This window comes from Dyella flagellata, assembly GCF_030160275.1.
In the GTDB taxonomy this organism is placed as follows: domain Bacteria; phylum Pseudomonadota; class Gammaproteobacteria; order Xanthomonadales; family Rhodanobacteraceae; genus Dyella_B; species Dyella_B flagellata.
In genome coordinates, this window is sequence record NZ_BSOA01000028.1 from 1 (window position 1) to 56,244 (window position 56,244).

Consider the following 56,244-nt stretch of genomic DNA (forward strand, 5'->3'; position numbering starts at 1 on the left):
GTTGCTGCCCAGCGGCGAGCGGCCGACGAGTCTCGGCGCGCTCGGCCTCGTGCTCGGCTTCGCCGGCCTCGCGATCGTGATCGTGCCGACCGTGCACGGCGGCGCGAGCGCGTCGGGCATCGCAATCTCGCTGATCGCGGCGGTGGCGTGGGCCGCGGGTAGCCTGTGGGCGCGCCATCGCCTGCGCGCCTTGCCCGCGATGACGATCGCGAGCCATCAGATGCTGTTCGGCGCGCTGCCGCTGATCGCGATCGGCCTCGGCCGCGGCGAGCTCGCGCAACTGGCGCCGACCGGCGATGGCCTACTCGCACTCGCGTACCTCATCGTGTTCGGCAACCTGATCGCGTACCTGGCGTTCGTGTTCCTCATGAACCACGCGTCGCCGGCCAAGGTCTCGACGTATGCGTACATCAATCCGATCCTCGCGATCGCGCTCGGCAGCTGGCTCGCCGGCGAGCACCTGCCCGCGAACGGTCTCGTCGGCGCGGCGGCGATCCTCGCCGGCGTCGCGCTCGCCAACCTCAGTACGAATAGCCGATCTCAACGTAGGTCTTGATGCCCTCGCCGAAGCCGCGCAACAGGTACGAGCCGCTGAGCGTGCTCTGTCGCCGGTGATGCCGCGGGTGTCGAAGCGGACATCGAGCCCCTACCAGCCGACCACCGGCGCATCCATCATGCCGGGCGCGTTGGGGAACATCTCCGGCGCGAGCGGCAAGCCGGGTACACCTTCGCTATCGGCCGCTCGCCACGTGAATGCCACCGTTCGCCACAAAGCAGCGGCGCGAGGGGCCACGCTATTGAAAAATAAAAACTCATTATTTCCATGGCGGCTGAGTGGGCAGCGTGCGCGCGGGATCGAGGACTGACACAGCTTTCAACGAACGCCATGCGATGCCTTAGCTCGCCCGTTTCGCTCACAAGCACGACAAAGGCGGACGAGAAAGACAATGGGCCACGAAGAACACGAAGCATATGAAGAACCAACAAGACGAGGATTGAAGATGACTTGCTTTGAGGCTCACAAGTACTACCCAAGCAGCAAGTTCCAAGCCACTCCCGACAGAGGCTCTTCTTGGATACACCCAATTGTGGCAGCTGCCCTCGTCACTATCATGTTCGTGGCAACGAGTGCTTTCGCTGGCGTCGTCGCCGTGCCGGTAACATTGGGTGGCGTCATTCATTCCGACAGTGACGACACGCTTGCCTTCACACCGGATGGCAGCACCGTGTTCTTCGATCGCAGCGAAGGTCCGCACAAGACGGTGATGATTGCGCATCGTGTCGCCAACCATTGGTCAAAACCCGAGGTTGCGAGTTTCTCCGGCCAATGGTTCGACCAAGACCCAGTAGTTTCGCCTGACGGGAGCTACATGCTGTTCAACTCAGATCGCCCCACCCAGCCGGGCGGAAAGCCACTGACACAGAACTATTTCGGCGGTGGTGTCACGGCGCCAGGCGCGAACATCTGGCGTGTCGACCGCACAACGCATGGCTGGGGCAAGCCCGTGTGGCTAGGCGCCATCGTCAACAGCGATGTTTTCATCGATTTCGCGAGCATCGCCAGCGACAACACGCTGTATTTCATGCGCTGGAACGCGGAGGGAAAAGCGATGCAGTTCTGGCGTTCCGCTTATAAGAACGGCCAATATCAATCACCGGAGCGCGTGATATTAGGCAAGCCCTCTGAAACGCTGCACGATCCAGCTATAGCTCCCGATCAGTCATTTATTGTGTTCGACAGCGGAAGGATCAAAGGCGGGCTCGGCCGCCTGAAAATCGCGTTCCGCGATGGCGATCATTGGGGTGAACCCATTGATCTTGGGGATGATCTCAACAAGGATTTGCCATGGGGATCACATCTCGCGCCGGACGGGCACAATGTCTACGTCACCGGGAATTCCGGCATCTGGCAGATCTCGCTCGATCCCTGGTTGAAGGCGAGCCGGAACAACGAGAGGCCGCCCTTATGACGAACAAGCAATAGGGGCCATCCACTATTTGAACGTCAAGCGCGATGCCACAGCAAGCTAACTTCCCTTGTCACACGAACGTTTCAGCGGAGGACTAATTCATGGGTGTCTCCGATTAGCTTAACAATTTTTTAGCGAGGCCGCAGCCGTCAAACCCGCCGGCTAGCTTTTTATCTTCTTGAGCGAAGCCTGATCAGGAATCCAACGCTCACGTCCGTGCCGTTCGCTGTGGGACAAACCCTACATGCAGCGAAATGGCTTTGCTGCTAGCCTTGCCCCGCTAATGTCTGCAATAGGGGGTTGTAGTCATGCGCACGCTGAGTCATGTCTGGCTGATCGGTGGTTTTATTGCGCTTGGCGGCTGTACGGCGAACCAGCTAAGCATCCACAGAAAAGATCGTGTGTTCGATGATGCGGATATGAAAGTCACTGTCATCGCCACTGATGTGCGAGCTCGTAGCCACACGCTCGCTCAGGTAAAAGTGGGGAACGAGTGGCGACTAAAAGAATGTCGTGATATTCCATCTGACGTGTATACCTTGATGGGTGCAAACGTACAGGGTGGATTGAGCTTTCAAAGTGCCAAACCTGATCCTGAAATTAGCGGGTCCATGGCGTATGCCATTCAAGAATCGGGACGCCAGATTCAGCGCTCCCAGGCACACAATCTTCTCAACAGCATTCACGAAGATCATTGCTCCCAATGGCAGGGCGGATCCATTGGTGACGCTCAATACCTTGCCCTATCCGTAATGGATCAACGCATCGTGGTCGCATTGAGTGCGATTGAGAACCTTTCATCCATGGTGCAATCGCCATTGGAGCCAGAGGCCTTCTCGGCCTCAGCGCCCACCGCGAACGCTATCGCGTATATCAAGAAGGACGTCGATGCGAAGCAGGCGAAGGCCGATCAGCTGGCAAATGTCGTCAAAACAGATTTGAAGGGGGTGAAGGGTGTCGACGGGAAGGACCCCACCTGTAGCGATATCACCGATACACAATTGCAGGAAAAGTGCCAAAAAGATCAATCGGATGCAACGTCATCCCAGGCACTAGCCGACCATGGAAAAGTATTCCTACAAGAGCTATCGGCTAACACTACTGACGGGGGAGCGGTGCATGACGGTAAAGGTAGTACTGTCGCAAATATGGCGGGTGATCCACAAACTCCTGCAGCGCACTACAGTGATGCGGTGATGCTTAAGGTTGCGGACAGCATCACAGAGATCGCTACCTTGGGAATGGCGAATGATCCGGATAACTTCGCGAAGATCGTGGATGTTCTGACGCAAAAAACCCAAGAGCAGGAGCGCGCGGCGGAAGGCCCCACGGCCTTGGCCGTTGGTGTGACGAGTCGGCCACAATTTCCGGTGACCTCCGCTCAGGACGGGCAACGTCGACTATACATTCAGGTCGCAGACGAAGCGGACCGTGCGAAAGGCAATGATTTAGTACAGGCGCTACGAGCAGCTTATGGCAAAACGCTGGCACTCGGCCGTGTCGAGCGAAAAGGCGATACGACATATAGCTTCATTCGCTACTACCGACAAGCGGACGAGGCTTTCGTTGATCAGCTAAGGTCGTTGATAGCACCTATTCTTGGGCAAGCTCCCGTAAAGGAGCCTTTGTTTGATTTTATGCCTCCGCCTAAACCAGGCTTGATTGAACTTTGGATCGGATCATCCACTCATTTGCAGAAGTTCCAGCCACTTCAATTGCAGAGTTCGATTCGATCGATAAAGTAATTGATCGGCATTAAACTCCTACGTGCCACCATGACAAGATGCTCGATCAGCTATTCGATGCCTATGAGCGCATACTTGGAGACTCGAATGATGCGTGGCTCCGCTTGCGCCACCAGACCGCTCATACGGTCGGTGCGCCCGAAGCGGGAAGTGGATGACTGCGAGGAAACACATATGCGCCGCAAGATGCCGACAAATACAACTTCATAGAGCACCCACGCTGATTCGATCTAGCTTGCAGTTACACGTAGGTAATGCCGGCGCACCGATGCATTTTTGATCGATCGTACTTCGCCTGAGTTCCGTCTTTGGTCACATGATCCATTGAAATGGTCGCCTGCTTGCCAATGTTTTGCGGCGCCAGACGGCCATCACGATGATCGCGCATCCACTCAGCCAAACTTTGGGGAGAAGTTCATGAGCTTATGGGATACCGCCAGCCTGGGAGCAGCGATCGCTGCCGTTGGTGCACTGGGCACTGCTGCGTTTGGTCTCGTCGATTCCTTCAAGATGCTTCCAAGCGGCGGCATTTCCAACGCAGGATACATCTACATCGAGCAAGCAATTCAGATCTTCTTCAAGGATGCGACCAGAAAGAATGCGCCAGCCGATCTGAAACAGTTGTTTGAAACCTTACATGGGAACTGGATCAACGGAACTGCGCTTGCCGATCAAAAGGCCATTGCGAAGTCGCTGATCAAGCTCCGACTCAATTCGACGACGGCACCCGACTTCGCGAAAGCGACGGCTGTGGATTCGCCCTCACTGACTAGCGCCGGTCAGAAGATGGCGACTGGCGCCTCCTTGACATCGGAAGAAAGCAATGCCCTAGGCCGATTCGATCTAGCGTTGACGGCGATCCTGGATGGGAAATACCAGCACGCGGACCAGCGGTATCGAAACGCTGCCAAGCTGACCGCAATGTTCGTAGCGATCGTTCTCGCGTTTTTCGGTGGATGGATCAACTACGGCAGCGATAACGGTGGCGGGTTGATGCTCAACTATCTCGGAACCGCAGACATGTGGCGGGCGCTCCTTGCTGGATTTCTGGCGACACCTTTGGCACCTATAACCAAGGACCTCTCCAGTGCATTGGCAGCTGGAGTCAAGGTGGCACAATCCCTCAGGAGCTGAGATATGTCGATACTCTTTATTAATTTGCGTGCATCACCGAGCGGCGGAATGGTCGCCGGCGAGGCCACGTCTTGGGATGATGGCACCAGGTACGTCTCGCCACAGGAATTCGCCAATCGCATTGCCGGCCGCAACGTGGTGTTCGTTACCCATGGATTCAATGTCGACCAGGCGAATGGAATCCAGGATTTGACCACCTGGAGTGACCGTTATGCGCTACCCGATTCGTGGATCTATGTAGGCATTCTATGGCCGGGCGACTGCCGATTGGAGATATTTGTAGACTACGTTTACGAAGGTCCCGAGGCCATCTCAAGCGGCCAACTCCTCGCGAATTATCTGAACCAGTATGCGAAACAGGCGCAAAGCTATTCGTTCGTCGCGCATAGTTTGGGAGCACGCATGGTCCTTGAGGCGGTGCGCGGGCTCGAAAGCGACACCCAATGCGTCGTCCTGATGGCAGGAGCGATCGAAGACGACTGCTTCGCCAGGGAATACGCTGATGCTGCGGCAAAGATCTCCAGGATCCACGTTGTAGCATCAAGATGCGACCGTGTTTTGGAGTGGGCATTTCCCGCCGGCAATCTCATCGGCGAAATCGTCATGCATGGTCATCCCTACGATCGCTCACCCCTGGGTCGCAACGGGCCTGCTAGACCGACGCCGCCGAACCTCAGTATTGACTCCTGGCAGATTCCTGACGGATGGAATTTTGGGCATACCGATTACTTGCCGGGTCAGGCAATCGCACCAGAATTGCCGTTACCAGTTCCTGCGCCTGGGCCGGACTCCGGAGTGCCAGTCGACCTGACTAACCTATCGAACGAGGTGTGGAAGCCCGCGTGGTCAGCGGGCGCTGCCACGACGTTTCTCTTACACAAACCGTAAGCCGAAATGGAGAATTCCGTATGGAAGTTCCTCACGCGATTGACACCCCTGCCCGCCCAGCGGTGGCTGATGCGCTCGACAGGCTCAAGCTGTTCCTCGACTACTTGAAAGTTGAGATGACGATCATGGGATTGTTGTCGGCCTTCTGCGTCGCGGCCCTAGGTGTCGCGGCCAAGGTAGCCACGAATGAACCTCAAGCCCAATGGTTCCAAGCGTTGTGGTACACCTCCTACTACTACGTTCTAGCAGCCGCAGCTCTCGTATTTCTTGCCGCACTCCTGTTCTACCTCCAGCGCTCCGAGCTGGCTTGGCACTACGGGCAGCTAACGCTGTCGATCCAGGATGTCGATATAGGTGTGGACTCGACCAAAGATCTTCTGTTCAGCGCGGACAGTTGGGCGACATGGGCCCGATACCACTATGCATTCGCTGCACTCGTGGCCGCTGGCATCGAGCTTGGCATAGCAGTTGGTGTGCTGACGTCCTCGATTGCGCGTAGTGGCGCGGTAACCACAGTGTTCGTGGCGCTACCACCCTTACTCGCTGCAGGAGCAACCATCGTGTGGCGAACGATTTTGAAGAAACAAGACAACAACCAGACGGAGGCGCGAGAAGCCGCGAAGGTTTAGTCGCTGGATGCAGTGCCAATGGGCTGCTTATGCCTTTCCGCTTTCGAAATGATGGCTAGAGAGTACTTGTGGCACACGAAAACCCCGCCGAAAGCGCGCATTTTACTTCGCCATTGCAATGCATATTCTATGCACGGCTCGTATTCGCATAGGTCAGAACTAGTGCTGGCATACGTTTCAGGGGCGTGGAAAAACCATGGAAAACCGCGCGGATATCGACTCGCCACAAATCTACGCCAGAGCAGCTGGATGGCTCTACCTGGTCGTTATCGCAGCAGGTTTTTTCGCTGAGTTCTTCGTACGAGAAAGGCTCATCAATTACGGCGACGCATCGGCCAGCGCCCACGCCATCATGGCCAACGGGTTGCTGTTTCGCCTTGGTTTTTCAGCGGACCTCGCAACGATCGTTTGTGACATCCCCATGGAGATGATGTTTTACCTATTGCTAAGACCTGTGAATAAGCACATGGCGCTGCTTGTGATGCTTTTCGCGCTCCTAGGCGACGCCACCATGGCGGCCAGCGAACTCCACGGTTTCGCACCACTACTTATCCTAGGCGACAGCCCATACCTCACGGCCTTCAGTACAAGCCAATTGCAAGCCATGGCTTTGCTAAACATGCATTCGCTTACAGCAGGCCTGGTGGCAAGCATGGTTTTCTTTGGCTGCCACTGTTTTTTTCTTGGCTACTTGGTTTTCAAGTCAGGTTATCTTCCAAAGATCATAGGCATTCTTATCGTGATTGCCTGCCCTTGCCTGTTGATCAATAGCTTCGGTTACTTTCTTGCACCAGGCCTGATACCTGAATTCATTCTCCTACCTGATCTCATCGCAGAACTGGCGCTTTGCGTATGGCTGATCGTGATGGGTGTGAATATTGCAAAATGGAAAGAGAGCGCGCGCTCCGTCCGTGGCCATGCATCGGATTGAGAGCATAGAAAAGAGCGGTTCCGGGTTGACTTACTCGTCGCCACAGCGGTGATGGCGAAATAACTGAACCTGGAACCGTTGTCGAACGGTTATCCGAAGGCTGCTTGGGCCGATCGGGCATGTCCCACCCGCCGAAGCCAAAGCGGCTTACTGTCAACACCACACCATGCTGCCTATCGCGACGTGACTCATACCAAGCAGCCTTCGAGATTCCCGTGCTGGTTCAATGACGCTACGAAAACGCTCGTTAACGCACTAATTGGCCGCGGGGTGTGGATTTCTTCAAAAATCGTGTAACAGCGTCCGCTGCGGGGAAATTGGATTGCAGGCACATAGGTTCGGCCTGTGCAATCGATTCACCCACGCTTTGCTCAACAGGGGTTGCTAGAAAGGCATGCATCTCGCCCTGGTGCGACCCGCTGCATACGATGGCCATGCCGCCGATTTGTCCGCGGTTGTTGATCTTCGCGGCGAAGGTCGCGAACAGCTTGGAACTGGCAGGGAATAACGTGTTGAGGTCGGTCATCACGCCGTTCTGCCAAATGAAGGCATGAGACCAGAAGAAGTTGGCGTTCCACTCACCCCCCACTACTTGGCCCTGGTTGTTGTTACCGAAAGCTATGCCCGCAGCATCTCCCGGCAGCAGTCCGAGCACGGTGGTGAGTTTGGTGGCGCCTGTGCCTTGGACAATCTGCCAAATCGCGCCAGTCTGGGTCGTTCCGTCAGCACTGCCGACTGTTCCAACAATTTGGCCCTGGTTGTTGATGTTCTCAGCGAAGCCACCGGTTCCGAGGTCAGAAAGCGCGGACGCAGTGCGGTTTTGCCACAATATGCCGTGAATGGGTCCGCTGCAGTTTCCCGAGTAGCCTACGGCCTGACCACGATCGTTGATCCAAAATGCGAACCCGTCTGTATCACGATCCACTGTAGGAAGAGCGTGGGCGTTGCCGTTTTCCCACAACACCGGCAATTGAACCCGATTATTCATCGTGCCAGGTTGGCATGAAGAGTCCACGGCACCGTTTTCTGCCATTCCCACGATTTGTCCACGGTTATTGATCGCGCTCGCCTCTCCGTTATTTCCGCCTAGTGTTGGGAGGGCGCGCATATGGAAGGGCTGCCAAAGAAACGGAAGACACGTAAGGTGGGTGCCGAATCCGCAAATGTCTTCGCCGTTCGGGTCTGGGACAGCCGTTTCAGAATCACCCACTACCTGCGCGAGGTCGTTGATCTCGCCAAAGTTCATCCAACTGTTCGGTCCACCGAGCGTGCCGAGATCGAAGTAGTAGCCGTCGACGTTTATCAGTGCGCGTCCGTTTAAAGGTACACCGGATAACGAATCGCCCTGCCCCGGCAGGAAGTTCCCAGCCATGATCTCCGACCAGCCCTCATTGTTGACGGACATGATCATCGAATAGTTGTCATTCTTCGGAACGCCCAGATCGGTAACCTGGTAGCTCACCTGGGCATAGGCATTGCCAAAGCAAGTCAGGGCAAACATCGAAGCGCAAGGTATCCAGAGATCGCGCAGCTGCCTGAACATGTTCATATTTTTGCCTCCCACGAAGTTTCAGTCCCGACCCCCCAGGTTCCTGAAAACGCAGCCCTCCACGCGAGCGCCAGTTGGGCGGTGCTCGCGCTTTGATAGCTGGTTAAATAACACAACTGGTTAGATTTTACAACTAGTTGTGTTGGCGTAGAATGGTGTTGGAACGTCCATCCGAGTTGGAAGCAGCGTGCGCACGAGTCCTAGATCCGAATGCGTCATCAACCAAACGCTCGAAGTGCTTGGCGATCAATGGACCTTGCTCGTCATCCGCGACATCGTCTTCGTGAATCGAAGGCATTTCCGCGAACTCCTGACCCAATCCTTGGAGGGTGTCGCATCCAATATCCTTGCCGACCGACTTCGAAAGCTTGTCGAGCAAGGGATCATTACCAAGTCCGATGACCCGAGCCATAAACAGAAAGCGATTTATAGCCTTACGGAGAAAGGCATCGCACTGGTTCCTCTTCTGTTGGAAATGGCTGCATGGGGAGAGGAGTATTTGCCCGGTTCCAAGTTACGCGGCCTGGCTCGCAGCTTGAAAGAAGGTGGGCCTGAAGTGCGCGCAGCATTTATAGATGAACTTCGAAAAACACATCTTCCGGCATCAGGATGAGCTGCTGAGCTACTGCCGGCTTCACAGACACCTCCACAAAAAAGAGCGCCAAAGCGGCGCCCTTGCTGTCCAAATGGCTTTCGCCTATGGGGTCGCATCCGGCAAAAAGTTCATGGCCACCCCATTGATGCAATAACGCAACCCGGTCGGCGGCGGGCCGTCAGGAAATACGTGCCCCAGGTGGCCGCCGCATTGGCTGCAATGGACCTCCGTACGCACCATGCCATAGCTGCTATCCGTGGTGGTCTCGACCGAACCCGGCTCTGGCTCATGGAAGCTTGGCCAACCGGTTCCGCTTTCAAATTTCGTGTTTGCGACGAACAACGGCTGATCACACCCTGCGCAGACAAATGTGCCCTTGCGCTTTTCATAGAGCAGCGCGCAGGTGCCTGCCCTTTCTGTGGCGTGGCCACGCAGCACGCTGTATTGCTCGGGGGTGAGGATTTGCCGCCACTCGTCGTCGGTGTGACTGATTTTGAATTGGTGTGAAGAACGACCATCCGCGGGTGTTGCCATGGGCGAGGCTCCAAGGAAAGCTGCCTATTATTTCGTTGGTGCCCCATGCCGGGTTACCTCGGATGCGGATCAGGGCAAACTGCCACACAACGCCGCCGTTGGGCCTCGTCTTCCCTGCGTGTGCGGGCGCCACCGGCCCAACTGACCAGGGGCCGAGCTTGTGTGTCAGTCGATCTGACACGGACGCGATCGAGCACCACTCGGTGCACGCCGGAAAGCCAAAGCCACATAGACGCCATTGCTACCCTCCCCCAGGGTGAAGCTGCGAGTGTCGCAGTCACGTTCCTTCGGAGCCATCCGAAAGATTCGAGGTAGGTGTTTCGCCTGCTTCCCCGTTTCCGGCGGCAGGGGGGCTTGCGGGTCGGCCATGTCATCAGCGACATGGGATGGCCGGTCAGGTCAGCGCTTGGGCTTATGCCGTTCGATAGGAATGACGTCGACGCGATCAATCCGACCGTTGCGGATGACTCGTAGCGAGGTGCGCCTCCCGACACGCTCGCCACCCAACATGCGGATCAGTTCATCCGTTCCGGCTATGGAGACGCCCTCAAGACTGAGGACGATATCGCCAGGCACCAGGCCCGCCTCGGCAGCTGGCCCATGCGATTCGACTTCACTGATGCGAATAGCGCGAGATCCAACTCCCACGGCGAGCGACAGTCTTCGCGGGAGATCTATCGTTTGCGCAACGATTCCCAGATGCGCACGTCGAACGCGTCCGTGGACGACGAGTTCGCCCAGGACAAACTGCGCCGTATTGCTCGACACGGCGAAGCAGAGTCCTTGGGCGCCGCCAATGATGGCGGTGTTGACCCCGATCACCTCGCCTCGGCTGGTCACCAGAGGCCCGCCGGAATTGCCGGGATTCAAGGCAGCGTCCGTCTGTATCACATCCTCGATCAGGCGACCCTCCTGACCTCGTAGCGACCGCCCTAGCGCTGAAACGACGCCCGCTGTCACCGTGGCGTCGAAACCAAGCGGGTTGCCTATGGCGATGACCAGTTGGCCACGCCTGAGATCACTGGAGTTGCCCAACTGTGCAACGGCCATGTTCCGGGGAATGTCGGCACGCAGCAAGGCCAGGTCGGTATCGATGTCTTCACCGATGAGATCCGCGCTTGTCGTTTCGCCATCTCCCAGGGTCAACGTTAAATCACTGGCACCGGCGACGACGTGGGCATTGGTGAGCAGCAGCCCATCATGGGCAATAATGAACCCCGATCCGGTTCCACCTGACGTGGATCGGCGACTCTCTACGCGCACCACCGACGGCCCGACGACCTCGGCGACATGCACCACGGCACTCGAATAGGCGTCAAGCGGATCGTCGAACGATTGCTGCTCGGAAGATAAGGCGTCAGGCATGTTCAAAGCGCTCTTACAAGAGAATGACGCCGCGCCGGGCGGCATGCGTAACGGCTTCCGTGCGGCTCGTGGCGTCTAGTTTGTCGATGACACGACCGACGTGGTATTTAGCTGTATCCACCGAGATACCCAGCTTCCGAGCGATCGCCTTGTTTGACAGCCCTTCGGCGAGCAGCGCTACGACCTCGCGCTCACGAGCGGTCAGGTTCACGTTGTCCGGCGCGGCCCGCGTCGTGGACAAGACGAGATCGGCATCCTGTCCTTCGCGTACCAAGCTCAACCAATCGACCGAGCCAAGTAGATCGGTCAGTCGTTTCCTGAGCGCCGGGTCATCGACATGGACGGCGATCACAACGGGTTCAATAGGGGTCATCCGCCAGGTCGGGTTGCGATGGTCACGGTGGTCTCAAAATCAGCGCCTGCTCGCCTGATTGCCAAAGAGACAATTTGGCCGATTGATTGACTATCAAGGGCCATCGCCAGGGAACTCACGGTCGGCATGGCATCACCGTTCCAGCGAACAATGACATCGCCTTGTTGAACCCCGCCGGCGACCCCAGGTCCGTTGGGATCAACGCTCATGACGATCGCGCCCTGCCCGCCCCCGGTAACGGCCACCTGATGGAGCCCTAAGCCAAGATAGCCGCGAGGGACTTCGCCATGTTTCGATAGCAGGGATGCCACTCGCTCGATCGTAGAGGAGGGAATGACGAACGTCCGCTGCCGAGGTCCGCGTACGACCATCCCAAGCACTGCTCCCTCTGGACTAACGGCCAGTCCGCCCTCGGCGCGCCGTGGCAATCTCAGGCCAAGCTCGATACGGGCATCAATCTTTCCGCCACGCGCCGACCGCCATGCAGGACCCACACATAGCGCACCCCCGAACGACACGAGAGGGGCGCTGTTTGCCGCCGACGCGACGACAACAAGGGCTCCGGCTTGGATTGGCTCCTGGCTGGTGACTAGCAATGGAGCGTCAGCGTCATCGACACGCAGCAATGCAATATCGGTTGAGGGATCTCGACCGACGACACTTGCCTGGCTTTGGGTGCCATTTGCGAGTTCAACCAAAATCTCGCCCTCTTCAGAGAGGGCTTCGTCGGCGGTGACGATCAGCCCCTTGCGCCAGATAAAGCCACTGGCGAGAGAACGGTGTGAGGCAACTTCAACAATGCTTGGAGCCACCGAAGCGGCAGCACCGACAATCGCGGCGGACACTTGAGCGAGGATGTTTGGCTTGGTCATGAGCGGTCTCCTAGGGAGACCAATCTGCATCTCCAGGCTGCTCGTTGCTACTGCCCGATCAGGTAGTTGAACCATGGCGCTGCATTTCTTGCCGCCTCGCAATGCCCCGTATTAGCACGATAGACTCCGAATGCTGCTGGGCATAGGCGACCGACCAATATGAATACGATGATTTCGATACGAACCCCCGATGACTGGCATGTTCACCTGCGCGATGGCGCGCAACTTGACCAGACCGTCGCGGCGACGGCGCGCTGCTTCGAGCGCGCGATCGTGATGCCAAACCTGGTGCCACCCGTCTGCACGGTGGATGCCGCGCGCCAATACCGTAACCGGATTCGCGCTGCGATACCGCCGGGAGCCTCATTTCAGCCGCTGATGACGTGCTATCTGACCGATGGCACGGATGCGGGAGAAGTTGCGGCCGGCTATTCGGAAGGTGTCTTTGCCGCATGCAAACTTTACCCAGCCCATGCCACCACTCATGCGGACAGCGGTGTGACGGATGTGCGACGCATTCATGCGGTGCTGGCGACCATGGAGCGAACTGGAATGCCACTGCTGATCCATGGCGAAGTAACCGATGCCGACGTGGATGTGTTCGATCGCGAAGCTGTTTTCATTGAGCGCGTACTGAGCCCCATCGTACGAGACTTTCCAGCGCTTAAAGTCGTGTTGGAGCATATTACGACCGCCGAAGCCGTGGACTTCGTTCGCGACAGCGGCAGCATGGTGGCCGCTACGATCACGCCGCACCATCTGGTGATCAATCGCAACGCGATGTTCCAGCGCGGACTGCGTCCGCACGCTTACTGTCTGCCGGTCGCCAAACGTGAGAGACATCGCCTGGCCCTTCGTAGAGCGGCGACTTCGGGATTGTCGAAGTTCTTTCTGGGCACGGACTCAGCGCCCCACCCGCGCGCGATGAAGGAATCCGCGTGCGGCTGCGCCGGAATCTTCAACGCGCCAGTGGCTATCGAGGTCTATGCACAGGTATTCGAGGAAGAAGGCGCGCTCGATCTTCTGGAAGCTTTCGCTTCGGAGTACGGTCCGCGCTTTTATGGGCTTGCCCCCAACGCCGGCCAGATCTCGTTGATGCGAACCCCCTGGCAGGTGCCCGACGAGATCGAAGTGGGCGGACAGGCGGTGGTGCCGTTCCTCGCTGGGGAAACGCTGACGTGGCAGCTCGCGACGAACCATGGGCTGCGCGCGGGACAATCGGGACCACCCACTATTTGAATGTCAAACGCGTAGGCTGGGATGACAATCCCAGCATCGGCATGCCGTGTCGAAGCTGGGATTAGCATCCCAGCCTACGCGCTGGGGCTCACCCGTAACCATCAGAGTGCTGCTATCGTGGGGATTCGTTAAGACGTCTCTATAGCAAGGCTAGCTGTCATTTAAGGCCTGTCCCGGTCGATTTGGACACCGGGCCTCGCAACCGGCATTCCGCTGATCTCATCCTGCTGACCAAGCCTTCGGACTAGCCGCGTCCATTCGCATCCACCGACGGGTCAACCCAAAAATACCTATGAAAATACGTCTTGCCCATGTTGCACTGAGCTTGACCACAGCCATGCTATCGGTTGGCAGCGCCATAGCCTCGCCTGCTCTGCAATGGGGAGTGTGTGGGCACCCGAGCCAGAGTCAGGCGCTGTGGAGCAACTATGCTGAGCAGTTCTCGACACTGGATCAGCGTCATCTAAAAAGTTATCGCTTTGACGTTTTTCTTAATAACAGCACTGGGGCGCCACGGCTGCTGCAGGCTCTGGTTGGATTGGCGCATGCTCATCACATAACGCTGCACCCCATTTTGTACGTCCCATTGGACGACACGAATAATGGCCGGTATCCCAGCACGGATGCTGGGCTGGAGGCGAAGGCTTATGACTATACCTATCCCATCGTACTCAAATTCGCCAACGACATACGCGATTGGGAATTGGAGAACGAGCTGAGTTTGCGTAAGGGATTCAAGAGCGGACCAGGGCTTTCGGCCGACGACTATGCAACCGGGCAAGCGCATCAATGGGCGGCCTTGCTTCGCGGCATGTCGCACGCCATCCATGACGTCGGCACCCGCGCCGGCAAGCCCTTGCGCGTAGTGGTCGACACGGCTGGCGCAGACTTCGGCTTGGTGCCTTTCTTGGAAGCACAAGGTGTCCGGGTCGATGAGCTGGCCTATCACTATTATTACGGTGCGGGTACCAGCCCTTATCAGTTCCATATCCCTGGCGGGACCATAGACGTCTTCGCCGAGATGAAGAAGATCGGCAAGCCCGTCATCATCAACGAATTCAACGCCGCCGAAATCTACACGCCGCTAAAAGGCAAGCCGTATGACGACGCGAAAGCACTCGTCAGCCTGAAAACGCATGCCGAATACCTGCTGCATCAAAAGGAAGCGAATATCGAAGGCGTCGAGTTCTACGAACTTTATGACGAACCTGGCAAGAACGCGGCCGAATCCAATTTTGGGCTGCTGAAAGATCCGTCGCACCCCAAGACCCAGTTGCTGTTGGCTTCCGCCTACGCTTGCGGGCAACTATCGCAGGACGAGCGCGCGACATTGATTTCGCGCGGGCTCTTTACGGAAGCTAGCCTGGCGGATCAATTGGCCAGTTGCAGCAAACGAGAAGCTCACTAGCGCGCAGGCTGGGATGCTAATCCCTGCATTCTGCCCGGCATCCCGATGCTGGGATTGTCATCCTGAGATATCCCCACGTTTTTCCTTTACCTGCATACGTGCCCCAAATGCCGTCATTCCCGCGAAAGCGGGAATCCATTTTCAGGATGCATCAGAGCGCGATGGATTCCCGCTTTCGCGGGAATGACGGCCCGTTTCTTTGGATGTCAGCGGGCTAAAACGCAGCTGCCTGATTTTTACGGGATCCAAGAGCGAAAAACGTGGGGATACCTCAGAATTGTCATCCCAGCCTACATGCTTACGTCGCTGCGATGCCATGTGCAAGGACAATCGGGGCCACCCACTATTTGAATGTCAAGCACGATGCGGCGGCTTTTAACCGTGCTTGTCGCATGAACGTCTCAGCGTAGGACTAATTCATGGGTGGCCCTAATTGCCCTCAACGCTTACTGGCGCCGGAAACGCACGATGCCCACGCCGCCGGATAAGGCGGCGTGGGCTGATTACAAAACGCTAGCTCTCGTGTCGCTACGGTGTCCGTATGAATCCGTTCACGACGCCCGCGGAGTTAATCCAGAGCCCCACGATGACACCGCTAGGGTTGATCCCGGTTGCCTCAGTGAAACTGGCTCCGGGGTAGTCGAACGATGTGTAAGCGCCATTAAACAGAAAACCGTGACTGACACCCGCAGCATCGGTGTAAACCCCCACCACGTCACCCGGAGCGTTGGCACCGCCAGCAAACGTAAACGCGGCGCCTGGATAGCTGATGGTGGCATACGATCCGTGGTACAGCAGGTACCCTTGGCACTGTGTGGAACATGTCGTTCCAGCTAGGTGTGTGTAAGCACCAATGACTGCGCCAGATGGGATCACCACACTGCTGGTACTACTGGTTGCACCTGGTGGGTCGAAGGTCGCCGAGAAGACGCCTTGCTTGGACAGCAGGAAACTGTGCGTAACGTTGGGGTTACCGGTGGCGCCGCAGGCAGCGTCGGAACAGGTGGCGCCTGACAATTCACCGGAAGGGTTAATGCTACTGAGCGCTGTACCAGTCGCACCTGGGTAGTCGACCGTGGTGTAAGTCCCATCGCGTAAAATGAAACCATGGCTGACGCCAGCGATGTCGACGTAGGCGCCCACAATATCTCCTCGCGGATTGATAAAGTTGGCAGTCGTAAACGTGGAGCCCGGAGGATCGAACGACGTAAATTCCCCTCCTCTTAGCGTAAACCCGTGCAAAGCTCCACCCGTCGTGAGGGTGTAACCGCCGACACTCGTACCCTGGGGATTGGGGCCGCCAACAAGTTCCGTGAGTACTGCGCCCGGATAATGGACCGTCGTATAGGTCTGCGCCCACGCGAACGACGGCACTGCAATGGCTGCACTGATCGCACACATTGCGATGAACCGAGATGCCTTAGCCATAGGATCTTCTCCTGCTTCTCGTGTGATTTGCGGGTCAAAGGACTGATGGAGCCTAGGGCTCCATCCACATACCCCACAAAAGGAGATTGCGCGCTGAACGCTTCCTTACGAACGCATAGGCGTAGCGGTCGCTTATGAGTAAAAACGAACGGATGTCTTTCTAAGGTACCAAATCTATTGTTATCGAAACGTACCAACCCGAGTAATTTCTGAGCCGGGAGCTGGCGACCCTCCAATTCACTCCGCGTACTGGCGCATGCGCGCGACACCAGCATTCCGATGCTCGAACCCCTGCGTTATCTGAGCATCGTCGCCAACAAGCTCGACGAGTTCTTCGAGGTGCGCGTGGCCAAGCTCAAGCACACCATCACCGGTTCGGCTGGGCCGCGCCCGGCCCCTACAATCGGGACAATCGGGGGTGGCCCCAATCGCCCTTCCCGATCTTCCTCTCAATGAGGTTGGTCAAGCGGAACGAAGCGATACGCGCTGCCCTGCCCCTCGATATAACCCACTCCCGGAAACGCCAGATGGGCGCCCGCCACCAGCTGATGAGACGCAACAAAAGCGTTGAAGCGCTCTGTACGTTGCCTGGCGGCTCGCGACTGATCGACATCATAAATAATGGTCACTGCCGGGTTTGGAAACTGGATTGCGGCGATATGGATCAGGTCGCCGATGAACGACATCGTCTGCCCCTTGCTTTGCACACGATAGATCGAGTGGCCTGGCGTATGACCCGGTGCAGGTATGGCCGTAATACCCGGCAACACTTCCGTCTGGCCACTAAATGGTTTCAGGCGACCACTCGCCATGTAGGGCGCGAGGGCAACGCTGGCTTGCTGGAACAAAGCCTTGTCGACGCCGTCTGCGCCACTTTGGCTCTGCTTGGCAAGGAACAAGTCGACATCTGGCTTGCCAACGAACACTGTGGCATGAGGAAAAACCGCCCTGCCGGCATGGACAAGACCACCTTCATGATCGGGGTGAAGATGTGTCAGCAGAATGTCATCGATGTCGCCTGGCTCGACGCCAACAGCTTTGAGACTCGCCATCAGCTTGCCACTATCGCCAGGGCCAAAGAAGTCCCCGGGGCCGGTATCGATAAGGATACGATGCGATCCCTCCACGATAAGGAATGCATTGATTGAACTGTCCACGGGATTGGACAAGGAGGCCTGAGTGAGCAACTTGTCCATCTGCGCCGTCGCCACACCTTTAAGCAGGGTATGAGCATCCAGCGGCACGGTGCCTGCATCTAGCGATATCACGTGAAGATCGCCTAGTTCAAAACGATACTGGCCCGCCGAGGTGGCTTGCGCAGCGCTGGCGATAGCCGCCTGCTGAGATAGAAGTGCAAGGGTGATCGTCGCACCAAGCATGGTGAGAGTACGAAACTTCATATGGGATCCTTGGATGGAAACGAGTGAGACGGCATAAGCCGATGGTCCTGGTGGACCGAATGCATTAAGGATTCAACACCTCAATGCCGGTATCGCCACGGATGCCGAAGGACGTCGCGTTTTCGTATTGGGGTTGCGTCAACAACGTCACCACGTGCTCCCCGTAGTCACGTAGGCCAAGTGGTTTGCCGAACCCGGCGAGAACCTCTTCGACGCTCTTTCCCTGCCGCCGCGCGTAAGCTTCCGCCGCCGTACGGCCGAGAGCCGTGGCACCGACGATTTGCCGCGGCACTAGCGCATGAAAGCGAATGCCTAGCCCCTGCTCTTTCGATACGCTATTGGCGTAGTCCGCCATCAGCCAGACGGTGCGCTTCGCGCCGGCATAACCGCCCGAAAGCGGAGAGCCTTGGATGGCAGCGCCACTGGCGGTGAGAAGTACGCGGCTGCCCTGCTCCAGAGGTAATCGCAAGGCGGCCTGTACCCAGTGAAACGCCAACTTCACGTCGGTGTTCCAAATTTCGCTGAATGACTCCCAGGTCTGTGCGTGGAGTAGTGCCATGGTGGGCGTAGCGCCGGCGTTGAGTATCAGCACCGAGGGACGTACCTGCCGTAGCGTGGATTCGGCGAACTCAGGAACCGTGGCATCGCCAGCTAAAACGGCGGCGCCAGTACGGCTTTTAAGTTCGATGAGAGCGGCCTCCGTGCGGGCCACCACGGTGACCTTCGCGTTCCTCGCCACCAGCGCCTCCACGATGCCGGAGCCGAGTCCGCGACTGCCACCGATGACGAGAGCATTGCATTGTTCCAGGGACTTCATGGGTTTCCTCCCAAGCGATCAGTACGCTGTATGGGTTCGCGTTCCGCCACGCCTGCGGCGGACCTCACTGTGGAAACGACCCGACCGGACGAAAAGAATCGGTATCGGCCGCGATTCTTTTTCGCCCCCTGAAACGTATATCCAGATAGGAAGCGGCAGCACCGGATGGGATAGCGCCTCCCGGCGCATAATCAGGGCCGCAGCAAGTCACCGTGACCAACCTTTAAGGATCAACCGGGTTTATGACCGATACGCCTGCCCTCCCCTCCGCAAGACGCCAGTTGCTCGAACGGATGCTGACCGAAATGCGGCCGCGGCTGCACCGCTATGCGGCACGCATGACCGGCTCGGTCGTGGACGGCGATGACGTTGTGCAAGAGACGGTCGTGAAGGCGCTCGACTCGCCACCGGACATCGACGACTTCTCGGTGCTTGAGCGCTGGCTGGTCCGGGTAACCCACAATACCGCGATCGATTTTTTGCGACGCCGTGCCCGGGAGGACGCGCGCCATGCGGACGAGGAGCCAGACATGATCATCGACCACTCCCAACGCATGGATGCCTTTGACGCTGCGCTCGTGGGCTTTCGGGTCTTTGTGCAACTACCGCCACTGCAACGCAGTACGGTGATCTTCAAGGACGTACTCGGTTACTCACTGGACGAAGTCGCGACTTTCACTGGCAGCAGCGTACCGGCGGTCAAGTCGGCGCTGCAGCGCGGCCGCGCCCGCCTGAAAGAGCTTACCCATAGGCCGGATGAAACCCCCGAACCCGTGCTCGATGCGCACGAACATCGCTTGCTGCTCGCTTATGCATCGCGTTTCAACGCACGGGATTTCGACGCAGTGCGGGATATGTTGGCGGACGAAGTCAAGCTCAACCTGGTCAATCGCATTCAGGCGAACGGCAAGGCGCAAGTGTCCAACTACTTCGGGCATTACAGCCGCCATGGCGGCCTGCAGCTAGGTGTGGGCCTCGTCGACGGCAAGCCCGCGCTGCTCGTGTTCGATGCCGAGGACATGGACGGTGCCCCCTTGTATTTCATGGTGATCGAGTGGAGCGGTCATCAGGTCGCCTCGATTCGCGATTTTCGCTATACGCGCTATGCGCTTGACGGCGCGCAGGTCGTCGTCGTTGAGCGACCAGGGCCAGTCTTGTAGCGGCGGGGCAATTGGGCCACCCACTATTTGAATCTCAAGCGCGACGGAGTAGAGAGATGCGCGGACTCCATTCCTAATTTTCTTTCAAGCTACCTCGGCCAAACAGCAGCATCATTTAATTGGCCTGCTAAAGTTTGCATGGTTACGGTAGGAGGTTCATCGTCTGCGTTAGAAGATCCAGCGAAGGCCGCGCGACAGAAATTATCCAACGCAGTCTTTGGTTCTATTTCATTGAGGTGATTCAATAGTGCACCCGCAGACTCATTTCGCCCAAAAAGATTCTTGTAAACCATCTGGATGTAACGCTTGATATCGTCTTTCTGGGCGGTGTAGCGCCTTTCATCGCTAACTGTCCCGTCGTCTGGATCCAAATTGGTAGTCTCCCCGAAGTCCCCGAGAAGAGCATCGCCTGTTTGGGAGATCATCACATTATCAGCCTTTACGTCCCCATGGGCACGGAGATTCGCATGCATATGACTGAGCACTTGGAGGGTCTGCCGAAGCCAAGTCGATACACTGGCTTTATTGGCGCCCCCTTCAACTCTTGATAAAAGGTCTCCAGCTGCCAATTCCATACCCACAAAATAGGTATCGCCATGTAAGACTGCTCCATGAAAAGTTGGGGCATGGCGGTGGCTAGACATGGCATCCAAAGTACCGATCTCGTCATTTTGCTTTTTCTTGGCAAGATCGTCAAATTGTCGCATTCCCACGCTCTCTGGCTGCTTCATCTTTTTCACGACGATCTTTCCGAAATACTTATATTTCCCTTTACTCAACTGGCGATTGAGTTCCATGGTAAAAAATTTCGCGCCACTGCCCTTGCCACGAAAGGGTGCCCTCTGAATGATCACTCGATAGCGAGGCCCGCCTACATTCAAACGAACCACTTTGGTCTCGTTCTCCTCCAAATCGGCCAGGTCAACCAACATAGGTTTTATCTTGTCAAAAGCCATTGAATAAACCTTCTCCTTGGCCGATTGCGTGGCTACATTCTGTGGCTGCACGGAGTCCCCATCATCGGCCAGCTCATCCTCCATATCGCGAAATACGAACTGGCGAACCTGCCCAACACCTGGATGAGTCTGACTAAGGGATTTCGACCCGGACATGGCGTTCAATTGCAGGGCCAGCCCTCCCATCCTGTCCGCTTCTTTCTCCAGCCCTTCATTATCATTGATATTTATTTTGTCTTTCATTTGGAGGGTGGGCTTTACCCTCCCTTGTTTTTGTTGAACTACATGCCAAGCTTCATGAGGCAAGTGCTTCTCCTGTCCCGGCCCAAGGTGGATGTCGAGGCCTTGGGCGTAGGCGTGCGCGTTGAGCTGCGCAGGCTTCGCCGAGTTGTAATGCACCCGGACCGCATCCATGGAAATACCGGAAAGCGATTCGACGCCGTTTTTGAGGTTATCCGGCAGACCCCCAGCGGAAGAGGCCTTCCCTGCCCCGGCTTGCGGCGACGCCTGCTGCAGAGTTTCCAGGCGCCGTCGTTGTGCTGTTTGCCTGGGGCTGCTCTGGAGCCTCTCCTGGGTCTGTTGTTGCGCCTTCTGGCGTGGGCTATCGGCCACCGCCGCATCTTCTTGCCGCTGTAGCAAGCTGCTGCTGCCGGATGCTGCTGGCGCCCCTTGCTCCTTCTGCAGGGAATCCAGGGTTGACTGTTCGGAGGGGGCATGTTGTTGCATGAATGATCGCCGTAGACTGGCCACTATTCCTCATGCCATCTTAAAGAGCCTTGCCCATGGCTAACCATCAGCAAAATGCTGATCTTTACAGTCTTGCCAAGACGAGGCTTGGGCCAGCGCGCCATTTCCATTGCACGCCGTTCGATGAAAGAACACTCTAACCCTGGGGTTTCCACACGTTTCCCGCATATTCCTTCGGGAAGGAACAATCACAAGGAATGCATATGAAATCGTGGCGCAATGTCGGCAAGCTGACATTGGAGGCGGCCGTATTTGGCATCGGCTTTGTCATGCTGGCCCGTGTCCTCGGGTTTCAGTCCCCCTGGCTCTGGTTGCAGGCGATGTTCTTCTTCCTGGGACTGGCGAAAACGGCCCAACCCTTGTTCATGCTTCGAATGCCATCAGCTATTCGGGCGGTTAGCCCTCAGGCAGCCGCATCAAGACGCCATGATTGGCTTGGCGTTCGCCGGTTTGGGGAGTTCCTTCGTAACTCGCCCAATCGCCATCTCAATCGTTCGGTCTATCTGACCAAGGGGAGGCGAAATTTCGCCGATCTAAGTCGCCAGTTGGAGTCGTCCGAAGCCATCCACTTTTGGGCCGCGGTTCTATTTACCCCTTACATCGCCTACATCGGTTTTAAGGGTTATATCGCAGAAACGGTATTGTTCTTGGTTATCCAAGTCGTCTTTAACATCTACCCAGTTCTGCATCTTCGCCTCGTTCGCGCTCGGCTGTCCCATCTATTAGGCGAGGACAAACGTCGTGTAATGGTCCCTTCCCTACCAAATTAACCGAATGCCGCCACCAGTGTCCCGATCGAGAGATACAAGACCCGGCTGTGCGCCTTGCTGACCGCAAGACGTCCGGCCCGGTCTCGGACAGATCGAACAGCTTTGGGCGCCCGTAAAGTTAGAGCTGGCTAAATCCTGGATGTTCCGTTTGTTCTACATGTCACCGGGCCAGGCATCGATATCGTCGTCGCGTCTGCTCACTCCGACATTACTTGCTCGTAACATCAAGCGAACCAAGTGCGTGACTGTCAGGCAAGGGGCCGAGCAGTGGAAAGCCCGGCCCCTATAATCCTTACAAGGCCTGATGCGAACACGTGACCTGCGTATTCCAGTCGGCATAACTTCCCTTCGGGTTGTGCTCCCACGCCCACACATGGATCTCGTAAAATGCCGGTAACCCGTAGCGATTGGGCGCGGCGATATAGTTGAGCAGATTCCCATCGAGTGCCGGCACAGAGTTCGGCGGATTTTTGGCTTGCCAGATGCTTGCAAGCACGATGAATTCGACACCGACGAGTCTCATTTCACCGTTCACCATAGGCTCGTAGATGAGCGCCTGTGGTTGGTCCGGGTTCAGTACGCCCGAACTGATGCGCGAAGGCAGCACCAGGTGCACGCCCATGGCTCCAGTGTCCGGCCCGCTGACACAGGGCGTCGCCGTCACGAAACCCTCATGAAACGCTACGTTGATGTCGACATAGCGCGCGGTGGCACTGTGCACCCTGTCGATCAATGGTGTGGCCTCGTCGCCAGCAGCGAGCATAGGAAGTGCTAGGAAAGACATCGCCAGCAGTGAATGGATGAGCTTGCTTGTAGAGCGATTCATGGTTCGCCTCCTCGGAAGCGCGGCTGCCGCGCCTTTAATTGTTGGCGGTCAGCGGGTCGATGATCTGCGGAATCTCTACAATGCGCGTGATGGGGATCCCGCTGAGCTCTGCATGCTTGCGGATCGCTTCCTCATTGGCGGCAAGGTAGATGCAGAAGGTCTTGTCGCCCGCTACATAGCTGTGTTGCCACTGGATGCCGTCGCCGATCTGCTCGATGGCGCGATTCGAGGCGCGAGCGGCACCGCACAATTCCAGGATCGACATGCCGCCAATGCCCGGGATGTCGCGCTCGATAAGGTATCTCTTTAGGTGCGCCATGAGTTTTCCTCCCTCATTGCGCCAATTTTCGGCCGCCCGCGCGGTATATTAAAGCTAAGAGTTCTTGGCACAGCTAAAGATTACCTTTAGGGTCATGGCACTTACGCATCTGAAGTCCCTACAGGCGCTCGAGTTGGCGTTGCGGCTGGGGTCGCTGCAGGCTGCGGCGCGCGCACTTTGGGTAACACCTGCGGCAGTCGGGCAGCGCATTAAAGCGCTTGAGGAATACCTGGGGATCGATCTGGTCGTGCGCGGCAGGCAGGGTCTCCGGCCTACGCCCGAACTCTCGGGGGCGATCGAGCACCTGCGGGCTGCATTCCAGGAGCTTGGCACCGTCGACACGATGTTGAACCTGCAGCGCGGAGACGAGATTCATATCGCGGCTATCGCAGACTTCGCCGATCTCTGGTTGAAGCCGCGCATTGAGGACTTCAAAGCCGCGTATCCACATGTTCTGTTCTGCATCAATGGCGAAGGCGATGCGCCGTTGCGCATTGGTCAGATCGATTGCGCGATCAGCTTCGGTCCCCAGCACACCAATGCCACCGACGACCTGCTCTTTGGGGATTTCCTGCTCCCCATCAGCTCTCCGGAAATCGCGCATCGCATAGCCAACCTTGCCCTGCGCGACTGCCTCGAGGGCTGGCCCTTATTGCATCTGGATTTCTACAAGGAGGATCCGGGCGCGCCGAACTGGTCAAGCTGGATCAAGGTCCAGCATCTAAAGCGAACCGAGCCCAATCGTGGCATTCGTTTTCAGCGGATCAGTGCCGCGCTCGAGGCGATACGCGCGAATGCTGGTTTCGCCATCTGCGGACTGGCATTGTTGGGCGAAGACATCGGTGACGGTTCACTCAACCTGCCGTTTCCGGTATCGACCGGACACTGGACGACACATGTCTTTCAAGCGCGCTTTCATCCCGAGGCCCTGCTCCGGCCACAAGTGACGTGCTTTCGCCATTGGCTGCAGGGCCAGGCCACAGGCACCAGGGATTGGCTTTTGCAGTTCGCGCAGTCGGCGAAAGCTTCGAATATGAAGTGGTAGAGCATCCAATACGATCACCTGCCGGCAAGTGTTTGAGGCGTTCGCCCGCGAGAGGCAGGCACACCCGACACCAAACCTTGAGCCGAACAGATTGGATTTTGGTGCAGCCTGAATATTTAGGCTGCTTGGCGGAGGGCTAATTCAAGGGTGGCTCCGATAGCCGCCCTTGACCAATCATTCAACGGCGCAAGCGGTCGGGCCACGAGCTACTGCATCACCAATACCGTCTTGCCGCGTGAATGACCGGTCTCGACATGCCGATGCGCATCGGCCGCCGCTTCAAGAGCGAAGACACGGCCGACCGGCACCCGCAGCTTTCCCGCTTCATAAAGCGCCACCAGGGAGGCAAGGCGTTCGGTCGAGCGCTGAGTGCCGATCCGTTTGACGCCGTAGCGTTCGGACGCAGGGTCGAAGGCAAGGGTAACGACGCGTGCGGCATCGCTCGTGAGCGCGACCGAAGTTCGGATCGGCTCCTCTCCGCCCACCGCGATCAGCGCCGCATCGATGCCCTCCGGCGCGGCACGCCGCAGATTGCCCTCCAGGTCGCCATGATAGTCAACCGGGATGGCGCCCAGCTCGCGCAGATAGGCGTGGTTATCGGGACTTGCCGTGCCGATAACTCGCACGCCATGCGCGGCGGCGATCTGCACCGCGAAGCTGCCGACGCCGCCAGCGGCGGCATGGACTATGAGCGTCTGCCCGGCTCTCAGCGCCAGTGCATCGAGCGCGGTGCTCGCGGCCTGCCCCGAAGCCGACAGCGCACCCGCCTCGGGCCAGCTCATCGCATCCGGCTTGCGAACGAACTGCCCGGCCGGGACGACGATCATTTCCGCATAGGCTCCATCCAGGGACCAGCCGAGGATCGCATCGCCGGTGTCGAAGCCCGCGACCTTTCCGCCCGTTTCGCCGATCGTGCCGGCGAACTCCAGGCCCAGCGATTGCGGGAATTTCGCGGGCGCCCATTGTCGAAGAGCGCCCGAGCGGTAAGCGGTGTCGAAAGGCTGCACGCCGGCAGCCTCCACATTGACCAGGACCTCGCCCTCTTTCGGGTTGGGACGCGGCTTCTCGGCCATTTTCAGAACCTCGGGCGGACCATAAGCTTCGAATATGACGGCGCGTGGCATCGCAGTCTCCCGAGTACAATCAATGTTAGGCTCGCATGAACATTATAGTCACTATACAATTATGTCAATGAAGGACTTGAAGCAGCCAATGACGGGATTGCGCGAACGAAAGAAGGCAGCGGCACGCCACGCGATCGCAGAAGTGGCGATGGAGCTGTTCGAGCAGCGGGGATACGATGCAGTGACCTATACCGACATTGCCGCCGCTGCCGATGTCGCGACCAAGACCGTCTTCAACTATTTCCCCACCAAGGAGGATCTCGTCCTTGGCAGTCGTCGTCGCCTTGAGCAGGCGCTACTCGACGCTGTAGCGCAGAGGGAACCAGGCGTAAGCGCACTCAGCGCTGTACTCGATTGCACGCTTGTCGTCCTGAAAGAGCTTGAGAGTCTGCCCAAGCGCCGACGCGAACGCTTCCACAGCGTGCTCACTTCCTCACCCACACTAACCGAACGGCTACGCAGCCGTACGCTCGAAACCGAGCGGACGTTGGCGCAGCATCTTGCCATGGAGAGTGGCGCGGCGCCTGGTGACTTGCGCCCTGCCCTGGCCGCGTCCTCTCTGATGGCGCTGTGGCACCTCGCTTTCTTCGCCAACGGCAGTTGCGGGGCGACCGAGGCACCGGGCAAGCCGGCCGAAGAGCGAATTCGTGATGCGGCCCGGCTGCTGGCCGAAGGATTGTCTACCCTGGGCGAGGAGAAGTCGGGAAGACAATCAGGACAATCGGGGCCGCCCACTATTTGAATGTCATGCGCGATGCGGCGGCAAGTTAGCTGTCCTTTTCGTATGAACGTTTCAGCGAAGGACTAATTCGTGGCCCCAATCGCGGAAGCGGTCGTGTTCTTGGGTATCCAGGTCGTCTTTAACATCTACCCGATTCTGCACCTTCGCCTCGTTCGCGCTCGGCTACCCCATCTCCTATTGGCGGAAGATGGCTGTTGAACAACGCGCCCTATCCATCCATTCGGAGTGCGCATTCCGGAAATGTGCAGTCTGACCGTGAAGTCGCTGAGGTCAACTTGTCATGAATCGCCCTCTTCGATCCGCTCCCTGCCCACTTTGTATAGGCGGCCTGCCCCTTTGCCTGTAATGGCGCAACAGGGGCTTGGCTACAGGTGAAAAACCATCCCATATCATCTCACAAAAACAATGTAATTATTTGTTACATAAAGATAAAATATAAAATCTCATTGACCCATCAGGATCCTTGCAGCGTTGCGCAATTATGTGCAACACTTTGCAACAGGCGCAACTTAACCTGAGGATCAAGTGGCAACACCCCCCGAATCCCATGCCGAATGGATTGCCTTAGTGCGCGAAGGCTGCGCCGGCAATGCACCTGCGTTTCAACTTCGATTAACCCGACTGATAGCCAGACTTCGACGAGAAAAATCACCTCTGGCAGCTACTCTGTCAAAGGCACTTTCAGAAGCTAGCGAGTCACGATTAACCCTCGCTCGCGACGCTGCCGCGCAACAGGCGACGCTAAGTCCCGTCGACGCTGACAGCAACCTCCCCCTGACCACTACCCAGTTCCCAGCGCACGTTGATCTGCAGCCAGTATGGGCCCCCGAAATCGAGTCAGGACTCAATGGTTTGATACAAGAATGGCTGCACACCAATAAGCTGGTTGCAGCCGGCTTAGAACCCTCTCGCACTGTCCTTTTGTCAGGCCCTCCGGGAGTAGGCAAAACACTCGCAGCCACTTTTCTGGCCGAGCAACTTCATCTACCCCTTGTCACACTCAATTTAGCGGCTGCGGTCAATAGCTTGCTAGGCAAGACGGGTAACAACCTCGTAAAGGTTCTTTCACATGCACGCGCGCAGCCGTGTGTATTGCTGCTGGACGAATTCGACGCATTCGCCAAGCGCCGAGATGATGGACAGGACGTTGGCGAGCTCAAGCGTGTAGTTAACGTCTTGCTTCAGGCTATTGACGAATGGCCCTCCACATCTCTGCTTGTTGCTGCGACGAACCATGAAGAACTTTTAGACCGCGCGGTATTCCGTCGGTTTGATCTTTGGCTACGTTTTCCGGAGAGCACCAAGTCGCAGATCGAAACACTTCTGCTTAGGCTTGGCTGTGATCAAGGGCTGGCTACACAAATCACTCCCTCACTCGTCGGCCTCCCCCTTTCGGATACTCCCCGGCTTATTAATCGAGCAAGACGACAAGTAGCATTACATGGGGTGTCGTTTGAGGAGGCTGCGCTTAGGCTACTTGCGCCAGAGTCCTTAAAGGATGACGAAGTTAAACGCTACCTTCAAATCAAGCGCATGCAGGCTGATGGCAAGTCGATGCGCGCAATTGGTAAAGAACTTCATATCAATGCGTCGACGGTATCTCGTTTGCTAAACCGAAAAGGATAAAATGGTATGGCAGAGAAACAGCGAAATGTCCTCATCTCTAATGGAAAGGAACTCATTGGTCAACTTTCCTGGCCTCTGGGTGGAGGACCTAAGTGGCTTCCGTACTCCATCGAAGATGCAAGAGAGATATTGCATCCTCAGATAGTCGCTGTTCGGAAAATTGCTGAGACAATCCCGGAACGTTTTGCACCGAGACGCGAGGTGACTGCAAAAGTGGTTCTTCATCCCGCGTTTCTGGCCAAGTCCTACTTTCCAGCCAACCTTCTCCGAGATGTTGGCTTGACCATACTGGGATCTCGACCGATAAAAATCAGCCCGCGGAAAAAACGCAATAAGGATGATCCGCCTCTAGAAACGGCTTCGATCTTTGTATCTGGTACCGCGGAAGACTTTCAATCAATGGATGCCAAACTACGTGATGATGGCACTCCTGATGGCAAGCAAGAACAATTTGCTCGCATTGAGTTGATTGACCCATATGGTAACGAAGAAAAACTAAGAATTAGGGAAGATTCGAAGTGGCCAGACTATATTCATGTCACCCTCCATGCTCATGAGACAGATGCAGATATCCTCGCGGCTTTTAGGTCTCTAGTTGAAGAGCTGGGAGGATCTGTCACTGCACGTGGCTTACGTTTCGTGCCCGGATTGACTTTCGCAGCGGTCAGAATTCAGCCAAATCAAGTTGCTGAACTCTCAAAATTTTCCCGCATCCGCCTGATTCGCTCAATGCCTCAACTCCAAGAGGAGTGGCAGCTAGAGGGGAAGCTCACGAAGGCGTTCAATAAACTTAAGCTTCCTGAGCAAACAGCTATCTCCAGCGCAAAAGCAGCCATTTTCGACGGTGGTATAGCAAATGTCTTTCCTAAGCATGCAAATGAATTAGCTAGTAGCAACTTATTGCCACCGTTACCCGACGACCTGGCACATGGCATCAATGTCACTTCTACGTTCCTGTTTGGAACGATTGAACACAAAGCAACATCATTACCAATTCCGTATTGCCAGGTAGACCACCACCGTGTTCTTCCAACATCGGATAGCCCTGAGCAAGCCCTGGACGTGCTGGATCGCATAGTTACAGCATTCCGAGGTGCTCGTGCTTCGGGGAAGCCCTACCGTTTTGCGAATATAAGTCTTGGGCCAGTTGCCACATTCTTTGATGATGACGTGCATGAATGGACTTCTCGACTTGATGTAGAGTTAGCCGACGGAAGTACTTTGTGTACCGCTGCTGTCGGAAATAATGGCCTATTGGATGGCGAACTAGCACGCATCCAACCACCGGGTGATGCTGTAAATGTTTTTTCTATTGGAGCTGCAGGATCGACTAAAAAGAAGTGGACTCGTGCGCCATATAGCGCCATTGGTCCTGGTCGAAGCCCAGGCTATGTAAAACCGGATGTAGTGGCGTTCGGGGGTTCCAATGAAGAGCCCGTAGCAGTTTTCAATCCTCTCGCTGGGGGCGTGATTGGAGTGGCCGGCACAAGCTTCGCGAGTCCATTAGCCTTACGGGTCGCTGCGGGCGCTGATGCCATGAGCCGCTCGTCATTTGATCCTGTCACACTACAGGCACTGATAATCAATGCATGTCAGTACAGCGCGTACAGCCACACACGCCCCGAAGTTGGCTGGGGGCGAATTCCACTTAATCCAGAAGATATTCTTTATACACCACTTGATGTCGTGCGAGTTGTATACCAAGGCGTGACGCGTCCGGGTCACCCACAAAAGGCGCTTATTCCAGTTCCAAAGGGTCTTCCGTCTGGAACTTCAGTGAAGCTTGGCGCAACGTTTTGCTATCGCGCACCAGTCGACTCCGCGCACGCAATTAACTACACGCGTGCTGGTCTGTGGGTGCGCTGCTACAAAGCGCCAAAGAAGACTCTCCCTTTATTTGGTAGCGGAATGTACAAAACCGAGACGCAACTCAGGCGCGATTCCATGAGGTGGGATACCGTCCTACATAACAAGCGCAAAATCAGTGCCGATGACTTAGACAATCCGTACTTTCATATTAATTACCAAGTACGTGACGAAAGTGAGGCCGTTAGGGTTGAAGACGCCGTCCCTATGCCCTTTGCTCTTGTCCTAACTATCGAGGCACCTGGCGTCACTGACCTTATGGTGCGGATTCAGACCGAATTTCCGGTCTTACAGACACTCAATGTGCAGTCGCATGCCGAAGTAGAAAGCCAAACATCGTAAGCCATTCTTGACTTGTGCAGCGAAATTCTCTAAATGTCTGGGTATTGCTTAATTCAGTGAGGACTTTATATGGATAAGAAGTTGTTTATCGAACGTCGCGAACAAGGTGACTACGCCGTACGCGGAGCTGGTTCCAAGAGAGCTAGTGCAGTTGCTCCAACTCAGATGGAAGCGATCAAGATTGCACGGAGGATGGGCTCAAGCAATCCAGACGTTGAACGTGTACGGCACACTAAAGTGGGCAAGCCAGATCAATGGCGAAAGGCCTAGATGAAGCCTTTTGCCTATAAGCCGTCGAGCTACTGAACGATCGGCTCAAAAAAATCCACGGCGGTCGTAGAGAGGTCTTTGCTAGTTTAACGACAACCGGTCCATTTTTCGCGAGTGCGATTTACGAAGAGAACAAGCTAGTCATGAATTTTTCGGCTAACCAAAAAATAGGGGTTCTCGCCGAGCATTCTGTTGAGAGCGTGTTTTTGTCGTGGTCATGGACCATCGGCCGCGACCGGATCGATGTTGGCTATGATCTTATTGTCGAACCCAACCAAAAGCAATTCAATGGGCACCGCTTTCTGGTGCAGATAAAAGGCACTGCATCGCGCAAGAAGGGAAAGGTCATTGCGCCGGTCGCCAAAAGCCGTCTACGCCAATATGCAGTAAATCCGATACCGGTATTCCTCATTCGGCAAACGGCCGACGGGACGAAATACTGGCTGCATGTACAACCATGGGCGAAGGAAAATGAAAAGCGCCTTAGTGGAAATGGGGAGGCAGGCGTTCCAATGCATTCCGACCAAGTTCTTGACGATCAAGATGCGTTCGTCAGTTATCTAGCAGAGATCTTCAGGCCGCCACCCCAACAAGAGGGGGCGGTTCGCGAGCTTGTAGCACAACGAAACAGGTTTCTTTCCTCGATTGATCCGCATTGCAAAGTACGCATGGATGTCATCAATGGCAATGAGCATTATGAAATATCGAGCTTCGGCAAGACAATAAAGATAGCTGCTCAAATTGACGCTTTCGAAAGTCAGGAGAAGATTGCTGAGATGCGTGACGCCATGCGGTACGGTCTTCCAGTTACGCTCGGTCTTAAAGCTATTCAATTCACTGGATCGAAATTATTAGATGCCCTAGGCATCAACTTCTCCGGGCCTGGTTCGCTAATGATTGCCTCCGCTTTAAACCATGACGGCAATGTTTCGTTGATTTCTGGCTCGAAACGGTCAATCTACTCTAAAGAATTTTCCATTCCTTCGCGCATATATCTCGGTCACTCGGGCCTAGGCGTAACCAATGAGGGTCGGACAGGTGTTGTGGACTTCAGGTTGCTAGCAGATCCGATAAATCAGTTCGAAAATTGCGTTAACATCAACATCGGCATCCGCGGTGAGCGGCTGAGCGAGTCGCCACTTAGGCACTACACGGACTTGAAACTTTTAGGGGAGTGGGCAGGCGATACGCTGGAGAAGGGTAGCATGCAGGTCGAATTGACCTTCGGCGGGAAGCGCGCTCTGATACCGATGCCCGAAGGTGCGGCGGGCGAAATGGGGCGCCTTCTCGTCTGTGCGCGAGCTCTTGGTCAGCTTCATGAAATCGCGCGAGCATTGAATTCCGATTTCACGCTGAGTGGCGAATGGATATTGACAGGCGACGAGATTGACAACATTCAATTACTCTATTCTGTGCTTAGAGGAGAGCGACTAGAAGTAACGATTAAAGACTTTAATTTTGAAATCGACAATCCATCACTGGTTAGCGACTATACACTCTATACAATCAAAACTACCATGTCTTTGTCAATTGGCGGCGGCTCGCTGGGCGATGTTCCAGTCGCATTCGATCTCGAAAATTATCATATCGAACCTATCCAAAATTCAAGCAAATGTCGCATGCTCAGTGTCGATGGGAGCAAGGCGTACCTTTATCATCAGGAATCCTGACTTCAGCTGCACGCCTAAAACGCTGTCTGCTCGATTCGTTGCCAATACATCATCATTTGTCGATAAGTGTCATTTTCTTGGTTAATGCATCCTTTTTCATGCACTGATAATCACAATACGGCGTAGTAAGACGCATTGCTTTATTTATCGAGCCATCACGCACGCATTAAGTCGGCGAGCACCTACATCGCAAATCCCTGCCACTTGCTATGGTCAGATTGTCACCGAAGCCATCTCAGTATGCAGGCCAAGCCGGTGGCTATTGCAGTGACACAATAAAGAGGCGCGGATCGCATGGGCTGCCACCCATACGACCCGCTAAATCACAATCAACCACGAGGTAGTTGATCATGATCTGCAGCGATGATACGACACGTGTGCACCCATCGGTAACCTTCTGGCTCATCAACGAGTCTCATCTGTCCATGGAACCCGAGCAGGCCAAGCGACACGTCGAACTCATGAGGCTCGCCGGTACGTCGTTGGCGATGTGCGTCATTCGAAATCTCTTAAACAAGCATAAGTCGTCCTGCCGAACGAAAGCGGCCGATGGGTCAGCTGACGCAAGGCGGTTGAGTCCGACGCAAGTGCTAGGTTTGCGCGCCGCGCTTTACTTCCTCCGCGTGCATAGCGATGAGAAGCTGCAAGCCGATCTGGACGAATAAATCGTTTGCATACGCTTGTTCTTTTGCGGCACACCGACTAGAGACCGGTGTGTCGCCCAAGAATCAGGCTTACGAAGGGCAATATGGGGCTGGCGCCGCCGCACTTCCCTCCCCTCGATAGCACGGACTGATCGGCCTGCCCTCGCATTCGATTTCTAGTTCGAATCCGAATTGCTTTCCTCCGACCCAGAGAGACGTCGGAATGCCTTGAACTCAAGCCACCACCGCCAAACCCGGCGAAGCGCGCAAGCGGGCTATGTCGCGCGCCGGCGGCTCTCCAAAGTGGCGGCGATATTCCCGGCTGAACTGCGACGAGCTTTCGTAACCCACGCGAAAGGCGGCGGTCGCGACGTCAATGTTCTCGACCAGCATCAGGCTGCGCGCGTCTTGAAGTCTAAGCTGCTTCTGGAATTGCAGCGGCGTCATCGCTGTCACGGCGCGAAAATGTTCGTGCAGGCTCGACTGACTCATGCCTGCTTCTGCAGCAAGCAGCTCCATGCTGAAGCGTTTGCGGAAGTTCTTCCCGATCCAGGCAATGGCGCGGCCAACCTGGGCCACCCGGCCCTGGCTGGAGGTGACATGGCGCATCCTGGCGCCATCCGGGCCGGCAAGCAGGTGGTAAAGAATTTCCTGCTCGGCAAGCGGCCCAAGCACGGGTAGCGCTACTGGATCGTCGAGCAGGCGCAGAAGGCGCAGCACCGCGTCGAGCAGGCTGGCGCCGGCGTCGGACACCGTCTTGCCTATGGGCGGGGATGGCACTCCCGGTGGTGGTGGCGGCACGCGCAACGCCAAATCCGCCAGCATGACCGGATCGAAATCGAGATACATGCAGAGGTAGGGCCTGTCGGGCGTCGCATCGACTACGTGGCCTATCGCCGGCAGGTCGTAAGTCACCACCCCATAGCGCCCTGGTGCGTACCTGAAGACGCCGCCGCCCAGCGCGACCTCTTTGCGCCCCTGCGCGACGAGGCACAGTTGCGGCCGGTAAACGTTCGGCATCGGCATCGTCACCGTGGACGAACGAACCAGCGTCACCCGTTCAATCGGAGTGGCCTGGAAACCATCCTGCGAGACGTTTCGGGCAATGATCGCTGCAATTTCAGCCAGTTTTTCCATGGCACAGATCATCGCACGAGAGCGGGAGCGCGGCAGTGGGATCGGCTTCTGGAGGATCGGGCAGCATTCTCAGGGCATCAGGCTCACGCTTGGGCGGCGCCACGCATCAAAGTGTCAGCGCGGTTTGGATCAAAGCAAACCTGGCCGCGAACAAGTATGGAGCAAACATGGCAACCAACAATCTGAAGGCCCCCGCGGTCGCACTGGGCACGTGGGCGTGGGGCGACAGCGGCGAGACTGGCAATGGCTACTTCGGCAGCAGCCTCAATCAGGCTGAACTGAAAAATGTCGCCGACAACGCGCATGCGGCAGGCTTCGGCCTATGGGACACCGCCATGGTGTACGGCATGGGCCGCTCAGAGACCGTACTCGGGCAAGTACTGAAGCGTTTCGCGCGTAGCGACTACCAGTTATCCACCAAGTTCACCCCGCAGGCAGCGGGAACCGGCGACGATCCGGTGGCGGACATGCTGGAGCAAAGCCTGAGCCGCCTCGGCACCGACTACATCGACCTCTATTGGATTCACAATCCAGCGGATGTGGCTCGATGGACTCCGCATCTGATCCCGTTGCTGAAGAGCGGCAAGGTCAAACATGTCGGCGTCTCGAATCACAACCTGAGCGAAATCGAGTTCGCCAACCAGATCCTCGGAGAAGCCGGGTATCGGGTCGAAGCCATCCAAAACCACTATAGCCTCCTCTACCGCGCCTCTGAGCACGCTGGCATCCTGGATTACTGCCGCAAAGCAGGCATTCCATTCTTCGCTTACATGGTGCTTGAACAAGGCGCACTGAGCGGCAAATACAACGCGGAGAACCCGCTGCCGAGAGGCAGCAACCGGGCAGAGACCTACAATGGCATGCTGCCTCAGCTGAAGACGTTGACGGACAAGCTAGCCTCGATCGGTCAGCAGCAAGGTGCAGCAGCTCCCGATGTCGCAACGGCTTGGGCTATCGCCAAGGGAACGACGCCGATCATCGGGGCTACCAGGCCCAATCATGTCGATGGTCTGGTCCGGGCCTGCAGCATCACGCTCAGCAGCGACGACATAGCGGAGCTGGAAGGTCTTGCCGACGCCACTGGCGTGAACACCCGCGGCTGGTGGGAACGAGAGATGTTGGTCTGAAGCCATGCAGTGCTAACGCTCGACCGCCGTTGTTGTCTTACCTGATGAGACGGCGTTGAGTACGCTCGGCACTGGGCCGGGATAGCGCAACGCGCCCGGCTCACACCAACGTATTACGCCACCTATCCAATTCAGATCCGGGGATTGAACGAGATGGAAGCTTTATTGGGACTGTTAAAGCTCGTCAGGTTGGTTTGGTCAATCTGCAAATGGATTTGGACTCAGTGTGTTGGATTCATTATTGGCCCTGTCCTGCGACAATCTCACCAGCAATGGCTAAGCCTTCGACGATGGCAGGTTCGCTGGGTCGAGTTGGCCGCTGGCGTCGAATACCAGTTACACACAGCGTCAGTGGTTGACGACCCCTCGGACCCCGGGTCAAGGATCATTATTCGCAATTCAGGCGATTGGATGATCTCCGAATTGAAGCTGTTCGTAGAAGCCTCGAATGGAAACCTCAAATGGCAGGAACCGATCACCCTGCACCGGCTACTTCCCGGGAATATTGCCATCTATAAGCTTGAGCAAATCCCAACCCAAAATCTATGGGTTGGACAAGACGGCGGTATCTGTTGCGCGTACGACGCCATCGGGGTCCATCCCTTGAGCATTGTCCGCGACGGATTGAGAGAAGAATTCGACGGTTTTGCGCTACCTTTTCATCCTACCCACTTCGACATCATGAACGGCAAGTATCTATGGTGGGGCGGTCGTAGATATCACATCGGAGCATTTAAAGAAGCGCAGCTGGAACTCCTGCTCAAGCTTCGATATCACCTGGTTGGCTTCAATCGATTGGGTTTGGTTGGCGCGGGGGCCTTGCTAAAAGATGCAGTGCTGCGCGGTCACTGGCGGCGGATACCTGCGATCGCGCTTTTCGCGTGTCTGTCGGCGCCTCCCGTGCTTGCCACGAGCATTTGGGCTTCGATCATGTTGAGGCGGTCAACGCTCTTGAAGCCCATGCCACAGGATGCCTGCCAACACGTGCTGCGCAAGGGGAATGGTTGCTACCCCACTCGTAGGGTGAAGCTAAACGCCCTTTCCGAATGAGCCGGCCCGATCGCCAGCGTTGATCCAAAGCTGCAATGGAGTGGCCGTTTTGCCATGCTGATATAAGATCCAGGCCACTTTCCAGTTCGCCGAGGAGTGCTCCGATGAAACAATTGTTCCCGGATCTCTGGGAAACGCGAGAAGAGCATCCGTTCCATGGGGTTACCACACATGCCTACCTTCTGACCCAAGACCGCGGCAACGCGCTCTTTTACAGCACGGGCATCGGCGAGGAACTGCTTGAGATCCAACGTCTCGGGGGTGTTTCTCGGCAATACCTGAGTCATCGTGATGAAGCAGGGCAGCCTTTGGCCACTATCAAGAAAATGTTCGGCAATCAGCTGTGCTGCGATGCCCTGGAAGTAAATGCCATCAGCCAGTACAGCAAGATCGACGTCGTGTTTGAGGGGCCAAGTGTGGAGCCGGACAAGGTCGAGGTAATTCAAACGCCCGGCCACACAGCCGGCAGCACCTGCTTCGTATTCTGCTCGCCCCACGGGCCTCGATATCTTTTCACAGGCGACCTTATTTACCCCGAAGATGATGGCTGGGGTACCCTAGTACAGTCGCACGCCGGCGGACAAAAGAAGACCCTATGCGAGAGTCTGATGAAATTGCGGGAGGTGAGCCCTGACGTGGTGATCTCCAGCGCCTCGGTGCGAAGGAGTGCGGTCCAAGCTGTCACGTCCGACCAATGGCGTGCTGTCATCGACCAAGCAGTAGCCCGTTCGTAAATGGCGGTCTCGTCACTCTTCGTCGAGATCTTGCAGAACGCCCCTCCCCTCTGTGCTTGCGCAATCGTCGCAACTTCGATAAACGCGAGCCGCGCAATTTCTTGCGTCATTTCGGGTGTCGAAATCTGCTGCTTGACGAAGTGCTAAATGCTTAGATACTCAACCTCAATCTGTCGCCCTAGTCTCTTTGTCAAGCCAGACGAAGACTTGTACACGCTGACGATCGCGTACAGGTACTCTGCAGGCATCCGGCGACCGCAACCGCGACCCAACAGCCGCCTGGATTCACGCCTTTTGCGTCGTATACGACGAGCACCAGCCCTTCGCGTTCACGGCCTTGCCCGGGAACAGTTGGCAGGTACCATAACCCACGTCTGGCCCATGGTAGAACTGGCAATTGGCGCAGATGCTCCCGGTGCGATAAAGCGCGCTCTTGGATGCGGTGGCGTCCTCGATGTAATTCATCGCCTTGGCCGTGGGGTCCGCATCGGTGAGGTGTGGTAGTTCTCCGGCACGCGCAAGAAGGGGTATGCCGCCTAGGCAGGCGCCTCCTGCAGTGATTGCCAGCAGTTGCAGAAAGCGTCGGCGGGATTCGATGGTTTCTTTGGGCAATGACATGGCCAGTCCCCGTGCGATTGACTCGGTAATGCCAATCTAGCCATGTGGCGCGGCTTTCGTTTGATCTGCATCAAACGAAAGCCGCGCCAGGTGGGCAAGCTTTTCCCAGCTCCTTGCGGAGCCTAAACGACCATAACGTAGGGGAAAGAACATGGCCGGCAAAACCACGGGCACGCGCACCCTGAGCAAGCACCTTCCTTGGAGCACCCTGGCTTTTGTCCTGGACTTGCTGATATTGCTGCTATCCGCCTCCAGTGCTCATGCAGTACCGGCCTTTGCGCGCCAGACGCACCAGCCCTGCACCGCCTGCCACGTTGGCGGATTTGGGCCACAGCTGACCCCTTTCGGCCGGCAGTTCAAGCTGATGGGCTATACGCTCAGCGTAGGCAAGGACACTAAGGTGCCGCTGTCGCTGATGCTGGTTGAAACCTACACGCATACCGCCAAAGCTCAGAGCTCACCACCCGCCAACAACTTCGGCAGCAACAACAATACCGAACTGCAACAGGCATCCCTTTTCGTGGCCGGCCGCATTACCGACAACCTTGGCATCCTCGCGCAAGGCACCTATTCGCAGAACGGAGGTCTGCTGGGCTGGGACAACAGCGACCTGCGGTACGCTCGCTCCTACACCCTCGCGGGTCGCCCGGCAATTTGGGGACTGTCGCTCAACAACAATCCCAGCCTGACCGACGTGTTTAATACGGCACCGGCTTGGCAGTACCCCTACATGTCGTCCAATCTGACGCCCGGATCACCGGCCACTCCCATTCTGATGGGCGGGCTCGCCCAGCAAGTGATCGGCCTGAACGCCTACACACAATGGAACAATGCGTTGTATCTGGAAACAGGTGTGTACCGTTCGCTTTCACCGGCGTTCCTGGGCGACGTCAATGCTAATTTCACCGGACGATTGGCGGGTGTATCGCCTTATGCGCGTGTAGCGTATACGTGGAATCTTCCCAACGGCAACGTCGAACTGGGGGGCTTCGTCTTTGCAACAGCACGCGGACAGGTCGGCACCAATTCGCAGGGCAAACCGGCGGCCATGGCAGGTCCCACCGACAAGTTCCATGACTACGGTGTGGACGCCAGCTACCAGCTCCTTAACGGCAGCAATCACATCGTAACCATCAACGCGTTGTATTTGACGGAGCAGCAAAGGCTGGACGCTACTTATGCTTCAGGTGGCTCGTCGAATCTTCACGACAACCTGCATGCCCTCAACGCGAATGCCAGCTACTGGTACAAGAATACCTGGGGTGTCACGCTTGGGGTCTTCTGCAACGATGGCAGCAAGGACCTGATGCTATATGGCAACAATGGAAGTCCCGATACCAACGGTGGCATCGCGGAGCTGAACTGGAATCCCTTCGGTCAGGCCGATTCGTGGGCGCAGCCCTACGTGAACGTACGCCTGGGTTTGCAATACGTCTGGTACACGCGCTTCAGCGGCCTGGTCTACAACGTGGATGGCGCAGGACGGCGTGCAGCGGACAATAATGCGCTCTACTTCTACGTGTGGCTGGCGTTCTGAGTGATAGCTCATAGCCACGCTCCCGGCGGCAATCGGCGCAGTTTGCGTGCGCAACGGTCGCGTGCGCTTGATGCTAGTCGATAGCCGCTCGTTTCAGGGTGATGTGCCCGTCGCTTGATCCTGATCAATAAGGTCTTGGCTCATTCGCGAGATGTTTCTGTCGCGGCCAAGGGAGACCGGGCCGGGCGCTCCATGCTTCTTCGATCCATGGGCACGCGCTGACCCTGATCCTGCGGCCGCACCCTCCCGCCGATCGAACGCCCCGGCGTACGACGGCGGGGAGTTTTTCTTGCATGCGGAAACATGGCGCGGGCCGCCTTGATGCATGTCAAGCGCTTCATCTGCGAGCAGCGTAAAAGTACGCCAAACACCCCACCGCGGAAGCCCTCCCATGTCCAATCCACTGTCGCCTCAACAATTGCAGCGGATGGACGCGTATTGGCGCGCGTCCAATTATCTTTCCGTCGGGCAGATCTATCTGCGCGACAACCCTCTGCTGGAAAAGCCGCTGGAGCGAACGCACATCAAGCCGCGCCTGCTGGGACACTGGGGCACCACACCCGGCTTGAACATGCTGTATGTGCACCTCAACCGGCTGATCAAACAGCATGATCTCAACATGCTGTTCATGACCGGGCCCGGTCATGGCGGCCCGGCCTTGATTGCACAGACCTATCTGGAAGGCTCCTATACCGAACGCTATCCGGCGATCGAGCGCAACCGCCATGGCATGGCGCGCCTGTTCCGCCAATTCTCCTGGCCCTACGGCGTGCCCAGCCATGTGTCACCGGAAACACCCGGCTCGATCCATGAAGGCGGCGAACTAGGTTATTCGCTGGCGCATGCGTACGGTGCGGCGTTCGACAACCCCGACCTGATCGTGGCATGCGTGGTAGGTGACGGCGAGGCGGAAACCGGCGCACTGGCCGCAAGCTGGCATTCCAACAAGTTCCTCAACCCGGCGCGTGACGGTGTGGTGTTGCCGATCCTGCATTTGAACGGCTTCAAGATCGCCAATCCAAGCTTGCTCTCACGTATCAGCCGCAAAGAACTGATCGACCTGTTCCATGGCTACGGCTATGAGCCATGGTTGGTCGAAGGCAGCGACCCGCAGATCATTCATCAACACCTGGCCGTCGCGTTAGACGGCATCCTGGCCAACATTCAGGCTATCCAGGAGGATGCGCGCACCCGCCATAGCCATGCGCGTCCGCGCTGGCCAATGCTCATATTCCGCACGCCCAAAGGCTGGACCGGACCGAAATTCGTGAACGGCGTGCAGGTGGAAGGCACATGGCGCGCGCATCAGGTACCGCTGGCGCAGTTCGATGAACCCGCCCATGTGGCACAGCTCGAGGCATGGATGAAGAGCTACAAGCCAGAGGAACTGTTTGATGACGCCGGCCGCTTTCGTGAGGAATACGCCGCGCTGGCGCCGACCGGTCATCGCCGCATGGGCTCCAACCCGCATGCCAACGGCGGTGAACTGCTGCAGCAACTCGTCATGCCGCATTTTCGCGAATATGCCGTCGACGTGCCGCAACCGGGTGCCGTCGAGGCGGAAGCCACGCGTGTGCTGGGGATGTTTGTGCGGGAAGTGATGCGGCTTAACCTAGGACAGCGGAATTTTCGCCTGTTCGGCCCGGACGAAACGGCTTCCAATCGGCTGGATGCCGTGTATGACGTATCCGGCAAGGCCTGGCTCGCCGGCATCGAGGCCAGTGACGATCATCTATGTGCCGACGGCCGAGTCATGGAGGTGCTCAGCGAACACCTGTGCGAAGGATGGCTGGAGGGCTATCTGCTCAGCGGGCGGCACGGTTTGTTCTCGTGCTACGAAGCCTTTATCCATATCGTCGATTCGATGTTCAACCAGCATGCGAAATGGCTGAAAGTGAGCCGCCACATTCCATGGCGTGCGCCGGTCGCGTCGCTCAACTATCTGCTTACCTCGCACGTGTGGCGGCAGGATCACAATGGTTTCTCGCACCAGGATCCGGGCTTCATCGATATCGTGGCGAACAAGAAGGCGGAGGTGGTGCGCATCTATTTGCCCCCGGATGCCAATTGCCTGCTCTCGGTGGCCGATCACTGCCTGCGCAGCCGCAACTACGTCAATTTGATCGTCGCGGGCAAGCAGCCAGAGTGGCAATGGCTGGATATCGATACCGCGGCCAGGCATTGTGCCGCCGGCGCGGGGGTCTGGGAGTGGGCCAGCAACGATGAAGGTGAGCCGGATGTGGTGATGGCCTGCGCCGGCGATGTGCCCACGCTCGAATGCCTGGCCGCCGTGAGCTTGCTGCGCGGCTATTTGCCGGATATCCGCATTCGCGTGGTGAACGTGGTGGACCTGATGGTGTTGCAACCGCAATCCGAACACCCGCATGGCCTGTCCGATCGCGATTTCGAGGCGCTATTCACCGCGGGCAAGCCGGTCATCTTCGCCTTCCATGGCTACCCTTCCCTGATCCACAAGCTCACTTACCGTCGCAGTTGCTCGGATCGTATCCATGTACGCGGCTACAAGGACGAAGGCACGACGACCACCCCATTCGACATGGTGGTGCTCAACAATCTGGACCGATATCAACTGGCCCTCGACGCCATCATGCGCACCCCGCGTTTCAACAAGCATGTCGGTCACGCAATCGAGCGCTACTGGTCGATCATGGAACGGCACAAGCTGTACATCAGCGAGCATGGGGAAGACATGCCGGAGGTGCGGACTTGGCGCTGGCCTGCGCATGGATTGGCGAACAAGCAGGCCGTTGAGGCGTAGGCTGGGATGATAATCCCAGCTTCCCTCACCATGTCCTGGATGCTGGGATTGCCATGCCAGCCTACGTACTGTCGCCCGCGGGGACTTGACCTGGCTCAATACGTGGTACGACAAGGCCAAGCACTATCTCCACAGACTTGCTACGCGATGCTGTGGGGGCCACATGTTCAAACATATACTTCTTCCGACTGATGGCTCGCAATTGTCGTTGAAGGCGCTCCGGCTGGGCGTGAACCTCGCCAAGTCCTGCGGCGCCAGCGTGCTGGCGTTGCATGCCGTGCCGCCGGTGCAAACGCTTGCCTACGTGGCCGAGATCATGGCGGCGATGGAATTCGATTATGCCAAGGAAGCCACCCGTTTTGCCGAGCGCTATCTGGAGGATGCCCGCGCCATCGCCGAGCAAGCCGGGGTACCGTTCGAACGCTTGCTGCTGTTCGGCTCCCAGCCTTACCAGGCCATCCTGCAAGCTGCTCAGGAGCGCGACTGCGATCTGATCGTCATGGCCAAACACAGTTGGGAGGGGCTTGCCCGTTTGCTGATGGGTAGCGAAACTCACAAGGTGATATTGAAATCGCAGGTGCCCGTCTTGGTCTGTCATTGAGACGCGTTTTTGCCGGAGTGTCGGCGTGGTCTATCCAGGCATCCATGCACATGGCGACATGCGTTTTCATGTCTGCGTGTGCTCAGCCTTTGTCGCTGGCGTGCCTGTGCCCGTCCGTCGGCACGGCATAGGGATAAACCATTGCGCCAAGCATGGTTTCGGAAAGCTGGCCACAGGTAGTGAGACAGAGGTCCACCCACCACTGCACGGGCGCTACAAACCAGGCAGTCAAGGCCAACGGTGCGCAGGGTCCGAAGCTAGCGAAGGCTTCGAACGGGGCGAGGCGCGTATCGAAATCGTAAAGCGAAATGCTCATGACGCCCTCCTGTCTTCCAAGCAATCATTCATCCGCGGCGATGACTGTTCCCGTAGCAAGTCCGCTGTGTGTGCGGCGATCATCGCTTCTTCGTCAGTACCTATGACCAGCACGCGTACGACGCTGCGCGAGGTGCTGATCAAGGTTTCGTGGTGATCATTCGCGACTTCGTCGCATTCCACGCCAAGCCACGCCAATGCATCGCAGATCTCCGAACGGATAGGCGCCGCATGCTCGCCGATGCCGGCCGAGAACACCAGTGCATCCAGTCCGCCCAGAACAGAGGTCAGGGCACCGATTTCCTTCACGATGCGATAGACGAACAGGTCGATGGCGTCGCGCGCGCGTGGGTCCTGGCTCTCAAGCAGCGCGCGCATGTCATTGCTGATACCGGAAACGCCAAGCAGCCCGCTTTCCTGATAGAGCATGCGCTCGACGGCTGCGGCATCGAGCCCGCAGGTCTGTTGCAGATACAGCACTGCCCCGGCGTCGATACTGCCGGGGCGCGTACCCATCATCAATCCATCCAGTGCCGTGAAGCTCATGGTGGTGTCGACGCTGCGTCCATGCCGCATAGCGCACAAACTGGCGCCATTGCCCAGGTGCGCCATGATCACGCGCCCCTTCGCCAGGGTCGGCGCGAGCAGGCGCAGGCGTGAGGCCAGATATTCGTAGGAGATGCCATGGAATCCGTAGCGGCGCATGCCTGCTTCGACGTACGTCCGCGGCAGCGGCAAACGGCGGGCAACCGCCGGCATCTCATGGTGGAACGCGGTGTCAAAGCAGGCCACCTGCGGCAGATCAGGACGCAGGTGAACCATGGCCTTGACCGCTGCGAGATTGTGCGATTGATGAAGCGGCGCCAGAGGGATCAATTTCTCAAGCGCGGCCAGGACGGCATGATCAATATATACCGGGAAGTGGAACGACTGCCCGCCATGCACGATGCGATGCCCGACGGCAGTAAGCGACTCGCCGTCAAGATGAGCGGTGATCCAGGCGAGCAAGGGCTGTAGCAGCTCTTCATGCGAGCTGCCCTCCTGGCGGTGCCATGTATAGCTCTCCAACACCGTTGCGTCCGGCGCACGTGCAATAAAGCGCGGTGTTCCGCCGATGCCCTCGATGACACCATGCGAGAGCAAACGCTGCGTGCTGCCGCCAAGTTGGTATAACGCAAACTTGATGCTTGAAGAACCCGCGTTGAGCGTAAGGATGGCCTTGGGCATATCGAGCGTGGTGGCAGAGGTTGCCTTCAGATGGGGCACAACACGATCCTCGACGATGAGGCCACGTTGCCACGATTGGGAAGACGACTCGTTGATACAGGTCAAGTGAAGCGCTAAGGTGCCCGAGCTCGCCGGCCCATCATCCGCAGCATCACGCAGAGGGTCGTTTTTGCCGCTGCCGAAGGGGCCGACGATGAACAGGATGCTGCGTCGTGGCACACTCCAGCGTATGCTTCCCGCCATCAGAGCACCCTTTTAAGCGCAGGTCCGGATGGCCATCTCCCCAAGCCCGACTCCGTCGCCAAGCCAGCAGGCCCATGTGCTGGTGGTGGACGACGATGCTGAAATCACTCGGATTCTGAGTCGCTATTTCACGACACATGGATTCAGGGTGAGCGTTGCCGGTGACGGGACGCAACTACGCCAACTCATCGGCGCCGAAAGCATCGATATCGTGATGCTCGATCTAGGCCTGCCCGGGGAAGACGGCCTTAGCCTGACCCGTTATTTGCGTGAACACTGGCAAGGCCCCGTGATCATTGTGACCGGTCGTGGCGAATCCGTGGACCGCGTGGTGGGCCTGGAGCTGGGCGCGGACGATTACGTCACCAAGCCCTTCGATCTACGCGAACTGCTGGCTCGCGTGCGCAGCGTGCTACGCCGGTCTTCGCCAGCTTTGCCCGCCAAGGCGCCCATGCCCAATACCGGATCCCGGCGCTTTGCATTCGATGGCTATGTGCTGGACACGCAGTCGCACGGCCTCCTCGGCCCACAAGGTGAAAGCATCGATCTGACCACGGGTGAATTCGTGCTGCTGCGGGTGCTGGTGGAGCACGCCAACCAGGTGCTGAGCCGCGATCAGCTCATGACCCACGTGCACGGGCGCGACGCCGGCCCGTATGACCGCTCGATCGACGTGCAGATCGGCCGGCTGCGGCGCAAGATCGAGCTCGATCCGGCGCGCCCGCAACGCATCAAGTCGATCCGCGGTGCGGGTTATCTGTTCTCGCCCAGCGTGCAGCGCGTATGAACGACTTGCCGTCGCCTCAGGGCGCTGATACAGAGCTGTTCCGCTCCCTGTTCGAAACCGCACCGGACGCGATGGTGGTGGCGGACCTGCACGGCGCCATCGTGCTGGCCAACGCGCACGCCGAGCAGCTTTTCGGTTATGCAACCGGCACGTTAACCGGGCTGCCGATCGAAACCCTTTTACCGGCGGCGGTACGCCAGGCGCACGCTGTTCATCGCACGCACTACATGGCCAACCCGCGTGTACGCCCGATGGGGGCCGGCTACGAACTGACCGGAGTGCGCGCGGATGGGCAGTCCTTCCCGGTGGAAATCGGTCTGAGCCCGGTCGCTTCCTCGTCCGGTACGCTGTATGCGGCATCGATCCGCGACATCTCCGAAACACAGCGCGCGCGCCAGGCTCTACAACGTGCGCGCTTTGACGAGGTGGTCGCGCAGATCAGCCGGCGACTGCTGGAAGCAACCACACATGACGAGCAAGCCGTAGGAGAAATACCCAGGCTGATTGCCGCCGCGCTCAATATCCCCGCCGCCGCCATCGTGTTGATCGATCCGCATCATATCGGCCTGCAGGTGCCGGCCTCCATCGGCTTTTCGCTGGAGGCCCTGGCCGAGATGCCGCACAATGCCGCCCTGCAGGCACTTGCAAGCAATGCCACGCCCGAGGCCGATAGCCAAGTCACTGCCATAGACAACCTGCGCGAGGCGTGCCCTGCCCTGGCCAATGGCTTTGCTGACGCCGCCATCATGTCGTTGCCGGACCGGCGCGGACCGATGGGCTTGCTGCTGGTGCTCTCGCATGACCCGGGCTTGTTCGACCGGGATCGGATGCAGTTCCTGCAGTCGGTTGCCAACATTCTGGCCGCTGCGATCCAGCGCGGACGCAGCGAGGAACAGCTCGCACATGCCCAGCGCCTGGATGCGCTGGGCCAGCTTACTGGTGGCATCGCGCACGACTTCAACAACCTGCTCACGGTCATCTCGGGCAATCTGCAATTGCTGGAAACGGACGCTCCGAAAGATCCTGCCACCCGGGAAACTCTGGAAAGCGCCTCGCGCGCGGTGGAACGCGGCGCCGCCCTCACCCGCAAGCTGCTTGCGTTTTCGCGCCGGCAGCACTTGTTGCCACGGGCTGTGCGCACGGTGCAGTTGTTGGCTGACCTCAGCGACATGCTAAGCCGGACCCTGGGCGAACGCATCAGCGTGGCGGTGGAGTGCGCCAGCGACGTGCCGGCCGTGTACGCCGACCCGGGCGAGCTGGAGGCTGCCCTGCTCAATCTCGCGCTGAACGCGCGCGATGCCATGCCGCGCGGCGGGCGCATTACCATCAAGGCACGTCAGCATCAGGTGACAAGCGTTGATAACGACACGCGCCTGGTGCCCGGTGTCTACGTCATGTTTGCGGTGGCGGATACGGGGCTGGGCATGCGACCGGAGATACTCGCGCGCGTACTGGAACCGTTCTTCACCACCAAAGGCCCGGGCAAAGGTAGCGGCCTGGGGCTGAGCATGGTGTACGGGTTCGTCAAGCAATCCGGCGGTCACTTGAGCATCAACAGTCAGGAAGGGCAAGGCACGCGCGTGCAACTTTACCTACCGGCTGCCGCTGTAGGCGACAGCGAGGAAATCCAGGCACCACCTTCGCGCAAGGGGCATGAAACCGTGCTGGTGGTGGAGGATGAGCCGGAAGTACGCCGCCTGGCCATGGCATTCCTGCGCTCCCTCGGCTATGTGCCGCTGGAGGCAGGCGATGCGGAAACCGCATGGCGGCAGCTGTCAGCGCAAGGCGGCATCGATTTGTTGTTTACGGACATCGTGCTGGGCGGCGATATGACCGGTTTTGAACTAGCCGCCAAGGCGCGTGAGCAATATCCGCAATTGCGGGTGCTGTTCACCTCTGGCTATGAATACGCTTCACTCGATATCGACCCGCACGCCTTCGGCGCCTTCGAATTGCTGCGCAAGCCGTATCGGCGCGAACAGCTTGGCGGCATGATCCGCCGCGTGCTCGATCGGGAGTCGACCTAGTTCAATGCCGCGCCGGTTCCGGCCATCGCGCGCAGCCCATCGACGTCCAGCATATGAACTTCGCGGCGCTCCACGGCAATGAAGTGGAGATCGTCGAGGCGCGACAGGGCGCGACTGACCGTTTCGTGTTTCAGCGCCAGGAAACTGGCCATGTCGATCCGGCTCATGCGCAGGATGAAATGCTTGGCGCTGTAACCTAGGTGCGCATAGCGCGCCGCCACATCGAGCAAGAAGGCCGCCACGCGACGCTCCGCCGCCAAGGTACCCAAGCTCAGCATCCATGAACGGTTGCTGCGTACTTCGGCGGCCAGCGCGCTGGTAAGGTAGGTCTGCAGCTCCGGCAGGTGCAGGCAGGCGCGCAGGATGGCCGGATAAGGCAATTCCCAGGCTTCGCTGTCTTCCAGTGCGATCACGTCGCAGGAGTAGTTCTTCAAGCCAATCGACTCGGTACCGATCAGGCTGCCGCGCATGCGGAAACCGGTCACCTGTTCGCGCCCATCATCGGCCAGTTCACATGTCTTGTAGGAACCGGCATGGACCAGGTATAGCGCCTGGAAAGGTTGGCCAGCATGATAAATTCCCTGGCCGGCCGCATGCTTGCAGCGGCGCACGGGCACGTGCTGGCGGATGGCCTCGATATCCAGATGATCGCCGTTCGCCAGCGATGGAAATGCAAAGGCTTCGGTCGTGGGTGCGGTTCCAATGACAGGTGCCTGCGCGTTCATGGCGTTTTCCCCGAAAAACGCAGCCACCGTTGACTGCAGGGTTGACTCTAGGCGCGCTGCGTAACGAACGAAATTCCGGTCGGCAACGGTTTGTAACAGTCTGTAACAGGATGGCCGTCCTGGTCGAGCTACGGCATCGGATGTCCCATGCAATGAGCGGGGTCCGGGCGATCGACTGAGCCACGTAGGCCGGGATGACAATCCCAGTATCTACATGTGCATTTAATGGGCTACCAGGACCGGTAGCTTCGTATGCTTCAGCACATGTCGCGTCGTTCCACCCAGTACCATTTCGTTGAGGCGCGAATGCCCCCACGCGCCCATCACCAGCAGATCCGCGCGCATGGTTCGGGCGTGTTCGAGCAAGGCTTCTCCGACGTGGCTGCCGGTGGGAAAGCCTTGCACGATGTTCGGCACGATGCCTTGGCGCTTCAGCCAATCCTTTACAGGAAGGGGCGGCGGGGCCATGCCGGGCAACTCGTCGCTGGATCCATCTATTAGGCATACCTCGGTGGCATCACGAAGCAACGGCAGCGAGGCACGCAAGGCGTGCATGGATGGCAGCGAACTGTTCCATGCCACCAGGATCTGTTCCAGCCGAAACGGCTCCTTAGGGGAAGATGGGACGAGCAGCATGGGTGACGCCGAGGACAGCAGCGCCCGCGTCAAGTAATCCATGCCACTGGGAAGCGCATCCTTTTCATGGGGGAGGCGGCTGATGGTGATGTCCGCCATGCAGGAGCGCCGGGCCAATACCGGTACGTACATGCCGCGAATTACCTCCCACGCGCCGTTCACGCCATTCTGTTGGCATTTGCCCGTCCACCATGCGTCACAGGCCTTTGCTTCCTCCTCCTCCGACGCCAGCACTACGGCCACATCCGGCATGGCCATGGTCGAGGGGTAGACCTCGATGATGTTAAGGCCCGTGACATAGGCCTGATGGTGACTGGCCAGGGCCATGCCGGCCTGCACGGCCGGATCATCGTCACGCAGGGTTTCGACATTGATGAGCAGCTCCAACATGGCACTTTACCGAAGAAGCGATGACGTGCCCTACCGTTGCTCCTTTCGCTCACAGGCGTGTTGATCCCGGTCAAGCAATATCGCCTGCGGCTATGTGGGTCCTGCTTGATTCCCGTCAAGTGGCGCCCACCGGTATCCGGCTAAAAGTAGAGGCGTATTCCCACAGACAACACCCAAAGCGAGGGTCCGGTCATGTTATCCACCACCAAGGTTTCTACCGCCGCGTCGAGCACCGCGGACTTCCCTGCCCTGACCGGCGATCACTGGATCGAGTCGTTGCGTGACGGTACTCGAGTATTGGTGCGGCCGCTGCGCGAGAGCGATCGGACGCGTGAAGAAGAGTTCATCCGTCGGCTGTCGCCGCAAGCGAAGCGCTACCGCTTTCTTGGCAGCTTTAAAGAGCCTGGCAAATCGCTGCTCGACCAGTTGATGCACGTTGACTATACCCATGACATGGCTTTCGTGGCTCTTGCGCACGACAACGGCCATTTGCGCGAGGTGGGCATCAGCCGCTATTCAGCCACTGGCGACGGCAAGCAGTGCGAATGCGCCGTGACGGTGGCCGACGATTGGTGCCACCGAGGATTGGCCGTGTTGCTGATGCGGCACCTGATCGATGTTGCGCGTAAGAACCGGTTCACAAGGATGTTTTCGATCGATGACGCCACCAACGAGCCGATGCGCGAGCTGGCCAGCTTCCTGGGGTTCCAGTGCGAATCCCATCCGGATGATCCCAGGACGGTGATCCACTCCCTGCCGTTGTAACGCTGCCGGAGAACCAAGATGAGCATCGAAGCATCCCGCCGCACGAGTGTCAGCGCATCACGCCGGCTGGCGCATACGCCATCGAGTTTTCATGACGTGCTGGCACTGGGTACGTCCGTAGCCCCCTGGAGCCCTGCGCTGCTGACGGCGATCGACTTCGCGGCGCTGTGGCACAGCAACGTAACCGGTTGCTACGTCCCCGGCTGCCTGCGCGAACAACGCGCACTGGAGGATGACCCCTCGGTCCTCAGCCTGTTGGCGGACATTGGGCAGGAATGGATTGATGATACGGAGACATTCCAGACTTACGCAAAAGAACATGGCGCGCGTCACGTGGCCTGGATGGTGACGCGTACAGCGATTGCTCCCACGCTGCGCAAGCTAGGCGCCTGGCATGACCTTGCCATCGTCGAGCGCGACATGGTGGACGAAACGCGCATCTTCGACATCCTCGGCGAGGCCATGCTGTGTAGCCGCATACCATGCCTGGTGTTGCCGCCGCACTGGGACAGGACACCGTCATTCCAACGCATCGTCGTGGCCTGGAACGGCAGTTTTGAATCCACGCGCGCCTTGCATAGTGCACTGCCCCTGCTCCAACTTGCCAGGGAAGTTATTCTGATCAACGGCCATGTCCGCGAACCCCATCCCCGCGAACTCAGCGTGGTCGAGCCGGACCCCATGATCTACCTCATGCATCACGGGGTCGCCACCAAAGTGTGTTACCTCAACGTATCCGCGGACGAGGCCGGCAAGGCATTGCTGGATCGTGCCAAGCACGAGGGTGCCGACCTACTGGTCATGGGCGGTTATGGGCATTCGCGCATTCGCGAGCGGGTGCTGGGCGGCGCCACGCGGCATGTCATGGCGCACGCCGGCATTCCAGTGTTCATGCAGCATTGAGTCGGGGATGTCGCCTGATTGAGCTGATGCAGGCCGGGATGGTTATCCCGGCCTGCGCTTGACAAAGGTCAATACGCCTGCTTTCGCGTGTCTCACTATGGGTTACAGGAAATGCAAGCACGAGAATCGCAAGGGCCGCCCATGTCCATCTACGCTATCGATACCAGCCCTGAATCCGGCACCGCACAGAGGGCAGTCCCATTCAGGCGCATTCTGTTGCCGATTGACGGCTCGCAGCTGTCACGGAACGCTTTCGGGGTAGGCCTGGAACTGGCGAAGACCTTCGGCGCCATCGCAGTAGTGATGCACGTTGTGCCGCCGTACAACACCATGGCCTACGTGAGCGAATTTCTCGCCGCAGCAGAACTTGGCTACAGCCAGCACGCAGTAGAAAGTGCATCGCGTTATTTGAGCGAGGCCAAGAGCAAGGCCAAAGAAGCCGGCGTGGCCTGCGAATGCCATTACATGTTCGGCGAGCATCCTCACGAAGCCATTCTGAATGCCGTGACCGAGCACCACTGCGACCTGGTCGTGATGGCCACGCACGGTTGGCATGGTGTGAACCGGCTCCTGCTGGGCAGCGAAACGCAGAAGGTGCTGGCCGGCTGCCCGGTACCGGTGCTGGTTTGTCGATAGGCCAAGGACGGAATGCATCATGCCTTTTCGGCTGCAGCCACCGATGTCGAATACCCGCGGGGGATACCTCAGAGGTAGATGCCGCCGCAAGCTAGCGCCCTTGTCGCATGAATGCCTGCCAATACGTGCTGCGCAAGGGACGGTCATCGACCAAGCAGTAGACCGTTCGTAAAGGTAGTCTTGGGCCGACACCTATTTCGATAAGTTATCTCTAAGTCTATCGGATGACTGCATTTTCGGCCGTCATATGTGCTTACGGGCTACTTCATCGTGAAAGAAATCCCCCAAGCTGTCCTTTCCGTAAGCAGGTCCCACCATGTCCGTGGTAATAACTGTCAGTGAGAATTCCAGTGGCCCGTAGACTGTCGTGGGCGTGAGCTTTCTAACGAGCCACAATAAAGCCTTGGCGAATGGCACCGGGATACATGTCACCTTCGACTTGGTACCAAGTGCATCAAATGCCTGCTGGGCTATCTCTCGGTGCGTGATTGTCGCAGGCCCACCAAAGCTAATTTCCGGGTCGTCAAGATCGATGGCGTCGACACATTTAGCGGCGACATCCCTTCCGGATATCGGATTGATGAGGAACTCACCTCGACCGAAGACAAAAGCCCGACCGCTCTTGGCCATCTTCAGATAGGCAAGCATGTCCGAAAAGTAGCCATTCGGCCGAATTACCGTATGATCGATGCCGGACATTTGGAGTTCACGGACAAAGCGCTCCTTGGCTTGGACGACCTTCAGGCTCGCCATTTTTTCAGGGTGTAGCACCGACACATACACAAACTTCCTTACACCGGATTTGACGGCTTCCCTAAGAAGGTTTGCGTTGCCCTGATAGTCAACGTCTTCATAAGTCAAACCGTCCTTTTGGCGGGTAATGCCGATCGCAGAGATAACAACATCAACGTCCTTGGCAATCCCAACTAAAGTCGCCGGCTTGGTAACTTCGCCGACGAATACCTCGTCGATGGATGCCGAAGCACCCGACAATTGGTGCTCGGAACGGGTCAGCGCGCGTACTTCATGCCCTCGCTCCTTTGCTTCAGCAAGCAGGAAACCGCCGAGATAGCCCGTCGCGCCGGCTATTAGCACCCTTGCCATAAGCAGAACCCTCGCATACATGAAGCCTGATCGAAATACCCATCCGGTCCGCTTGATTTAGCACGTAGGCTGGGATGACAATCCCAGCATTGGGATGCCGAATGAAACGCTGGGATTGTCATCCCAGCCTACGACACGAAACATCGCGCAAGCATGGCCCCTCCTCTCCAACCGTCTCCGCAAAGCAGTCCAACACCTTCGTGGTGCCGGATCAGGACTAACCCTGCCGTCTTGTCAAAATCATAAAGCTTACCTGTAGATATCACCACCCGCTATTTGCTGGACTTGTTGCAGCCACAATGGGCGGGAAAGCATATGCATCCAATGACAATGACCCGGCTTCGTAGATGGGCGGTAGTGAATGGCGTAGCGTGCGTGCTTGCTTGTCTGGCTCTTGCCGTTCAGGCCGGACAAAACGAGCGGCATATCGTCATCGACGTGCAAGATGCATCGGCGCCGCTTGATCGCTTCTATAACTTTTCTGTTGGTTCCGATTACCCCGGCACGCTCATCCGCGATGACAGTTTGGCCCAGCTCAAAACGGTGGAGGCGGAACTAGGTTTTCGCTACATCCGCTTTCACGCCATCTTTCATGACGTGCTTGGGACTTACCGCGAAGTCGACGGCAAGCCCGTTTACGACTGGACCAAGATCGATCGTCTCTATGACCGGCTCTTGGCGATGGGCATTCGACCTTTCGTGGAATTGGGTTTCACACCCGAGGCGATGAAGACTTCGGATCAGCACATCTTTTACTGGAAAGGAAACACGTCCCATCCCGTGCTTTCCAAATGGAGTGCACTGGTTGACGCGTTCGTGCGCCATCTGGAACAGCGCTACGGTCAGCAGGAAGTCCGTAGCTGGTATTTCGAAGTGTGGAACGAACCCAATCTGGCGGGTTTCTGGGAGGGCGGCGATCAAAAGGCCTATTTCCAGCTGTTCGATACGACTGCGCATACCATCAAGCAGGTCGATGCTCAGTTGAAAGTGGGCGGCCCTGCTACTGCGGGCGCCGCCTGGGTACCGGAGCTGATCGAGCACACCACTCAGGCGAATGTGCCGCTCGATTTCATCACGACGCATACTTATGGGGTGGATGGCGGTTTCCTCGACGAACATGGTGAAAGCGATACCAAGCTTTCGTCCTCGCCGGATGCGATCGTTGGCGATGTGCGCCGCGTTCGCCAGCAGATCGAGCACTCCTCCAAACCCGGCCTGCCACTGTATTTCACCGAATGGAGCACCAGCTATACACCACGCGATGCTGTGCACGATTCGTATGTGAGCGCCGCCTATGTCCTCAGCAAGCTCAAGGCGTCCGAAGGCATGGCGCAGGGGATGAGCTACTGGACCTTCAGCGATCTATTTGAAGAGCCGGGCCCGCCCACGGCGCCGTTCCAGGGCGGCTTCGGGCTGCTGAATCCGCAAGGCATCCGCAAGCCGGTCTACTTCGCCTACAAGTACCTCAATCGCCTGGGTTCCAACGAACTGAAAACCAGTGATGAGCAAAGCTATGTGACCTGGAATGACGGCGTGCTCAAGGCGTTGATGTGGGACTTCGTGCAACCGAAGCAGGACAAGAGCAATCGACCGTTTTACACCAAGGTGCTTGCTGCGCATCCCACTGGAAACGTCGACCTTGAAATCGAACATCTTCGTCCAGGCAAGTATCTGGTCGCACTCTATCGAACCGGCTTTGATGCCAACGATGCGTATACGGCCTATCTACGCATGGGCTCACCAAAATCATTGAACGCGATTCAATTGAAGCAGCTGCAATCCCTGACAGACGATACGCCGACGCAACAGCGCCTGGTTATCCAGGCAAATGGCAGTGGCCGTGTTTCCATTCCCATGCGATCCAATGACGTCGTGTTGATGGAAATCACCCCCATGTAGTGAAAAATCTTTGGCGGCACACCGACAGGAGACCAGTGTGCCACCAAAGATTCAGGCGGATTGTACCGATGGATCAATGCATTGGCGCGATGAAGCCATCGAGCACGTAGGCTGGGATGATAATCCCAGCGTTCCATGCGGCATCCCAATGCTGGGATTAACATCCCAACCTACGCACTACAGGTGACTTCCCGCGTGCGAATTGAGATCATGCGTCTCATAGTCACCTGACCCTTCAGGCGGATGCACGTGCGGTAATACTTAACTCAGCGTTAGGTTGGCAGCCAACGGGATCTGAAATGAAAACACCTGATCGAAGCCTAGAAGGCGCGGAACGCAAAACCGGCACCGCTGCCAGCCACTTCGCCGCGAAAGCGTTCGTTCCCCCTTGGGGCGCGGACAACCGGCCCCGTGACATTGCCCAGCGACGGCTGCAACAAGCGGCCGACGATAGCCCTCAGGTTCGCCAGTTACAGGCTCTGCAGCGCACGGCCGACGGATCGGTTGTGCAAATGAAGCCGTTTTCAGCCAGCATGTTGAACGTGGCTGGCGAAGATCACAATGAAAGCAAACTCAGGCGGGTACGTGAGGCTTATGTCACTCAATGGGTAACCGATGGCGGGTACTGGACCGAGCCGGACTTCCAGGTAAACGTCAATGGCCAGGAGGTGGATGCGGATCCGAAAATACTCCGGTTCCTTCGCAACATGCATGTGCTGAGGAGCCTGTGGAATACCTTGGTCACCACCAAGCTGCCACCTTCCTATATTCCCGAGCATGCCCAGCGCATCTGGCGTTCGACCTCCCCCGTTATAGACCTGGTTGAAAGCGAATACGCCGGCTCGGTGGGCGATCGCTATTCCGGGGGAGCTGCACTTTCTGCCGAGGGTGGACAACTACGGGATCAGATCAATCACCGCAGGCATGCCTACTTCGATTTGGCAAGACAGGCTCTGCAGGAGTTGAACAACTTGCATCCTTATCAACCGGCCGACCGGGAAAGGGTCAAGACATTGCTTGCGCAATTCCAGGCTTCAGCGGCAAATATGGTAAAGAACGTGATGGAAGGGCCAAACCTTGATTTCCTGCGTTCGAAGGCCATGCATGAAGCGGCGATAGCAAAATCCGCTTCCATAGGCGTCTGGAAGATTGGTCAATCGCATGTCAATAACATCAAGCGCCATATGGAAGACAACCCGGCCGCCTATAACCTGATGACGAAGACCGAGTTCAACGATGAATACGATCGCCTGGACTACTACGAAGTGCCGGATTATTGAACCCGTGCCCGGTCCTTGGTAAAGGCCTGGTCGAGCGCCCTCCTCTACCGATACTAAGTCGTTCGCGTATGCCAAATTCTTTGGCGGCACACCGGCGGGAGACCGGTGTGCCGCCAAAGGCTTAATCTAGCGAACCGCTATCTGTACTCATGGATCAATGCACCGACGCAATGAAGCCAGCGAGTGTTTGCTGGAATTTCAGCGGTTGATCAAGCATGACAAAGTGGCGGGACGGCGAGATCGACACCACTTTGGCGTTCGGCGCATTGCTCAGCAGGCTCTTGTAGTAGTCGACCTTCTGCTGTTCGCTCATCGCCATCGGGCCACTGCTGAAATCGGGGGCGTTGTAGGGCGAGATTTCCAGAATCGGTACGTTGGCGTTTTTCAGTCCGGGACGCAAGTCATCGGCGAAGTCCTCGGCCGCATATTGGGCGGTGGCCTTGATATCGCTCCGTGCATTCAAGGGTGCATAGCGCTTGGCGAGATCCGGGTCGATCACACCCACTTTCTGCATATAGGCAAGCTGTTGCGCCTTGAACTGCTCCGGCGTAGCCGACGACAACTGCTTTTGCATATTGGCGGCAATCATCTTGCGCTGCTCGTCGCTAACCCGGTCCATGCCGGGGAATAACGGCAGACCATCAACGGCAACCACGCCCGAGATCAGATCGGGGTGCTCACTGGCAAAACGCAGGGCGAGCGTGGCTCCCAGACTGTGGCCAACCAGGATGGGTTTGCGA

At 57.5% G+C, this 56,244-nt stretch carries 53 protein-coding genes (1 of these 53 only partly in view); 32 read left to right on the top strand and 21 right to left on the bottom strand.

The window, feature by feature from the left end; translation table 11 throughout:
• The 3 genes from QQJ96_RS13095 to QQJ96_RS13105 form a co-directional block, all read left to right on the top strand.
• A partial coding sequence (locus QQJ96_RS13095; protein WP_284332451.1) for an EamA family transporter occupies positions 1–556 on the top strand: 556 nt, incomplete at its 5' end.
• 391 nt (positions 557–947) lie between these two features.
• The gene (locus tag QQJ96_RS13100) at positions 948–1,970 is read left to right on the top strand and encodes a TolB family protein (RefSeq protein WP_284332452.1); all 1,023 of its coding nucleotides are present in this window, start codon (positions 948–950) and stop codon (positions 1,968–1,970) included.
• Positions 1,971–2,278: 308 nt separating this feature from the next.
• A complete protein-coding gene (locus tag QQJ96_RS13105; protein WP_284332453.1) occupies positions 2,279–3,715 on the top strand; it encodes a hypothetical protein in 1,437 nt (478 codons plus the stop codon).
• Between the two features lie 241 nt (positions 3,716–3,956).
• Here QQJ96_RS13105 and QQJ96_RS13110 read toward each other — a convergent pair whose 3' ends face one another.
• Complete coding sequence (locus QQJ96_RS13110) at positions 3,957–4,103, bottom strand: hypothetical protein (protein WP_284332454.1); 147 nt, start codon at positions 4,101–4,103, stop codon at positions 3,957–3,959.
• A gap of 29 nt (positions 4,104–4,132) precedes the next feature.
• Between QQJ96_RS13110 and QQJ96_RS13115 the strand changes: the two genes are divergently transcribed.
• The 4 genes from QQJ96_RS13115 to QQJ96_RS13130 all read left to right on the top strand — a co-directional run bounded on the left by QQJ96_RS13115 (position 4,133) and on the right by QQJ96_RS13130 (position 7,297).
• Positions 4,133–4,849 (top strand): hypothetical protein, encoded by a 717-nt coding sequence (locus tag QQJ96_RS13115; protein WP_284332455.1) that lies wholly within the window; start codon positions 4,133–4,135, stop codon positions 4,847–4,849.
• Between the two features lie 3 nt (positions 4,850–4,852).
• A complete protein-coding gene (locus tag QQJ96_RS13120; RefSeq protein ID WP_284332456.1) occupies positions 4,853–5,737 on the top strand; it encodes an alpha/beta hydrolase in 885 nt (294 codons plus the stop codon).
• Between the two features lie 20 nt (positions 5,738–5,757).
• The gene (locus QQJ96_RS13125) at positions 5,758–6,366 is read left to right on the top strand and encodes a hypothetical protein (protein ID WP_284332457.1); all 609 of its coding nucleotides are present in this window, start codon (positions 5,758–5,760) and stop codon (positions 6,364–6,366) included.
• Between the two features lie 196 nt (positions 6,367–6,562).
• Positions 6,563–7,297, top strand: coding sequence for a DUF4386 domain-containing protein (locus tag QQJ96_RS13130; RefSeq protein ID WP_284332458.1), 735 nt, complete (start codon positions 6,563–6,565; stop codon positions 7,295–7,297).
• A gap of 247 nt (positions 7,298–7,544) precedes the next feature.
• Here the strand turns inward: QQJ96_RS13130 and QQJ96_RS13135 are convergent, their stop codons facing one another.
• Positions 7,545–8,846 carry a hypothetical protein gene (locus QQJ96_RS13135; protein WP_284332459.1) on the bottom strand — a complete coding sequence of 434 codons (1,302 nt, stop codon included), beginning with the start codon at positions 8,844–8,846 and terminating at the stop codon, positions 7,545–7,547.
• Positions 8,847–9,033: 187 nt separating this feature from the next.
• On the opposite strand from QQJ96_RS13135, the gene QQJ96_RS13140 reads away from it, so the two are divergent.
• Positions 9,034–9,459 carry a winged helix-turn-helix transcriptional regulator gene (locus QQJ96_RS13140; protein WP_284332460.1) on the top strand — a complete coding sequence of 142 codons (426 nt, stop codon included), beginning with the start codon at positions 9,034–9,036 and terminating at the stop codon, positions 9,457–9,459.
• Positions 9,460–9,543: 84 nt separating this feature from the next.
• Here the strand turns inward: QQJ96_RS13140 and msrB are convergent, their stop codons facing one another.
• From msrB to QQJ96_RS13160, 4 genes are all read right to left on the bottom strand, one after another.
• Positions 9,544–9,975 (bottom strand): peptide-methionine (R)-S-oxide reductase MsrB, encoded by a 432-nt coding sequence (gene msrB / locus QQJ96_RS13145; RefSeq protein WP_284332461.1) that lies wholly within the window; start codon positions 9,973–9,975, stop codon positions 9,544–9,546.
• 399 nt (positions 9,976–10,374) lie between these two features.
• Positions 10,375–11,340: a S1C family serine protease gene (locus tag QQJ96_RS13150; RefSeq protein WP_284332462.1), complete on the bottom strand. Its 966-nt coding sequence runs from the start codon at positions 11,338–11,340 to the stop codon at positions 10,375–10,377.
• A 13-nt stretch (positions 11,341–11,353) separates the two neighbouring features.
• The gene (locus tag QQJ96_RS13155; protein ID WP_284332463.1) at positions 11,354–11,713 is read right to left on the bottom strand and encodes a response regulator transcription factor; all 360 of its coding nucleotides are present in this window, start codon (positions 11,711–11,713) and stop codon (positions 11,354–11,356) included.
• Positions 11,710–12,585 (bottom strand): S1C family serine protease, encoded by an 876-nt coding sequence (locus QQJ96_RS13160; RefSeq protein ID WP_284332464.1) that lies wholly within the window; start codon positions 12,583–12,585, stop codon positions 11,710–11,712. Before QQJ96_RS13160 ends, QQJ96_RS13155 begins: the two co-directional genes overlap by 4 nt.
• Positions 12,586–12,744: 159 nt before the next feature.
• On the opposite strand from QQJ96_RS13160, the gene pyrC reads away from it, so the two are divergent.
• Both pyrC and QQJ96_RS13170 read left to right on the top strand, forming a co-directional pair.
• A complete protein-coding gene (gene pyrC, locus QQJ96_RS13165) occupies positions 12,745–13,824 on the top strand; it encodes a dihydroorotase (protein ID WP_284332465.1) in 1,080 nt (359 codons plus the stop codon).
• 292 nt (positions 13,825–14,116) lie between these two features.
• Positions 14,117–15,232, top strand: a complete 1,116-nt coding sequence (locus QQJ96_RS13170; protein WP_284332466.1) for a hypothetical protein — start codon at positions 14,117–14,119, stop codon at positions 15,230–15,232.
• A gap of 528 nt (positions 15,233–15,760) precedes the next feature.
• Here QQJ96_RS13170 and QQJ96_RS13175 read toward each other — a convergent pair.
• Entirely contained in the window at positions 15,761–16,660 is a 900-nt protein-coding gene (locus tag QQJ96_RS13175) for a hypothetical protein (protein WP_284332467.1), read from the bottom strand.
• Between the two features lie 279 nt (positions 16,661–16,939).
• Between QQJ96_RS13175 and QQJ96_RS13180 the strand changes: the two genes are divergently transcribed.
• A complete protein-coding gene (locus QQJ96_RS13180; RefSeq protein ID WP_284332468.1) occupies positions 16,940–17,116 on the top strand; it encodes a hypothetical protein in 177 nt (58 codons plus the stop codon).
• On the opposite strand, the gene QQJ96_RS13185 is transcribed toward QQJ96_RS13180, so the two are convergent.
• On the bottom strand, positions 17,110–18,060 hold the full coding sequence (locus QQJ96_RS13185; RefSeq protein WP_284332469.1) for an MBL fold metallo-hydrolase: 951 nt from the start codon (positions 18,058–18,060) through the stop codon (positions 17,110–17,112). The genes QQJ96_RS13180 and QQJ96_RS13185 overlap by 7 nt on opposite strands.
• Positions 18,061–18,124: 64 nt before the next feature.
• A complete protein-coding gene (locus QQJ96_RS13190; RefSeq protein ID WP_284332470.1) occupies positions 18,125–18,877 on the bottom strand; it encodes an SDR family oxidoreductase in 753 nt (250 codons plus the stop codon).
• Between the two features lie 242 nt (positions 18,878–19,119).
• Between QQJ96_RS13190 and QQJ96_RS13195 the strand changes: the two genes are divergently transcribed.
• Positions 19,120–20,037, top strand: a complete 918-nt coding sequence (locus QQJ96_RS13195) for an RNA polymerase sigma factor (RefSeq protein WP_284332471.1) — start codon at positions 19,120–19,122, stop codon at positions 20,035–20,037.
• 89 nt (positions 20,038–20,126) lie between these two features.
• On the opposite strand, the gene QQJ96_RS13200 is transcribed toward QQJ96_RS13195, so the two are convergent.
• Positions 20,127–21,719 carry a protein kinase domain-containing protein gene (locus tag QQJ96_RS13200; protein WP_284332472.1) on the bottom strand — a complete coding sequence of 531 codons (1,593 nt, stop codon included), beginning with the start codon at positions 21,717–21,719 and terminating at the stop codon, positions 20,127–20,129.
• Between the two features lie 224 nt (positions 21,720–21,943).
• Between QQJ96_RS13200 and QQJ96_RS13205 the strand changes: the two genes are divergently transcribed.
• The gene (locus QQJ96_RS13205) at positions 21,944–22,510 is read left to right on the top strand and encodes a glycosyl-4,4'-diaponeurosporenoate acyltransferase CrtO family protein (protein ID WP_284332473.1); all 567 of its coding nucleotides are present in this window, start codon (positions 21,944–21,946) and stop codon (positions 22,508–22,510) included.
• A gap of 292 nt (positions 22,511–22,802) precedes the next feature.
• On the opposite strand, the gene QQJ96_RS13210 is transcribed toward QQJ96_RS13205, so the two are convergent.
• Positions 22,803–23,336 carry a hypothetical protein gene (locus tag QQJ96_RS13210; protein ID WP_284332474.1) on the bottom strand — a complete coding sequence of 178 codons (534 nt, stop codon included), beginning with the start codon at positions 23,334–23,336 and terminating at the stop codon, positions 22,803–22,805.
• Between the two features lie 34 nt (positions 23,337–23,370).
• Entirely contained in the window at positions 23,371–23,655 is a 285-nt protein-coding gene (locus tag QQJ96_RS13215) for a DUF4242 domain-containing protein (protein WP_284332475.1), read from the bottom strand.
• Between the two features lie 94 nt (positions 23,656–23,749).
• Between QQJ96_RS13215 and QQJ96_RS13220 the strand changes: the two genes are divergently transcribed.
• Complete coding sequence (locus QQJ96_RS13220; RefSeq protein WP_284332476.1) at positions 23,750–24,700, top strand: LysR substrate-binding domain-containing protein; 951 nt, start codon at positions 23,750–23,752, stop codon at positions 24,698–24,700.
• A gap of 206 nt (positions 24,701–24,906) precedes the next feature.
• Here QQJ96_RS13220 and QQJ96_RS13225 read toward each other — a convergent pair whose 3' ends face one another.
• Positions 24,907–25,824, bottom strand: coding sequence for an NADP-dependent oxidoreductase (locus QQJ96_RS13225; RefSeq protein ID WP_284332477.1), 918 nt, complete (start codon positions 25,822–25,824; stop codon positions 24,907–24,909).
• A gap of 88 nt (positions 25,825–25,912) precedes the next feature.
• Between QQJ96_RS13225 and QQJ96_RS13230 the strand changes: the two genes are divergently transcribed.
• The 5 genes from QQJ96_RS13230 to QQJ96_RS13245 all read left to right on the top strand — a co-directional run bounded on the left by QQJ96_RS13230 (position 25,913) and on the right by QQJ96_RS13245 (position 32,340).
• Positions 25,913–26,566, top strand: a complete 654-nt coding sequence (locus tag QQJ96_RS13230) for a TetR/AcrR family transcriptional regulator (protein WP_284332478.1) — start codon at positions 25,913–25,915, stop codon at positions 26,564–26,566.
• A gap of 525 nt (positions 26,567–27,091) precedes the next feature.
• Positions 27,092–28,192 carry an AAA family ATPase gene (locus QQJ96_RS13235; protein WP_284332479.1) on the top strand — a complete coding sequence of 367 codons (1,101 nt, stop codon included), beginning with the start codon at positions 27,092–27,094 and terminating at the stop codon, positions 28,190–28,192.
• A gap of 6 nt (positions 28,193–28,198) precedes the next feature.
• Entirely contained in the window at positions 28,199–30,400 is a 2,202-nt protein-coding gene (locus QQJ96_RS13240) for a S8 family peptidase (protein ID WP_284332480.1), read from the top strand.
• A gap of 69 nt (positions 30,401–30,469) precedes the next feature.
• Positions 30,470–30,670 carry a DUF2188 domain-containing protein gene (locus QQJ96_RS23610; protein ID WP_404649108.1) on the top strand — a complete coding sequence of 67 codons (201 nt, stop codon included), beginning with the start codon at positions 30,470–30,472 and terminating at the stop codon, positions 30,668–30,670.
• Positions 30,671–30,813: 143 nt separating this feature from the next.
• The gene (locus tag QQJ96_RS13245; protein WP_284332481.1) at positions 30,814–32,340 is read left to right on the top strand and encodes a DUF4365 domain-containing protein; all 1,527 of its coding nucleotides are present in this window, start codon (positions 30,814–30,816) and stop codon (positions 32,338–32,340) included.
• 878 nt (positions 32,341–33,218) lie between these two features.
• On the opposite strand, the gene QQJ96_RS13250 is transcribed toward QQJ96_RS13245, so the two are convergent.
• Complete coding sequence (locus tag QQJ96_RS13250) at positions 33,219–34,121, bottom strand: AraC family transcriptional regulator (protein WP_284332482.1); 903 nt, start codon at positions 34,119–34,121, stop codon at positions 33,219–33,221.
• Positions 34,122–34,210: 89 nt separating this feature from the next.
• Here QQJ96_RS13250 and QQJ96_RS13255 point away from each other — a divergent pair, with 89 nt between their 5' ends.
• From QQJ96_RS13255 to QQJ96_RS13265, 3 genes are all read left to right on the top strand, one after another.
• Positions 34,211–35,248, top strand: coding sequence for an aldo/keto reductase (locus QQJ96_RS13255; protein ID WP_284332483.1), 1,038 nt, complete (start codon positions 34,211–34,213; stop codon positions 35,246–35,248).
• Positions 35,249–35,659: 411 nt separating this feature from the next.
• A complete protein-coding gene (locus QQJ96_RS13260; protein WP_284332484.1) occupies positions 35,660–36,298 on the top strand; it encodes a hypothetical protein in 639 nt (212 codons plus the stop codon).
• Between the two features lie 104 nt (positions 36,299–36,402).
• Positions 36,403–37,032 carry an MBL fold metallo-hydrolase gene (locus QQJ96_RS13265; protein ID WP_284332485.1) on the top strand — a complete coding sequence of 210 codons (630 nt, stop codon included), beginning with the start codon at positions 36,403–36,405 and terminating at the stop codon, positions 37,030–37,032.
• A gap of 285 nt (positions 37,033–37,317) precedes the next feature.
• On the opposite strand, the gene QQJ96_RS13270 is transcribed toward QQJ96_RS13265, so the two are convergent.
• Positions 37,318–37,650 (bottom strand): high-potential iron-sulfur protein, encoded by a 333-nt coding sequence (locus QQJ96_RS13270; RefSeq protein ID WP_284332486.1) that lies wholly within the window; start codon positions 37,648–37,650, stop codon positions 37,318–37,320.
• Positions 37,651–37,801: 151 nt separating this feature from the next.
• Between QQJ96_RS13270 and QQJ96_RS13275 the strand changes: the two genes are divergently transcribed.
• From QQJ96_RS13275 to QQJ96_RS13285, 3 genes are all read left to right on the top strand, one after another.
• On the top strand, positions 37,802–39,187 hold the full coding sequence (locus tag QQJ96_RS13275; RefSeq protein WP_284332487.1) for a cytochrome C: 1,386 nt from the start codon (positions 37,802–37,804) through the stop codon (positions 39,185–39,187).
• Between the two features lie 391 nt (positions 39,188–39,578).
• On the top strand, positions 39,579–41,966 hold the full coding sequence (locus QQJ96_RS13280; RefSeq protein WP_284332488.1) for a phosphoketolase family protein: 2,388 nt from the start codon (positions 39,579–39,581) through the stop codon (positions 41,964–41,966).
• Positions 41,967–42,129: 163 nt separating this feature from the next.
• Positions 42,130–42,567 (top strand): universal stress protein, encoded by a 438-nt coding sequence (locus tag QQJ96_RS13285; protein WP_284332489.1) that lies wholly within the window; start codon positions 42,130–42,132, stop codon positions 42,565–42,567.
• Positions 42,568–42,649: 82 nt separating this feature from the next.
• Here QQJ96_RS13285 and QQJ96_RS13290 read toward each other — a convergent pair whose 3' ends face one another.
• Both QQJ96_RS13290 and QQJ96_RS13295 read right to left on the bottom strand, forming a co-directional pair.
• On the bottom strand, positions 42,650–42,883 hold the full coding sequence (locus tag QQJ96_RS13290; RefSeq protein WP_284332490.1) for a hypothetical protein: 234 nt from the start codon (positions 42,881–42,883) through the stop codon (positions 42,650–42,652).
• Positions 42,880–44,148 carry an acetate/propionate family kinase gene (locus QQJ96_RS13295; protein WP_284332491.1) on the bottom strand — a complete coding sequence of 423 codons (1,269 nt, stop codon included), beginning with the start codon at positions 44,146–44,148 and terminating at the stop codon, positions 42,880–42,882. The genes QQJ96_RS13290 and QQJ96_RS13295 overlap by 4 nt, the downstream gene beginning before the upstream one ends.
• A gap of 232 nt (positions 44,149–44,380) precedes the next feature.
• On the opposite strand from QQJ96_RS13295, the gene QQJ96_RS13300 reads away from it, so the two are divergent.
• Both QQJ96_RS13300 and QQJ96_RS13305 read left to right on the top strand, forming a co-directional pair.
• A complete protein-coding gene (locus QQJ96_RS13300; protein WP_284332492.1) occupies positions 44,381–45,139 on the top strand; it encodes a response regulator in 759 nt (252 codons plus the stop codon).
• On the top strand, positions 45,136–47,166 hold the full coding sequence (locus tag QQJ96_RS13305; RefSeq protein WP_284332493.1) for a PAS domain S-box protein: 2,031 nt from the start codon (positions 45,136–45,138) through the stop codon (positions 47,164–47,166). Before QQJ96_RS13300 ends, QQJ96_RS13305 begins: the two co-directional genes overlap by 4 nt.
• Here the strand turns inward: QQJ96_RS13305 and QQJ96_RS13310 are convergent.
• Together QQJ96_RS13310 and QQJ96_RS13315 are read right to left on the bottom strand one after the other, a co-directional pair.
• Positions 47,163–47,891, bottom strand: a complete 729-nt coding sequence (locus QQJ96_RS13310; RefSeq protein ID WP_284332494.1) for a Crp/Fnr family transcriptional regulator — start codon at positions 47,889–47,891, stop codon at positions 47,163–47,165. The two genes, QQJ96_RS13305 and QQJ96_RS13310, sit on opposite strands and share 4 nt — an antisense overlap.
• Before the next feature lie 222 nt (positions 47,892–48,113).
• Positions 48,114–48,917 carry a universal stress protein gene (locus QQJ96_RS13315; protein WP_284332495.1) on the bottom strand — a complete coding sequence of 268 codons (804 nt, stop codon included), beginning with the start codon at positions 48,915–48,917 and terminating at the stop codon, positions 48,114–48,116.
• A 192-nt stretch (positions 48,918–49,109) separates the two neighbouring features.
• Here QQJ96_RS13315 and QQJ96_RS13320 point away from each other — a divergent pair, with 192 nt between their 5' ends.
• From QQJ96_RS13320 to QQJ96_RS13330, 3 genes are all read left to right on the top strand, one after another.
• The gene (locus QQJ96_RS13320; RefSeq protein ID WP_284332496.1) at positions 49,110–49,682 is read left to right on the top strand and encodes a GNAT family N-acetyltransferase; all 573 of its coding nucleotides are present in this window, start codon (positions 49,110–49,112) and stop codon (positions 49,680–49,682) included.
• 18 nt (positions 49,683–49,700) lie between these two features.
• The gene (locus tag QQJ96_RS13325; RefSeq protein ID WP_284332497.1) at positions 49,701–50,585 is read left to right on the top strand and encodes a universal stress protein; all 885 of its coding nucleotides are present in this window, start codon (positions 49,701–49,703) and stop codon (positions 50,583–50,585) included.
• 141 nt (positions 50,586–50,726) lie between these two features.
• On the top strand, positions 50,727–51,221 hold the full coding sequence (locus tag QQJ96_RS13330) for a universal stress protein (RefSeq protein ID WP_284332498.1): 495 nt from the start codon (positions 50,727–50,729) through the stop codon (positions 51,219–51,221).
• A 243-nt stretch (positions 51,222–51,464) separates the two neighbouring features.
• Here QQJ96_RS13330 and QQJ96_RS13335 read toward each other — a convergent pair whose 3' ends face one another.
• On the bottom strand, positions 51,465–52,325 hold the full coding sequence (locus tag QQJ96_RS13335) for an SDR family oxidoreductase (RefSeq protein WP_284332499.1): 861 nt from the start codon (positions 52,323–52,325) through the stop codon (positions 51,465–51,467).
• A gap of 330 nt (positions 52,326–52,655) precedes the next feature.
• Here QQJ96_RS13335 and QQJ96_RS13340 point away from each other — a divergent pair, with 330 nt between their 5' ends.
• Both QQJ96_RS13340 and QQJ96_RS13345 read left to right on the top strand, forming a co-directional pair.
• Entirely contained in the window at positions 52,656–54,224 is a 1,569-nt protein-coding gene (locus tag QQJ96_RS13340) for a GH39 family glycosyl hydrolase (protein WP_404649109.1), read from the top strand.
• Between the two features lie 299 nt (positions 54,225–54,523).
• Positions 54,524–55,504 (top strand): hypothetical protein, encoded by a 981-nt coding sequence (locus QQJ96_RS13345; protein ID WP_284332501.1) that lies wholly within the window; start codon positions 54,524–54,526, stop codon positions 55,502–55,504.
• Between the two features lie 154 nt (positions 55,505–55,658).
• Here the strand turns inward: QQJ96_RS13345 and QQJ96_RS13350 are convergent, their stop codons facing one another.
• Positions 55,659–56,244: the 3' portion of an alpha/beta fold hydrolase gene (locus QQJ96_RS13350; protein WP_284332502.1), read on the bottom strand. Its footprint extends 314 nt past the window's final position; 586 of the gene's 900 nt are visible here — the last part of the coding sequence; its start codon lies off the right edge, out of view — the gene reads right to left on this strand; the stop codon is at positions 55,659–55,661.

What these genes read in the sequence shown, in the direction of transcription:
- QQJ96_RS13150 (WP_284332462.1), bottom strand. Translation starts at nt 11,340, where the DNA reads ATGCCTGACGCCTTATCTTCCGAGCAGCAATCGTTCGACGATCCGCTT.
- QQJ96_RS13290 (WP_284332490.1), bottom strand. Translation starts at nt 42,883, where the DNA reads ATGAGCATTTCGCTTTACGATTTCGATACGCGCCTCGCCCCGTTCGAA.
- QQJ96_RS13275 (WP_284332487.1), top strand. Translation starts at nt 37,802, where the DNA reads ATGGCCGGCAAAACCACGGGCACGCGCACCCTGAGCAAGCACCTTCCT.
- QQJ96_RS13310 (WP_284332494.1), bottom strand. Translation starts at nt 47,891, where the DNA reads ATGAACGCGCAGGCACCTGTCATTGGAACCGCACCCACGACCGAAGCC.
- QQJ96_RS13195 (WP_284332471.1), top strand. Translation starts at nt 19,120, where the DNA reads ATGACCGATACGCCTGCCCTCCCCTCCGCAAGACGCCAGTTGCTCGAA.
- QQJ96_RS13190 (WP_284332470.1), bottom strand. Translation starts at nt 18,877, where the DNA reads ATGAAGTCCCTGGAACAATGCAATGCTCTCGTCATCGGTGGCAGTCGC.
- QQJ96_RS13125 (WP_284332457.1), top strand. Translation starts at nt 5,758, where the DNA reads ATGGAAGTTCCTCACGCGATTGACACCCCTGCCCGCCCAGCGGTGGCT.
- QQJ96_RS13305 (WP_284332493.1), top strand. Translation starts at nt 45,136, where the DNA reads ATGAACGACTTGCCGTCGCCTCAGGGCGCTGATACAGAGCTGTTCCGC.
- QQJ96_RS13225 (WP_284332477.1), bottom strand. Translation starts at nt 25,824, where the DNA reads ATGCCACGCGCCGTCATATTCGAAGCTTATGGTCCGCCCGAGGTTCTG.
- QQJ96_RS13260 (WP_284332484.1), top strand. Translation starts at nt 35,660, where the DNA reads ATGATCTCCGAATTGAAGCTGTTCGTAGAAGCCTCGAATGGAAACCTC.
- QQJ96_RS13175 (WP_284332467.1), bottom strand. Translation starts at nt 16,660, where the DNA reads ATGGCTAAGGCATCTCGGTTCATCGCAATGTGTGCGATCAGTGCAGCC.
- QQJ96_RS13155 (WP_284332463.1), bottom strand. Translation starts at nt 11,713, where the DNA reads ATGACCCCTATTGAACCCGTTGTGATCGCCGTCCATGTCGATGACCCG.
- QQJ96_RS13330 (WP_284332498.1), top strand. Translation starts at nt 50,727, where the DNA reads ATGTCCATCTACGCTATCGATACCAGCCCTGAATCCGGCACCGCACAG.
- QQJ96_RS13240 (WP_284332480.1), top strand. Translation starts at nt 28,199, where the DNA reads ATGGCAGAGAAACAGCGAAATGTCCTCATCTCTAATGGAAAGGAACTC.
- QQJ96_RS13180 (WP_284332468.1), top strand. Translation starts at nt 16,940, where the DNA reads ATGCTCGAACCCCTGCGTTATCTGAGCATCGTCGCCAACAAGCTCGAC.
- QQJ96_RS13230 (WP_284332478.1), top strand. Translation starts at nt 25,913, where the DNA reads ATGACGGGATTGCGCGAACGAAAGAAGGCAGCGGCACGCCACGCGATC.
- QQJ96_RS13160 (WP_284332464.1), bottom strand. Translation starts at nt 12,585, where the DNA reads ATGACCAAGCCAAACATCCTCGCTCAAGTGTCCGCCGCGATTGTCGGT.
- QQJ96_RS13300 (WP_284332492.1), top strand. Translation starts at nt 44,381, where the DNA reads ATGGCCATCTCCCCAAGCCCGACTCCGTCGCCAAGCCAGCAGGCCCAT.
- QQJ96_RS13200 (WP_284332472.1), bottom strand. Translation starts at nt 21,719, where the DNA reads ATGCAACAACATGCCCCCTCCGAACAGTCAACCCTGGATTCCCTGCAG.
- msrB (WP_284332461.1), bottom strand. Translation starts at nt 9,975, where the DNA reads ATGGCAACACCCGCGGATGGTCGTTCTTCACACCAATTCAAAATCAGT.
- QQJ96_RS13185 (WP_284332469.1), bottom strand. Translation starts at nt 18,060, where the DNA reads ATGAAGTTTCGTACTCTCACCATGCTTGGTGCGACGATCACCCTTGCA.
- QQJ96_RS13205 (WP_284332473.1), top strand. Translation starts at nt 21,944, where the DNA reads ATGAAATCGTGGCGCAATGTCGGCAAGCTGACATTGGAGGCGGCCGTA.
- QQJ96_RS13120 (WP_284332456.1), top strand. Translation starts at nt 4,853, where the DNA reads ATGTCGATACTCTTTATTAATTTGCGTGCATCACCGAGCGGCGGAATG.
- QQJ96_RS13135 (WP_284332459.1), bottom strand. Translation starts at nt 8,846, where the DNA reads ATGAACATGTTCAGGCAGCTGCGCGATCTCTGGATACCTTGCGCTTCG.
- QQJ96_RS13270 (WP_284332486.1), bottom strand. Translation starts at nt 37,650, where the DNA reads ATGTCATTGCCCAAAGAAACCATCGAATCCCGCCGACGCTTTCTGCAA.
- QQJ96_RS13340 (WP_404649109.1), top strand. Translation starts at nt 52,656, where the DNA reads ATGACCCGGCTTCGTAGATGGGCGGTAGTGAATGGCGTAGCGTGCGTG.
- QQJ96_RS13170 (WP_284332466.1), top strand. Translation starts at nt 14,117, where the DNA reads ATGAAAATACGTCTTGCCCATGTTGCACTGAGCTTGACCACAGCCATG.
- QQJ96_RS13250 (WP_284332482.1), bottom strand. Translation starts at nt 34,121, where the DNA reads ATGGAAAAACTGGCTGAAATTGCAGCGATCATTGCCCGAAACGTCTCG.
- QQJ96_RS13345 (WP_284332501.1), top strand. Translation starts at nt 54,524, where the DNA reads ATGAAAACACCTGATCGAAGCCTAGAAGGCGCGGAACGCAAAACCGGC.
- QQJ96_RS13115 (WP_284332455.1), top strand. Translation starts at nt 4,133, where the DNA reads ATGAGCTTATGGGATACCGCCAGCCTGGGAGCAGCGATCGCTGCCGTT.
- QQJ96_RS13100 (WP_284332452.1), top strand. Translation starts at nt 948, where the DNA reads ATGGGCCACGAAGAACACGAAGCATATGAAGAACCAACAAGACGAGGA.
- QQJ96_RS13285 (WP_284332489.1), top strand. Translation starts at nt 42,130, where the DNA reads ATGTTCAAACATATACTTCTTCCGACTGATGGCTCGCAATTGTCGTTG.
- QQJ96_RS13335 (WP_284332499.1), bottom strand. Translation starts at nt 52,325, where the DNA reads ATGGCAAGGGTGCTAATAGCCGGCGCGACGGGCTATCTCGGCGGTTTC.
- QQJ96_RS23610 (WP_404649108.1), top strand. Translation starts at nt 30,470, where the DNA reads ATGGATAAGAAGTTGTTTATCGAACGTCGCGAACAAGGTGACTACGCC.
- QQJ96_RS13105 (WP_284332453.1), top strand. Translation starts at nt 2,279, where the DNA reads ATGCGCACGCTGAGTCATGTCTGGCTGATCGGTGGTTTTATTGCGCTT.
- QQJ96_RS13220 (WP_284332476.1), top strand. Translation starts at nt 23,750, where the DNA reads ATGGCACTTACGCATCTGAAGTCCCTACAGGCGCTCGAGTTGGCGTTG.
- QQJ96_RS13265 (WP_284332485.1), top strand. Translation starts at nt 36,403, where the DNA reads ATGAAACAATTGTTCCCGGATCTCTGGGAAACGCGAGAAGAGCATCCG.
- QQJ96_RS13210 (WP_284332474.1), bottom strand. Translation starts at nt 23,336, where the DNA reads ATGAATCGCTCTACAAGCAAGCTCATCCATTCACTGCTGGCGATGTCT.
- QQJ96_RS13110 (WP_284332454.1), bottom strand. Translation starts at nt 4,103, where the DNA reads ATGCGCGATCATCGTGATGGCCGTCTGGCGCCGCAAAACATTGGCAAG.
- QQJ96_RS13320 (WP_284332496.1), top strand. Translation starts at nt 49,110, where the DNA reads ATGTTATCCACCACCAAGGTTTCTACCGCCGCGTCGAGCACCGCGGAC.
- QQJ96_RS13280 (WP_284332488.1), top strand. Translation starts at nt 39,579, where the DNA reads ATGTCCAATCCACTGTCGCCTCAACAATTGCAGCGGATGGACGCGTAT.
- pyrC (WP_284332465.1), top strand. Translation starts at nt 12,745, where the DNA reads ATGAATACGATGATTTCGATACGAACCCCCGATGACTGGCATGTTCAC.
- QQJ96_RS13315 (WP_284332495.1), bottom strand. Translation starts at nt 48,917, where the DNA reads ATGTTGGAGCTGCTCATCAATGTCGAAACCCTGCGTGACGATGATCCG.
- QQJ96_RS13130 (WP_284332458.1), top strand. Translation starts at nt 6,563, where the DNA reads ATGGAAAACCGCGCGGATATCGACTCGCCACAAATCTACGCCAGAGCA.
- QQJ96_RS13325 (WP_284332497.1), top strand. Translation starts at nt 49,701, where the DNA reads ATGAGCATCGAAGCATCCCGCCGCACGAGTGTCAGCGCATCACGCCGG.
- QQJ96_RS13215 (WP_284332475.1), bottom strand. Translation starts at nt 23,655, where the DNA reads ATGGCGCACCTAAAGAGATACCTTATCGAGCGCGACATCCCGGGCATT.
- QQJ96_RS13245 (WP_284332481.1), top strand. Translation starts at nt 30,814, where the DNA reads ATGAATTTTTCGGCTAACCAAAAAATAGGGGTTCTCGCCGAGCATTCT.